Annotated in this window: 55 protein-coding genes and 1 tRNA gene (2 of these 56 cut by a window edge); 34 read left to right on the top strand and 22 right to left on the bottom strand. The window is 52.2% G+C overall.

The features are described 5' to 3' along the window. From ACZ51B_RS00525 to ACZ51B_RS00505, 5 genes are all read left to right on the top strand, one after another. Positions 1 to 995, top strand: the 3' portion of a protein-coding gene (locus ACZ51B_RS00525; protein WP_464295280.1) for a Gfo/Idh/MocA family protein. The gene continues 79 nt to the left of window position 1, outside the view; the window shows 995 of its 1074 coding nt (coding positions 80–1074); its start codon lies beyond the left edge, outside the window; the stop codon is at positions 993 to 995. 119 nt (positions 996 to 1114) lie between these two features. After that, a complete protein-coding gene (locus ACZ51B_RS00520) occupies positions 1115 to 1525 on the top strand; it encodes an organic hydroperoxide resistance protein (RefSeq protein WP_464295279.1) in 411 nt (136 codons plus the stop codon). A 55-nt stretch (positions 1526 to 1580) separates the two neighbouring features. Further along, positions 1581 to 2747, top strand: coding sequence for a TlpA family protein disulfide reductase (locus tag ACZ51B_RS00515; RefSeq protein ID WP_464295278.1), 1167 nt, complete (start codon positions 1581 to 1583; stop codon positions 2745 to 2747). Between the two features lie 322 nt (positions 2748 to 3069). After that, entirely contained in the window at positions 3070 to 3861 is a 792-nt protein-coding gene (locus ACZ51B_RS00510) for a prepilin-type N-terminal cleavage/methylation domain-containing protein (RefSeq protein ID WP_464295277.1), read from the top strand. Positions 3862 to 4102: 241 nt separating this feature from the next. Next, entirely contained in the window at positions 4103 to 5500 is a 1398-nt protein-coding gene (locus ACZ51B_RS00505; protein ID WP_464295276.1) for a GDSL-type esterase/lipase family protein, read from the top strand. A 3-nt stretch (positions 5501 to 5503) separates the two neighbouring features. Here the strand turns inward: ACZ51B_RS00505 and mfd are convergent, their stop codons facing one another. Continuing rightward, positions 5504 to 9106: a transcription-repair coupling factor gene (mfd, locus tag ACZ51B_RS00500; RefSeq protein ID WP_464295275.1), complete on the bottom strand. Its 3603-nt coding sequence runs from the start codon at positions 9104 to 9106 to the stop codon at positions 5504 to 5506. A gap of 111 nt (positions 9107 to 9217) precedes the next feature. Between mfd and ACZ51B_RS00495 the strand changes: the two genes are divergently transcribed. From ACZ51B_RS00495 to ACZ51B_RS00440, 12 genes are all read left to right on the top strand, one after another. Next, positions 9218 to 9799 (top strand): NADH-quinone oxidoreductase subunit B, encoded by a 582-nt coding sequence (locus tag ACZ51B_RS00495; RefSeq protein ID WP_464295274.1) that lies wholly within the window; start codon positions 9218 to 9220, stop codon positions 9797 to 9799. Then, positions 9799 to 10251: an NADH-quinone oxidoreductase subunit NuoI gene (gene nuoI / locus ACZ51B_RS00490; protein ID WP_464295273.1), complete on the top strand. Its 453-nt coding sequence runs from the start codon at positions 9799 to 9801 to the stop codon at positions 10249 to 10251. Before ACZ51B_RS00495 ends, nuoI begins: the two co-directional genes overlap by 1 nt. Before the next feature lie 79 nt (positions 10252 to 10330). Continuing rightward, positions 10331 to 11326, top strand: coding sequence for a BMP family protein (locus ACZ51B_RS00485; RefSeq protein ID WP_464295272.1), 996 nt, complete (start codon positions 10331 to 10333; stop codon positions 11324 to 11326). 1 nt (position 11327) lies between these two features. Further along, on the top strand, positions 11328 to 12776 hold the full coding sequence (locus ACZ51B_RS00480; RefSeq protein WP_464295271.1) for an ABC transporter ATP-binding protein: 1449 nt from the start codon (positions 11328 to 11330) through the stop codon (positions 12774 to 12776). After that, positions 12773 to 13810 carry an ABC transporter permease gene (locus ACZ51B_RS00475; RefSeq protein ID WP_464295270.1) on the top strand — a complete coding sequence of 346 codons (1038 nt, stop codon included), beginning with the start codon at positions 12773 to 12775 and terminating at the stop codon, positions 13808 to 13810. Before ACZ51B_RS00480 ends, ACZ51B_RS00475 begins: the two co-directional genes overlap by 4 nt. Beyond that, complete coding sequence (locus ACZ51B_RS00470; RefSeq protein ID WP_464295269.1) at positions 13807 to 14688, top strand: ABC transporter permease; 882 nt, start codon at positions 13807 to 13809, stop codon at positions 14686 to 14688. Before ACZ51B_RS00475 ends, ACZ51B_RS00470 begins: the two co-directional genes overlap by 4 nt. Continuing rightward, positions 14688 to 15545, top strand: coding sequence for a 6-carboxytetrahydropterin synthase (locus ACZ51B_RS00465; RefSeq protein WP_464295268.1), 858 nt, complete (start codon positions 14688 to 14690; stop codon positions 15543 to 15545). The genes ACZ51B_RS00470 and ACZ51B_RS00465 overlap by 1 nt, the downstream gene beginning before the upstream one ends. Beyond that, entirely contained in the window at positions 15542 to 16264 is a 723-nt protein-coding gene (locus tag ACZ51B_RS00460; protein ID WP_464295267.1) for an SDR family oxidoreductase, read from the top strand. The genes ACZ51B_RS00465 and ACZ51B_RS00460 overlap by 4 nt, the downstream gene beginning before the upstream one ends. Positions 16265 to 16558: 294 nt before the next feature. After that, positions 16559 to 17110: an HNH endonuclease gene (locus ACZ51B_RS00455; RefSeq protein ID WP_464295266.1), complete on the top strand. Its 552-nt coding sequence runs from the start codon at positions 16559 to 16561 to the stop codon at positions 17108 to 17110. A gap of 122 nt (positions 17111 to 17232) precedes the next feature. Beyond that, positions 17233 to 18525 (top strand): UDP-N-acetylglucosamine 1-carboxyvinyltransferase, encoded by a 1293-nt coding sequence (gene murA, locus ACZ51B_RS00450; protein ID WP_464295265.1) that lies wholly within the window; start codon positions 17233 to 17235, stop codon positions 18523 to 18525. After that, positions 18522 to 19541 carry a rod shape-determining protein MreB gene (gene mreB / locus ACZ51B_RS00445; protein ID WP_464295264.1) on the top strand — a complete coding sequence of 340 codons (1020 nt, stop codon included), beginning with the start codon at positions 18522 to 18524 and terminating at the stop codon, positions 19539 to 19541. The genes murA and mreB overlap by 4 nt, the downstream gene beginning before the upstream one ends. Further along, entirely contained in the window at positions 19538 to 20086 is a 549-nt protein-coding gene (locus ACZ51B_RS00440) for a hypothetical protein (protein ID WP_464295263.1), read from the top strand. Before mreB ends, ACZ51B_RS00440 begins: the two co-directional genes overlap by 4 nt. On the opposite strand, the gene ACZ51B_RS00435 is transcribed toward ACZ51B_RS00440, so the two are convergent. From ACZ51B_RS00435 to ACZ51B_RS00425, 3 genes are all read right to left on the bottom strand, one after another. After that, positions 20083 to 20364 (bottom strand): NifU family protein, encoded by a 282-nt coding sequence (locus ACZ51B_RS00435; protein ID WP_464295262.1) that lies wholly within the window; start codon positions 20362 to 20364, stop codon positions 20083 to 20085. The genes ACZ51B_RS00440 and ACZ51B_RS00435 overlap by 4 nt on opposite strands. Before the next feature lie 46 nt (positions 20365 to 20410). Continuing rightward, complete coding sequence (locus ACZ51B_RS00430; protein WP_464295261.1) at positions 20411 to 22330, bottom strand: glycoside hydrolase family 127 protein; 1920 nt, start codon at positions 22328 to 22330, stop codon at positions 20411 to 20413. A 78-nt stretch (positions 22331 to 22408) separates the two neighbouring features. Next, positions 22409 to 22494: transfer RNA gene (locus ACZ51B_RS00425), tRNA-Leu, on the bottom strand. A 182-nt stretch (positions 22495 to 22676) separates the two neighbouring features. On the opposite strand from ACZ51B_RS00425, the gene ACZ51B_RS00420 reads away from it, so the two are divergent. From ACZ51B_RS00420 to ACZ51B_RS00395, 6 genes are all read left to right on the top strand, one after another. After that, positions 22677 to 24401, top strand: a complete 1725-nt coding sequence (locus ACZ51B_RS00420) for a GspE/PulE family protein (RefSeq protein WP_464295260.1) — start codon at positions 22677 to 22679, stop codon at positions 24399 to 24401. A 53-nt stretch (positions 24402 to 24454) separates the two neighbouring features. Next, complete coding sequence (locus ACZ51B_RS00415) at positions 24455 to 25309, top strand: HDOD domain-containing protein (protein WP_464295259.1); 855 nt, start codon at positions 24455 to 24457, stop codon at positions 25307 to 25309. Between the two features lie 382 nt (positions 25310 to 25691). Further along, positions 25692 to 26756 (top strand): type IV pilus twitching motility protein PilT, encoded by a 1065-nt coding sequence (locus tag ACZ51B_RS00410; RefSeq protein WP_464297204.1) that lies wholly within the window; start codon positions 25692 to 25694, stop codon positions 26754 to 26756. Between the two features lie 774 nt (positions 26757 to 27530). Next, a complete protein-coding gene (locus tag ACZ51B_RS00405) occupies positions 27531 to 27902 on the top strand; it encodes a hypothetical protein (protein WP_464295258.1) in 372 nt (123 codons plus the stop codon). Between the two features lie 319 nt (positions 27903 to 28221). Further along, positions 28222 to 29535 (top strand): clostripain-related cysteine peptidase, encoded by a 1314-nt coding sequence (locus tag ACZ51B_RS00400; RefSeq protein ID WP_464295257.1) that lies wholly within the window; start codon positions 28222 to 28224, stop codon positions 29533 to 29535. Positions 29536 to 30152: 617 nt separating this feature from the next. Then, positions 30153 to 31397: a clostripain-related cysteine peptidase gene (locus ACZ51B_RS00395; protein ID WP_464295256.1), complete on the top strand. Its 1245-nt coding sequence runs from the start codon at positions 30153 to 30155 to the stop codon at positions 31395 to 31397. 4 nt (positions 31398 to 31401) lie between these two features. Here the strand turns inward: ACZ51B_RS00395 and pyrE are convergent, their stop codons facing one another. Genes pyrE through ACZ51B_RS00375 form a run of 4 tightly spaced genes read right to left on the bottom strand, consistent with a single transcriptional unit; the run spans position 31402 to position 35147 of the window. After that, positions 31402 to 31968: an orotate phosphoribosyltransferase gene (gene pyrE, locus ACZ51B_RS00390; RefSeq protein ID WP_464295255.1), complete on the bottom strand. Its 567-nt coding sequence runs from the start codon at positions 31966 to 31968 to the stop codon at positions 31402 to 31404. A gap of 2 nt (positions 31969 to 31970) precedes the next feature. Further along, positions 31971 to 32333, bottom strand: a complete 363-nt coding sequence (locus ACZ51B_RS00385; RefSeq protein WP_464295254.1) for an aspartate 1-decarboxylase — start codon at positions 32331 to 32333, stop codon at positions 31971 to 31973. Then, on the bottom strand, positions 32311 to 34746 hold the full coding sequence (locus ACZ51B_RS00380) for a cytochrome c-type biogenesis CcmF C-terminal domain-containing protein (RefSeq protein WP_464295253.1): 2436 nt from the start codon (positions 34744 to 34746) through the stop codon (positions 32311 to 32313). Before ACZ51B_RS00380 ends, ACZ51B_RS00385 begins: the two co-directional genes overlap by 23 nt. Positions 34747 to 34757: 11 nt before the next feature. Continuing rightward, a complete protein-coding gene (locus tag ACZ51B_RS00375) occupies positions 34758 to 35147 on the bottom strand; it encodes a cytochrome c maturation protein CcmE domain-containing protein (RefSeq protein ID WP_464295252.1) in 390 nt (129 codons plus the stop codon). Between the two features lie 115 nt (positions 35148 to 35262). On the opposite strand from ACZ51B_RS00375, the gene ACZ51B_RS00370 reads away from it, so the two are divergent. Both ACZ51B_RS00370 and ACZ51B_RS00365 read left to right on the top strand, forming a co-directional pair. Further along, positions 35263 to 35832, top strand: coding sequence for a hypothetical protein (locus ACZ51B_RS00370; protein ID WP_464295251.1), 570 nt, complete (start codon positions 35263 to 35265; stop codon positions 35830 to 35832). A gap of 4 nt (positions 35833 to 35836) precedes the next feature. Next, the gene (locus ACZ51B_RS00365) at positions 35837 to 36601 is read left to right on the top strand and encodes a ribonuclease H-like domain-containing protein (protein WP_464295250.1); all 765 of its coding nucleotides are present in this window, start codon (positions 35837 to 35839) and stop codon (positions 36599 to 36601) included. Here ACZ51B_RS00365 and ACZ51B_RS00360 read toward each other — a convergent pair. Further along, entirely contained in the window at positions 36590 to 37633 is a 1044-nt protein-coding gene (locus tag ACZ51B_RS00360; protein ID WP_464295249.1) for a threonine aldolase family protein, read from the bottom strand. The two genes, ACZ51B_RS00365 and ACZ51B_RS00360, sit on opposite strands and share 12 nt — an antisense overlap. A gap of 50 nt (positions 37634 to 37683) precedes the next feature. Here ACZ51B_RS00360 and ACZ51B_RS00355 point away from each other — a divergent pair, with 50 nt between their 5' ends. Next, positions 37684 to 38694: a Gfo/Idh/MocA family protein gene (locus tag ACZ51B_RS00355; RefSeq protein WP_464295248.1), complete on the top strand. Its 1011-nt coding sequence runs from the start codon at positions 37684 to 37686 to the stop codon at positions 38692 to 38694. Here ACZ51B_RS00355 and ACZ51B_RS00350 read toward each other — a convergent pair. After that, a complete protein-coding gene (locus ACZ51B_RS00350; RefSeq protein WP_464295247.1) occupies positions 38691 to 39716 on the bottom strand; it encodes a CapA family protein in 1026 nt (341 codons plus the stop codon). The two genes, ACZ51B_RS00355 and ACZ51B_RS00350, sit on opposite strands and share 4 nt — an antisense overlap. Before the next feature lie 77 nt (positions 39717 to 39793). Between ACZ51B_RS00350 and ACZ51B_RS00345 the strand changes: the two genes are divergently transcribed. Beyond that, on the top strand, positions 39794 to 40657 hold the full coding sequence (locus tag ACZ51B_RS00345; protein WP_464295246.1) for a hypothetical protein: 864 nt from the start codon (positions 39794 to 39796) through the stop codon (positions 40655 to 40657). A 70-nt stretch (positions 40658 to 40727) separates the two neighbouring features. Here the strand turns inward: ACZ51B_RS00345 and ACZ51B_RS00340 are convergent, their stop codons facing one another. The 3 genes from ACZ51B_RS00340 to ACZ51B_RS00330 form a co-directional block, all read right to left on the bottom strand. Then, a complete protein-coding gene (locus ACZ51B_RS00340) occupies positions 40728 to 41000 on the bottom strand; it encodes a Sec-independent protein translocase subunit TatA/TatB (RefSeq protein ID WP_464295245.1) in 273 nt (90 codons plus the stop codon). A 57-nt stretch (positions 41001 to 41057) separates the two neighbouring features. After that, positions 41058 to 41228 carry a Sec-independent protein translocase subunit TatA/TatB gene (locus tag ACZ51B_RS00335; protein WP_464295244.1) on the bottom strand — a complete coding sequence of 57 codons (171 nt, stop codon included), beginning with the start codon at positions 41226 to 41228 and terminating at the stop codon, positions 41058 to 41060. 69 nt (positions 41229 to 41297) lie between these two features. After that, entirely contained in the window at positions 41298 to 41960 is a 663-nt protein-coding gene (locus ACZ51B_RS00330; protein WP_464295243.1) for a hypothetical protein, read from the bottom strand. A gap of 168 nt (positions 41961 to 42128) precedes the next feature. On the opposite strand from ACZ51B_RS00330, the gene ACZ51B_RS00325 reads away from it, so the two are divergent. Further along, positions 42129 to 42710 carry an HD-GYP domain-containing protein gene (locus ACZ51B_RS00325; RefSeq protein WP_464295242.1) on the top strand — a complete coding sequence of 194 codons (582 nt, stop codon included), beginning with the start codon at positions 42129 to 42131 and terminating at the stop codon, positions 42708 to 42710. 1 nt (position 42711) lies between these two features. Here ACZ51B_RS00325 and rimM read toward each other — a convergent pair whose 3' ends face one another. Next, complete coding sequence (gene rimM / locus ACZ51B_RS00320) at positions 42712 to 43227, bottom strand: ribosome maturation factor RimM (RefSeq protein ID WP_464295241.1); 516 nt, start codon at positions 43225 to 43227, stop codon at positions 42712 to 42714. A 64-nt stretch (positions 43228 to 43291) separates the two neighbouring features. Between rimM and ACZ51B_RS00315 the strand changes: the two genes are divergently transcribed. Further along, complete coding sequence (locus ACZ51B_RS00315; RefSeq protein ID WP_464295240.1) at positions 43292 to 44833, top strand: S8 family serine peptidase; 1542 nt, start codon at positions 43292 to 43294, stop codon at positions 44831 to 44833. A gap of 34 nt (positions 44834 to 44867) precedes the next feature. On the opposite strand, the gene ACZ51B_RS00310 is transcribed toward ACZ51B_RS00315, so the two are convergent. The 4 genes from ACZ51B_RS00310 to ACZ51B_RS00295 all read right to left on the bottom strand — a co-directional run bounded on the left by ACZ51B_RS00310 (position 44868) and on the right by ACZ51B_RS00295 (position 48215). Then, entirely contained in the window at positions 44868 to 45107 is a 240-nt protein-coding gene (locus ACZ51B_RS00310; RefSeq protein ID WP_464295239.1) for a KH domain-containing protein, read from the bottom strand. Positions 45108 to 45112: 5 nt separating this feature from the next. Continuing rightward, complete coding sequence (gene rpsP / locus ACZ51B_RS00305; protein ID WP_464295238.1) at positions 45113 to 45457, bottom strand: 30S ribosomal protein S16; 345 nt, start codon at positions 45455 to 45457, stop codon at positions 45113 to 45115. A 21-nt stretch (positions 45458 to 45478) separates the two neighbouring features. Further along, a complete protein-coding gene (ffh, locus tag ACZ51B_RS00300) occupies positions 45479 to 46810 on the bottom strand; it encodes a signal recognition particle protein (protein ID WP_464295237.1) in 1332 nt (443 codons plus the stop codon). 151 nt (positions 46811 to 46961) lie between these two features. Next, positions 46962 to 48215 carry an acyltransferase gene (locus ACZ51B_RS00295; protein WP_464295236.1) on the bottom strand — a complete coding sequence of 418 codons (1254 nt, stop codon included), beginning with the start codon at positions 48213 to 48215 and terminating at the stop codon, positions 46962 to 46964. Between the two features lie 205 nt (positions 48216 to 48420). On the opposite strand from ACZ51B_RS00295, the gene ACZ51B_RS00290 reads away from it, so the two are divergent. Next, positions 48421 to 50382, top strand: a complete 1962-nt coding sequence (locus ACZ51B_RS00290) for a methyl-accepting chemotaxis protein (protein WP_464295235.1) — start codon at positions 48421 to 48423, stop codon at positions 50380 to 50382. Positions 50383 to 50725: 343 nt separating this feature from the next. Here ACZ51B_RS00290 and ACZ51B_RS00285 read toward each other — a convergent pair whose 3' ends face one another. After that, the gene (locus tag ACZ51B_RS00285) at positions 50726 to 50944 is read right to left on the bottom strand and encodes a hypothetical protein (RefSeq protein WP_464295234.1); all 219 of its coding nucleotides are present in this window, start codon (positions 50942 to 50944) and stop codon (positions 50726 to 50728) included. A gap of 302 nt (positions 50945 to 51246) precedes the next feature. On the opposite strand from ACZ51B_RS00285, the gene ACZ51B_RS00280 reads away from it, so the two are divergent. The 3 genes from ACZ51B_RS00280 to ACZ51B_RS00270 all read left to right on the top strand — a co-directional run bounded on the left by ACZ51B_RS00280 (position 51247) and on the right by ACZ51B_RS00270 (position 52753). Next, positions 51247 to 51693 (top strand): hypothetical protein, encoded by a 447-nt coding sequence (locus ACZ51B_RS00280; protein WP_464295233.1) that lies wholly within the window; start codon positions 51247 to 51249, stop codon positions 51691 to 51693. A gap of 399 nt (positions 51694 to 52092) precedes the next feature. Continuing rightward, complete coding sequence (locus ACZ51B_RS00275; protein WP_464295232.1) at positions 52093 to 52266, top strand: hypothetical protein; 174 nt, start codon at positions 52093 to 52095, stop codon at positions 52264 to 52266. 67 nt (positions 52267 to 52333) lie between these two features. Continuing rightward, positions 52334 to 52753 carry a hypothetical protein gene (locus tag ACZ51B_RS00270; RefSeq protein WP_464295231.1) on the top strand — a complete coding sequence of 140 codons (420 nt, stop codon included), beginning with the start codon at positions 52334 to 52336 and terminating at the stop codon, positions 52751 to 52753. Between the two features lie 65 nt (positions 52754 to 52818). On the opposite strand, the gene ACZ51B_RS00265 is transcribed toward ACZ51B_RS00270, so the two are convergent. The 3 genes from ACZ51B_RS00265 to ACZ51B_RS00255 form a co-directional block, all read right to left on the bottom strand. Then, on the bottom strand, positions 52819 to 53844 hold the full coding sequence (locus tag ACZ51B_RS00265; protein WP_464295230.1) for an alpha-ketoacid dehydrogenase subunit beta: 1026 nt from the start codon (positions 53842 to 53844) through the stop codon (positions 52819 to 52821). Further along, a complete protein-coding gene (locus tag ACZ51B_RS00260) occupies positions 53841 to 54980 on the bottom strand; it encodes a thiamine pyrophosphate-dependent dehydrogenase E1 component subunit alpha (RefSeq protein ID WP_464295229.1) in 1140 nt (379 codons plus the stop codon). The genes ACZ51B_RS00265 and ACZ51B_RS00260 overlap by 4 nt, the downstream gene beginning before the upstream one ends. Before the next feature lie 130 nt (positions 54981 to 55110). Continuing rightward, positions 55111 to 56109: a thioredoxin family protein gene (locus ACZ51B_RS00255; protein ID WP_464295228.1), complete on the bottom strand. Its 999-nt coding sequence runs from the start codon at positions 56107 to 56109 to the stop codon at positions 55111 to 55113. Between the two features lie 71 nt (positions 56110 to 56180). Between ACZ51B_RS00255 and ACZ51B_RS00250 the strand changes: the two genes are divergently transcribed. After that, positions 56181 to 56828 carry the 5' end (the start) of a glycosyltransferase family 39 protein gene (locus ACZ51B_RS00250; protein WP_464295227.1) on the top strand. The gene runs 705 nt beyond the window's last position, so only the first 648 of its 1353 coding nucleotides appear in the window; the start codon lies at positions 56181 to 56183; its stop codon lies off the right edge, out of view.

Genomic DNA, 56828 nt, shown 5'->3' with positions numbered 1-56828 from the left:
TCCCTGATCTGTGCGAGATCGTTGCTACTTGCGACGTCAACGAAGCGACTGCTAAAGCTGCGGCTGAAAAGTTCAATGTCGGCGCGACCTATACGGATTACAAAGAGATGTTGGCGAAAGAGAACCTTGACGCCGTCTCCGTCGCGACTCCGAACAAGTTTCACGTAGACCCTACGATTGATGCTTTGAATGCTGGCGTTAACGTTCTTTGCGAGAAGCCGCTTGGTATGAATGCGGACGAGTGCCGCCGCATGTGCGCTGCTGCTCGTGATACGGGCAAGCTGCTTCAGGTTGGATTGCAGAGCCGATTTAACGGTCCATCGGTTTGGCTCAAAAAGTATATCGACGCTGGCAACATGGGCGACATCTACTTTGCTCGCGCGCAGGCTTTACGCCGACGTGGTGTTCCAGGCTGGGGTGTGTTCATCAATAAGGAGCTCCAGGGCGGCGGACCATTGATCGACATTGGTGTTCACATCTTGGATCTTACGTTGTTCTTGATGGGCTACCCGAAGCCTGTTTCGGCGACTGGAAAGACTTGGGACCAGCTGGGTAAGAATCCTGATCTGTACAACGGCATGGGCGACTATGACCGAAGCAAGTTCACTGTTGAGGACTTTGCGGTTGGTTTGATCAAGTTTGACAATGGCGCTGTGATCTCACTTGAGAGTTCGTTCATGGCCAACGGTCCTGATCCGTTCGAGACTCAGCTTTATGGAACCAAGGCTGGTGCGACGGTTAAGCCATATGCTGGTGCCGACGCGATCAAGATTTACACAGAGCAGAACAAGCAGTTGATGGACATTGTGCCTGCGAACATTCCTCATGTGGAGTCTGCGCACGTGGCTGAGGTTGAGGCGTTTGTTCGAGCCATCATTGATGGTAAGCCTTCGGCTGTACCTGGTGAGAACGGTCTGATCCTCAATGCTATCTTTGATGCGATCTATAAGAGCAGCGAGACTGGCAACGAAGAGAAGGTTGACGTAACCTTCTAAACGATACTTGGAGCACCGCGAGTCTTTGGCTCGCGGTGTTTTTTTGTGTCTGGTCGGTTAACTTTTTCGGTCTGACGTGACAGATTGCGTTTGACTTTCGTATCTCCCTTTGGTTAACCATGAAGATTCTCTTTACAGCACAAGCAACAGCCGTCGGTGGGCGAACGGGTCATACCGAGAGCGAAGACGGAAAGATCGCATTTGATTTGGCAATGCCTGGGTCGGGCAAAGAGGGCACGAATCCTGAGCAGCTGTTTGCGCTTGGGTATTCGGCTTGCTTTGATGGTGCGTTGAACTTGACGGCCAAGGTACAGAAGGTGCCTATTACTGGATCGAAGACCAGCGCGAAGGTTGGGCTTGGACAGACAGAGGAAGGCGGATATGCGATTGACGTGGATCTGTATGTGGAAGTAGAAGGCGTTCCTCAGGAAGAGGCACAGAAGCTTGTAGAGGCCGCCCACCAGGTTTGCCCTTATTCGAAGGCTGTTCACGGAAACGTGGATGTTCGGCTTCACGTCACTGCTAAGTAGGTAGATAGGTCTTTGGGTGGCCTTATGGGTCACCTGAAGATATATTGGAGCTTAGATGTTGTTCGCTCTGTTGTTTTCAAGCTCTGTTAATGCTGCAGTTGGGGACCTAGGCGTTACTTTTCTTCCTAGCGGCGTTGCTGCCAAGGTCGACTTTTACGAGACCTTTCAGTCGGAATTTGTTTCTGAGTCTAAGCTCCGGCACAGACCGGTTGGTCTGATCAACCCACACTATGGGACTTTGCAGGTTGTAGGGAAGTCTTTCCAATACATCCTCGACGAACGTCCTGGGAAGCCATCACGGCTGTTTGTGGATACCTATGGGCGTGGGGATCTTACTGGAGTCCGAGGTGTGGAGTTGAAGCCTCAAACCCTCGGGGGGACGACTAAGTTTGTCGGATTCGTGCGAGTGGATATTGGCAAGGGTGTTCCTGTGTCGCTGGGTGTGTACCGATTTGATCCCAAAGACACCTTGCGTGCATACGGCAAGAATCGGCTGTCGTATTACTTGGACTACGGGTACAAGTTGAAATTCAAGCTGGACTCAAAGAGATTCACCACTTATGTTTCCGGCGAGCCGACTGACCACACGATGCTGAATGTGGATCGGAACGGTGATGGACAGATTAGCCAGCGGTACGAGATTATGTCTGTGGGGTCGCCTTTCAACTTTACTGGGACGACTTATCAGTTCTCCCTTTCGGGCGGGCAGCTTCGTCTTGATAAAGCGAAGATTAAATTGCCTCTGACTCCCATGCCTCCGGATGTTGCCATTGGCAAGAAGGCGCTGCCTTTTAAAGCCACCACCCTTGACGGAAAGCTTGTTGAGTTCCCAAAGAGCTATCGAGGGAAGATTGTGATGCTGGATTTCTGGGCGACTTGGTGTCGACCGTGTTTGGCAGAGCTTCCGAATGTGATTCCGGCCTATAAGAAGTGGCATGACAAGGGCTTTGAAATCCTTGGAGTGAGTCTGGATGACAAAGACATGGCTGAGACGCTGAAGTCTTTCACGGCTGAAAGAGGGATGGTCTGGAGCGAGATCTACGAGGGCAAGGGATGGAGCACGAGTCTATGCGACACGTATGATGTTTCAGGGGTCCCTTTTGTGTTGCTTGTGGATGGAGACTCTGGTGAGATTTTAGGCAATGAGGCGACCCTGCGGGGCCCTGGGCTAAGTCAGTTTGTAGGTAAGCAACTGGCGCGGAAGAAAAGTTCATTACGCTAGACGCGTGTTGCCCTTCGCTTAGCTGGTCTCGCCAGGAAGGTCCATGTTAAAGTTTGGACTAGTGTAGCACTACATCCTGAATGGGCCATTTCGCCTTTCCATCTGGCAGCCGATGGTGGGCTCTACGCGGTTGGTTTTTAACGAATCGTTCGATCTAGCTGACATTTTTAGCCATTTGACCGAATTCGTTCTGTCAAAGGACCAGGTTTCCACGCGGTTTGGATTTGCAAGTGGGTTTAACTGATGTTTAATAACACGTGGTATCGCACACGTTTGCGTTACCGAAGAAATTATTCCGCGCCTTAAAGAGGAGGACGCCATCATGCAACGCAAAGCATTTACACTGATTGAACTTCTTGTCGTTATCGCGATCATCGCAATCCTAGCCGCAATCCTTTTCCCAGTATTTGCTCAGGCTAAGCTCGCCGCGAAGAAGACAGCCGACCTTTCGAATATCAAGCAGATGGGCCTTGCTGCTTACACTTATGCAGTTGACAGCGACGATGTTATGCCAGGAACGGCAGTTGTCAGCGCAAATGAGTGGTGGCTAGCTCCTGGTACCAATAGAGACCTTGGATGGATGGATCCAGCTGCTGAGCAGAACTGGGCACGATCCATTTACCCTTATGTTAAGAGCCTGGACTTCTTTGTCTGCCAATCTAATAGGGTGAGCAATGACCCACGATGGGGTAAGTCGAAAACTCCCGGAGCAGGTAACACATCATACGCGGCAAATGGCGCAGTAGGTTTTCGTTCCATCACGACATTGGCTGAACCAGCAGGCATTGTGTATTTGCAGAACATGGGTGAGACTCTTCGCTCTGCTCCAGACCGACCTTACAAGTACGATCGAGTAAACGACTGGTGCAATTCGTTCGACTTAGACATTTTCAGCAGTACCTTCAGTAAGGGTGGAAACCTGGCCTATGCTGACGGTCACGCTAAGTATAAGAAGCGTGTCTCGATCACTTGGAAGGAGCTTGGTTCGACATTGACACCTGCTTGGTATTACAACGGCAAGCAGTGGCAGTGGAAGACTAACGACCAGGCTACTTTGAGTGACCCTGATCTAGGTGTTAACAACACACAGGCGTATTACGAATGCAAACCATGATTACAAGACTTTGCATAGTGGTCATTTTGGCTGGTATCCTTGTTGGATGCGGCGAAGAAACGATTGGATACAAACCTGGCTCGGAGAAAGTCCCACCTCCTCCACCGTCTGCGCCTGCAGGGCCGGGCAATTCATCAGCGGCACCGTCAGGCAATATGCCTAACCCAGGCAAGTAAATATCGAAGCCTCTTCCCACGAGAAGGGGCTTTTTTGTGTCTAGGCGCGGGTAAAAACACCGGTGATGCAATTCTCAACGAAGCTGATTTCGTCGGCCCTGCTTGCACTTGGCGCCTGCATGAGCTTGGCGCAAACTAATCCCGCAGTGGTTCCTGAGCCCAACACACCTAATATCTGGTCTGATCGATGGAAAGAGAAGCTGTCGGCAGTTCAGCACCATCAATATGATCTGATTTGGATTGGGGACTCGATCACTCATGGTTGGGACTGGGATGGCGGCCGACCGGTTTGGGATGCCTTTTATAAGTCGCGAAATGCGATCAGTCTGGGATATAGCGGTGCACGTACTGAGAACCTGATTTGGATGCTCCAAAATGGCGCGATTGATGGTCAGAAGCCGAAGGTTGCTGTGATTCTGATCGGGACGAATAACGCGGACCAGGTTCACTTTTCTCATGCGGATACGCCGGAGCATATTCTTGAGGGCATTTCCAAGATCACTCAGCTAGTTCGGGAAAAGACGCCGGATACGAAGATCATTCTTCTTAAGATTTTTCCTCGGAACAACATTCCGCTCGCTGGGGCGGTTGCGGACAAGGCTGGTGAGCTGAGCAAGAAGCTGGCGGATAACAAGTCGATTTTCTATCTTGATATTAACAAGGTGTTCTTGAAGTCTGATGGCTCGATTGATCCCTATGTGATGCCTGATCTGCTGCACCCGAACAGCCAGGGTTATTACGCGTGGGCAAAGGCTATAGAGCCGCTCTTAGTGAAGCTGATGGGCAAGCAAGTAAATAGTGCCACTCAGCCTGTTTCTAAGTTGGAGCAGGATAGCTATGACTGGTTTGTGCGGCATAACCAGATTCTTGAGGCTAACAAGAAGGGGCCGGTAGACATTGCGTTTATTGGTGACTCGATCACTCATTTCTGGTCGGGTGAGCCTAAGGATGAGCGTGTGACGGGTCCGGTTAGCTGGAAGGAGTTGGTTGGAACTCATCGTGCGGTGAATCTCGGTTTCGGATGGGATCGGATTCAGAACGTGCTGTGGCGGCTGGACAACGGGGAGATGGATCTGCTCAAGCCTAAGGCGGTTGTGATGTTGATTGGGACCAATAACCTGAGCTTTGGTCACGCACGGATCAACACGGACGATGAGATTGTGGACGGCATCAAGGAGATCGTCAAGCGCGTTCGAAGGAAGAGCCAGGCGAAGATTGTTTTGTTGGGACTGCTTCCACGTGATTCGGATCCTAACTCTTTGAATCGTTACCGGATCAAGAATATCAATACTCAGTTAGCGAAGCTGAAGGGTGTGCAGTTTATGGACGTCGGGCCTCAGCTGGTTAAGGCTGACGGGACGTTCATTGACGGCGTTACAAGTGACAGCTTGCACCCGACGGAAGAGGGCTACAAGATTATTGCAGCCGCTCTCAAGCCGGTTTTGGATAAGATCCTTAAGTAGGATTTAGACGCCGAGGCTCGCACGGGCCTCGGCGATTTCTTTGAGCCCTGCTTCGAAGCAGTTCATCATGTTTTCGATGGCTGGGATTGGGGCTCCTGAGTAGGGCCAGACGAAGCCTTCACGGGTTACGTAGCACTCGCGGTTTTTCTTGCCCATGATGCTGAACAGTCTCGGCGGGATGGCGCTTTTGTCTTTGAACAAGATCATGAGCCTTCCACCTCGGGCGTCGAGCTTTTCGATGCCTAGTTCTTTGCCACGGATTCTTTGGGACATGATGGCGAAGGCTTGGCCTACTTCCAGCATGGGTCTGCCGTAGCGATCTTCGACTTCTTTTTGTACTTCGCCCAGCGTCTTTTCGGTCCTTGAGGACATCATGCGCTGGTAGTAGTAGAGTCGCTGCGCTTGATCTTTGATGTAGCTTTCTGGGAGGAGGGCTACAACGGGAACTTCGAAAGCTGGCAATGGCTCAAGCGATTCGAGGGGGTCTCGGGCGTCGTTGTCGTCCGGTACCTTGCCGTCTACGGAGTGCTTGAGCGTTGCTACGGCTTCATTGATAAGTTGGGAGTACAGTTCGTAGCCTACGCTTACCATCGTTCCAGACTGTTTGGCTCCCAGGAGTTCTCCTGCGCCTCTGATTTGAAGGTCGCGGAAGGCTAGGGAATAGCCGGATCCCAGGCTGCTGAATTCCTGGAGGGATTGGAGGCGTGCCATCGCTCCGTCGGTGAGGGAGACTTTGAGTTTCTTACCGCCCGACGCTGCTTGGTTGGCCGCTAGGATGCTTGTTGTGTCTTCGAAGGAAGCTCCTCGGTACAGGAGGTAGGCGTAGGCTTGGCGGTCGGATCGACCGACGCGTCCCCTCAGCTGATAGAGTTGGGAGAGGCCGAGTCGATCTGCGTTCTCAACGATGAGTGTGTTGGCGTTGGAGATGTCGATGCCGTTCTCGATGATCGTTGTGGAGAGGAGGATGTCGATCTCACCCTTGATGAAGCCGACCATGATTGGCTCCAGCTCCTTCTCGTTCATCTGTCCGTGGCCGACGCCGATGCGGGCTGTGGGGACGAGTTTACGGAGTTTCTCGGCTACGTGCATGATCGACTCGACCCTGTTGTAGACGTAGAAGATTTGGCCACCACGTGCGAGTTCGCGGAGGACTGCTTCGCGAACGACTTCACCTGCGTAGGGGCGGACGAAGGTTCGAATTGGGAGGCGTCCTGGGGGTGGGTCGTTGATGAGGGACATCTGGCGGATATCCATCAGCGCCATGCTGAGCGTACGGGGGATGGGTGTTGCCGAGAGGGTGAGGACGTCCACTTCCGTGCGGAGTTTCTTCAGCATCTCTTTCTGTTTCACACCGAATTTGTGCTCTTCATCGATGATGACGAGGCCGAGGTCTTTGAACTCGATACCTGTTCCGAGCAGGCTATGGGTGCCGACGATCATCTCGACTTTGCCGGTCTTGAGGTCTGCGATGAGCTGTTTTTTCTCGGCCGAGTGCGTGAAGCGGTTGATGAGGCCGAGTTTGGTACCGAAGCTTTCGAGTCGCTCGCTGAAGCTTCGGAAGTGTTGCTCGCTCAAGATGGTGGTCGGGCACAGGACGGCTACTTGCCGTCCGCTTTGGACGGCTTTGAAGGCGACACGGATGGCGACCTCGGTTTTCCCGAAGCCTACGTCTCCGCAGACGAGGCGGTCCATGGGGTACTCGGTTTCAAGATCCCTCTTGGCCTCCCGGATCGCTGTCATCTGGCTTGGGGTTTCCACCCAGGGGAAGGTTTGTTCCATCTCGGCCTGGAAGGGCGTATCCGGACCGTAGGTGCGCCGTCGGACTCTCTTCCGCTCTGCGTAGAGCTTCACCAGGTCGCGGGCGAAGGCCTTCGCCTCCTCCTTTGCTTTTCCCAGGGTCCTTTGCCACTCGCCCCCTGTGAGTTTGTTCAGCTTGGGATTCTCATCACCCGGGTTTAGATATTTTTGGATGCGGTCTAGCTGGTCCGCTGGGACGAAGAGTTTGTCTGGAGCTTGATACTCGATGTAGAGGAACTCTTTTTCGACGTTCTCGACTGTTTTCTTAACGAGGCCGCGGAATACGCCGATACCGAAGTTGATGTGAACGACGTAGTCGCCTGGCTTGAGGTCGAGGACGGTCGCGACCGGTGCGCCTTCCATGAAGCGCTTTTGTGGGAGTTTGAGGCGGGCAACGCCGAACAGTTCTGCGTCTGAGATGAAGGCGAATTTCTCATCGGGTAGGACGAATCCGCCGCCGAGGTTGCCGTTGGCGAGGAATGCTTTTCCGCCGGGTGAGTCGTCGTCTGCTGCGGCGTCTTCGATAACGAAGATTTCGCCTCCGCTGAGGACGGTCTTGGCTCGGTGGGGCTGATCTGTGGTGAAGACCACGGTGAAGCCGTCTTTGAGATAGTTCCTTAGGGTGAGAGCCAAGGCATCGGCGCGTCCTCGGTATGAGTCGAGGGAGATCGCGTTGAGTTCCTCGGCGCTTCCGAGTTGGAGCCATGCGGGGATCGAGTTCATGGCGGTGAACGCGATTGTGAGCGGGTGGTTAGCTAGATGCTCGGGTGGGAGCATGAAGTCGTTTACTCGGCTGTGAAGGATCTCGCCCCTTGCTGCTCTTGCTTCGAGGGCTTGGGAGAGTTCTTCGTCTACTCGGGCGGCGATCGATTCTAGCTCTAGGGGTTCGTCTAGGACGAGTAGGTCGGTTTCGTCTAGAAGGTCCATGGCGCAGCCAGAGTCTGGGTGCAGGAGGGGGCGGTAGAGATCGAGTCGGTCGAAGTAGACCTTTCTTGAGAGCGCGTCGGCGTCTTGAGTGATGAGCTCTTCGAGTCTTGCTGCTGCTTCGGCTCCTAGTTGTGCGGACTCGCGCTCCATGTCTTGGAGGAGGAGGTCTTGGAAGTCGGACTCACCGTAGTACAGGGTCTCTCGGGAGGGCGAGAGGGCGAGTGTTTTGACATTGCCGACGGAGCGTTGCGTGTTGGGGTCGAATTTTCGGATGGTCTCGATCTCGTCGCCGAAAAGTTCGATTCGGTAGGGGAGATCGTGACCGGTTGCGTAGACGTCGATGATGCCGCCGCGCCTGCTGTAGGAGCCTGGGATGCGAACGGGTTCTTGGTGTTCGTAGCCGAGGGTGATGAGCTGCCGGAGGAACTTATCGGAGTCGATTTCCTGGCCTACTTTGATGGTGACGTGGGCATCGAGGAGGACGTCCTTCGGAATTGTTCGTTCCAGGGCTGCTTGTGGGGAAGCGATGATGATGGCGGGGGTGTCGCCTGAGAGAGACCGAAGCGCTCCGAGTCGGTCGGAGAGTGCGATGTGCTCTGGGGTCGCGTCCTCGAAGAGGGCAGAGGTTCCGCTGGGGAGCTGGGTGATTGCGTCGTTGGGGACGCCACAGAGTTGAAGTTTTGCCTGCCAAGCCAGCGCGCGCTCGTAGTTTGCGGTGACGATGAGTGTCTTTCTTGGATTCGCTAGGTAGCTAGCGGCAAGCAGCACAGGACGGGCCTCGTAAGCAACGCTCCGTAGTTCCACGGAGCGCAGATCCGATGCCATCGCCTTTTGAATCGTCGACAGGCTGGTTAGGCGACGAGCCCATTCGGCCGTTCGCATATGGGATATAGAATACCTGTAGGTTGGGCTTTAAGGGAGTTGATCGGTCAGATTCAAATTAGGTTCCATGCGTGCGCGAGTCCCGGTATACTCGCGGAAGGTCAATAGCTAATGCCAAAGAGAGTTGAAACCGTAGTCTTGCACGACAGCAGCACGCCCGCTATTGGGGACACCCAGCGTGGCGGTAGCGTGGTGGTCACCACGATCGATACACTTTTGAGTCAAGCCCGTGCTAACTCGCTTTGGCCCCTGACTTTTGGTCTCGCTTGCTGCGCGATTGAGATGATGGGAAGCGTTGCTTCTCGGTTTGACTTGGCTCGATTTGGATCTGAGGCTTTTCGTGCGACGCCTCGACAGGCTGATGTGATGATCATTGCGGGGCGTGTGAGCAAGAAGATGGCTCCTGTTTTGCGACAGATTTACGATCAGATGCCTGAGCCAAAGTGGGTGATCTCGATGGGCGCTTGTGCTTCCTCGGGCGGTGTTTACAACAATTACGCGATCGTTCAGGGTGCTGATCAGATCGTTCCTGTTGATGTGTACGTGCCGGGATGCCCTCCATCGCCGGATGCTCTTATCTATGGCGTGCTGAAGCTTCAAGAGAAGATCAAGCGCGGCACGGGTGCTAAGAGTTGGAAGGAGTTGAAGCTGGGCGAGACGACTCCGCGAACTCTTGAAGAGGTGAACTCTTAATGGCTGTCCTGAAAGATGTCATCAAGCCGATTTATGCCGGCTTCGGTATTACTCGGCGCCGGCTGAGCACGAAGAAGGTCACGGTCATGTATCCGGAAGAGCGGCGTGAGCAGTTTGCTAGGACTCGATGGCGCCACGTTCTTACTCGGTATGACAGCGGCTTGGAGCGATGTATTGGGTGCTCTCTGTGTGCGGGCGCATGTCCAGCTCGATGTATCTATGTTGAGGCGGCTGAGAATACGGATCAGGAAAGATACTCACCAGGCGAGCGGTATGCGGCTCGCTATGAGATCAATATGATTCGGTGCATCTTCTGCGGATACTGCCAGGAGGCATGTCCGACGGGTGCGATTGTTTTGAGAAACGACTTTGAGCTTGCCAACTACAAGCGCGAAGACTTTATTTATACGAAGGAAATGCTGCTTCAGCCAGCTCCTTTGGAATCCAAGTAACCGTACGGGTTCTAAAAGTTAGGACTTCTGCGCAAAGTTGTGCGATCAATCGGCTCAACTTTGCGTAGACTGTTCCGACATGACCGCTAAGATTCTGATTCCTTTGCTTGCGCTTGCAGTCATTGCTGGGTGCAATAGTTCTTCTTCATCTGAGGCGACCAAGAAAGATGATGGCAAGAAGCTAAAGGTTGCCCTTTTGACGCCTGGTCCTGTCAGTGATGCTGGCTGGAGTGCTCTTGCTTACGACGGATTGCAGGGCATTAAGCAAGATTTGGGTGCTGAGGTAGCCAACCAGGAAGCGACAGGCGCGAAGATCAAAGATGCCATGCGGACTTATGCTCAGCAGGGCTTTGACCTTGTGATTGGTCATGGCTTTGAATACAACGAGTTTGGAGTCCAGGTAGCGAAGGACTTTCCTAAGACGGTGTTTGTGAGTTCTTCGGGAGGGAAGACTGCTGCGAACGCTGGAGCTTTCCGATTCTATCTTGAGCAGAGTTTCTATCTTTCGGGAATGCTCGCGGCTAAGATGAGTAAGACTGGGAAGATTGGGTCTGTGGCTGTCCAGAACTATCCGAGCATCATGTCTACGATTAAGGCTTATGAGGCTGGGGCGAAAGCTGCGAATCCTAAGATTGTGATCATTCCGACTACGTTCTTTGGAACTGAGGGTGACATTGCTAAGGCGAAGCAGGCGACTGGGGAAGTGCTTTCTCAGGGTGCGGACTTTGTGATTCACCAGGCGAATGCTGCTGCTCAGGGCGTTTTTGATGCTTGTAAAGAGAAGAATGTTTACGCGTTTGGGTCGAATGCTGATCAGAACGCGAATCCTAGCGGCATTGTGATTGCCAGTGCGACGATTGTATCCAAGCCTGCGTTTTTGGAATTGGCTAAGCAGGTTCAGGCGGGAACGTATAAGGGTGCTGTTCAGTTGTTTGGTGCCGATAAGGGAGCAATTGATTTTGTGATCAATCCTAAGCTGAAGGATAAGGTCCCTGCTGATGTGATTAAGTTGCTTGATGACACGATGGCCAAGATCAAGAGCGGCGCTCTTGTTGTTCCGAAAGACGAATTCTAACTTGCTAGAAGTTAAAAACGTTTCCAAACGATACGGATCTCTCCTGGCTTTGGATGATGTTTCGGCATCGTTCAAGCCAGGGGAGATTCATGCTGTTGCGGGTGAGAACGGAGCTGGAAAATCGACCCTGATGGGTGTGATGACCGGCTTTGTTCTGCCGGACAGTGGGAGCGTGACCCTTGATGGATCTCCTATCCCTTTGGGACAAGCGTTTGCTTGTAAGCATCTGGGAATTGAGATGATTCACCAGCACTTTACGCTGGTGCCCGAGTTTACGGTTGAGGAGAACTTTGCGTTGGCGGCCCTTGATCGGTTGTCGCGGAAGGTTGATGTTTCTTCGATGGCAGCTAAGGCACTCTCTCTTGCTCAAGAGTTAGGGTGGGATCTGGATGGGAAGGCTAAGGTTCGGAATCTGCCGGTTGGTGTTCAGCAGCGCATTGAGATTTTGAAGGCGCTTGCTGGCGATGCGAAGGTTCTGGTGTTTGATGAACCTACTGCGGTGCTTTCTCCTGACGAGGTTGAAGATCTGTTTCGGGTTCTTCGTGAACTTAGATCTGAAGGGCGCACCATTGTTTTGATTGCCCACAAGTTGAGTGAGGTTATGTCGGTTTCCGACCGTGTGACGGTCTTGAGGAAAGGGAAGCGGATCGCTTCCGAGGTGATGTCCAAGGTTTCTGCGACACAGCTTGCTACTTGGATGGTGGGCGAGATGCCTACTGAGAACAATTCGGTTGTTAGTCAGGATCTCAGGGAGGGGCTTTCTGTAAGAGACCTTCATGTTCTGGGGGATCGTGGTGAGGAGGCTGTGCGAGGGCTGTCTTTCGAGGCTCAGGCGGGGGAGATTCTGGGGATCGGCGGTGTGGATGGAAACGGTCAGATTGAACTCGCTGAGGCCCTTGCGCTTATTCGGATGACCTCAGGTGGATCTCTTGAGTGGAAGGGGCAGCCTCTTGGACGTGAGGTTACGGTTGGCTATATTCCTCAGGATCGTCAGCGTGATGGGTTGGCGATGGGCATGACGATTTTGGAGAACATGCTTGTGACTGGCTACCAGAGGGAGGATCTGACCAAGGGGCCGTTTTTGCGATCGGGCAAGATTCTTGAGTGGGGAACTGGGCTGATCGAGTGGTTTCAGATCAAGTCGGAGTCGGTGAATGAGCGTGTGGCTTCGCTGAGTGGTGGTAATCAGCAGAAGGTTGTGGTGAGCCGAACGCTGGATCAGACGCCGAGTCTGTTAGTGGTAATGAGTCCTACGCGTGGATTGGACATCAAGGCTACGGAGTATGTTCACCGGACTTTGCGGGAAGCTCGGGATAAGGGGGCAGCCGTTGTTTTGTTCTCGACTGACTTGGATGAGCTGGCCGCTATTGCTGATCGCACTGTTTACATGAGTCGGGGAGCTTTGAGAGAGGCGACGAGTGCTGAGGCGCTTGTGGGCGGTTCCAGTTGAAGAAGCTTTTGTGGGGCTTGGTTACCGCTGGAGGCTTGCTTCTCATTTTGGTGATTACGCTTGCCGTTTTTGGGTTACCGGTGGGTGGGTCGCTTCAGTTGATTGCGCAGGGTGCTTTTGGAGACAAGTTTGGGGTTGCTCGTACTCTGGTGAAGACGACACCGTTGCTACTGTGTGGACTTGGGATGGTTGTCGCTTGGCGCTCGGGGATGTACAACATTGGCGGGGAAGGCCAGTTTGTGATGGGCGGGCTGAGTGGCGGGATCTTAGCCAAGTTTCTCATTGATGGGAAATCTGGGGGTGGACCTGCCCAGATCTTTCTGATCTTGTTGTGTTGCTCCTTTGGTGGAGCTGCATGGTCTTGGCTTGCGGGTTGGCTTTATGTGCGGCGAGGGGTTGAGGTGGTGATCAGCACGATCTTGCTGAACTTTATCTCCATACAGATCCTTGGGTGGGCTGTGAGTGGGCCTTTGCAGGAGGGTAAGAAGCAGGTTCCGTTGAGTGAGTTGTTGCCGGATGGTCTGCTTCTGTGGAAGCCGGATCGTCAGACGGAGTTGAACGCGGGGATCTTCATTGCGATCCTTATGGCGGTTGTTTTGTATGTGTTTCTGTTTCGGACGAAGGCTGGGTATGTGATTCGGTTGACCGGTGATAGCAAGCGGGTTGCTCGGGCGAATCGGATTGATGCTCCTTCGGCTCAGCTTCGAGCGATGTTGATCTCTGGGGCTCTGTGTGGGTTGGCTGGTGGGATTGAATATACGGGGGTAGCGGGGCAGCTTGGGACTGGGTTTTCGCAGCAGTGGGGCTTTTTGGCGATTCCGGTTGCGTTGCTTGGGGGCTTACATCCGCTGCTGGTGGTGCTCAGTGCTCTGTATTTTGGGGCGCTGTTTGCTGGGTCTGAGAACTTGGCTCGGTTTACGACGGCTGGGACGACTTTGATCTTTGTGATCCAGGCGGCGGCTGTGCTTGGTTTTGTGGGGATCCGGTATGCGATTGAGAAGCGGCAGGCGATGTCTGTGAAGGAGCAGAGTTGAGCGTCCTGATCATTGCTCAGTATCTGCTCGTGCTGTTTCAGTATTCGGCGCCTGTGGCGCTGGCGGCTCTTGGTGAAACGGTGACTCAGAAGTCGGGTGTGATCAACATTGGCCTGGAAGGATGCATGTTGACAGGGGCATTCTTTGGGATGTTTGTTAGCCTGGTTACGGGTAGTCCTTTGTTGGGGGTTGGGGCTGCCGTGCTTAGCAGTTTTTTCATTGCGTCTCTGTTTGGGGTCTTTACAGTTTATTTGGGCAGTGACCAGGTGGTGGTGGGTACCGCGATTAACCTTTTGACGCTGGGGCTGACTGGCACTCTGTATCGGATTCGGTTTGGGCAGAGTGGGCAGCTTCTTACTGTTCCGAAGGTCGGGGCTTGGTTTGGGATTGACCCGATTCTGGTGTTTATGGTTTTGAGCGTGCCTTTGCTTTGGTTCTTTCTTAATCGGACTGGATGGGGGCTGGCGATACGGAGCGTGGGCGAGTATCCGAAGTCGGCTGAAGCGGCTGGTTTTTCGGTTGTGAGGCTGCGGATGACCGCTTTGCTGATTGGCGGATTGTACGCGGGGCTTGCTGGGGCGTACTTGTCTTTAGTGATCGCAGGGTCGTTTGCGGAGAATATGACTGCTGGGCGAGGGTTTGTGGCGATTGCGATGGTGACGTTTGGGCGTTGGCGTGCTCCTTGGGTATTTGCTGCGGCTCTGTTGATTGGTTTTGCGGAGAGTCTGCAGTTCAAGTTTCAGGCTTTTGGGTGGCACGTGCCTTTCCAGTTATTTATTGCTCTGCCTTATGTGATTTCGTTAATTGTTTTGGTGGTTGTTGGAAAAGGCACGATTGCACCGGGAGCTTTGGCTCAGTCGTATCGTAGGGATAAGTGATGCCGAATCTGACGACTTTGCCCCAGGTCTCGATGACCCGCCGCATTACGTTTTCGAGTGGTCACCGATACTGGATTCCTAATCTTAATGAGGCTGAGAATCGAGCGTTGTTTGGGAAGTGGGCAAACCCTTACAATCATGGTCATAACTATGTTCTTTTTGTGACCGTGACAGGCCATGTTGATCCGGCGAACGGCATGATTGTGAACATCAAGCGGGTTGATGACGTTTTGAAGACGCTCATTGTCTCTGCGTTCGATGGGAAGAGCATTAACGATGAGATTGCCTATTTTCAGGATCACTCCAGTTCGTTAGAGAACTTGCTGCTTTACTTGCGCGACGTTTTGCTGGAGGACTCGGCTGAATCGCTAAGCCAGTTGCCTCAGATTCGACTTACCCATCTTCGCCTGGAGGAGTTTCCGCTCCTTTATGCTGATTTAGACATCCCAACGAATACCATGACCCTCACACGCGTGTACGAGTTTGCCGCTTCTCATCGATTGCACATTCCTGATTTGAGTCTGGAAGAGAACCTCCAGTTGTTTGGAAAGTGTAACAATGCCGCAGGTCACGGGCACAATTATGTTTTAGAGGTCACTGTTGAGGGGACTCCTTCTGATCGGACCGGGATGATGGTCGATCTGGAGGCTTTGGATGGGAAAGTGAAGGAGCTGATTCTGGATCGATATGACCACAAGAACCTGAGTTATGATCTTCCGGAGTTTGAGGGTAAGAATTCGACCAGTGAAGTGGTAGTCCTTCAGATTTTTGAGACCTTGAAGGGTCAACTACCTGCTAAGCTTCATCGAGTACGGTTGCACGAGACCGCGCGGAATATCTTTGAGGTTACTGCATGAGTGTTTCTCATACCAAATGTGTTGTCATCACTGGGGCAAGTAGCGGAATTGGTCTTGCCAGTGCGCAGAAGTTGGCTGAGGACGGCCATGAACTGGTGCTAGCTGGGCGAAGGCTAGGGTTGCTACAGGAGCTTGCTACTCAGATTTCGCTAGAGGGAGGGGTTGCACACCCTATCGCGTTGGATTTATCGGATCCAGAATCGGTGAACGAGTTCATCGGCAAGGCGAGGAAGACATGTGGTGACGGTTTTCCGGTGTTGATCAATGCTGCGGGCATCGCTGAGTTTGGCGACTTTACGAAGATGGATCTGGAGAAGATCGACCTTCAGCTTCAGATCAATCTTACGGCACCCATTCATCTATGTCACGCCGCTTTGCCTTGGATGTTGGAGCACGGCGGGGGACAGATTGTGAATGTGCTGAGCGTGGTGGCGTCGCAGGTGTTTGCTGGGACGGCTGTTTACAGTGCTTCGAAGGCTGGCCTTCATATGTTTGGGAAGGCGATCGCGGCTGAGTACCGCCGGAAGGGGATTCGTGTGACCTCGCTATTGCCTGGGGCGGTTAACACGCCTATCTGGGATGGGATGGCTGGGGCGCCGGATCGGGAGAAGATGATTCCTGTGGATGGAATTGCTACGGCGATTCACGACATTGTTAACATGCCGCATGATCGGAATGTGGATGAGATGCTGATCATGCCTCCAACAGGCATCTTGTAGCGATACGGGTTTGGCATTTTCACAACAATGCGTTAACCTAAACGTAGTAAATATAGACAATCTTAGTGCGGCTTATATTAAGTCGCACACGTCTTAATTATTCGAAGCATGGCGATTCGTGACTTTCTGATACCGATAAGGCAGACGTGCCCCCCAACCTGGTGGGACACGATGATAATACGCGTCTGCGTCAGTCGATTTGAAAAGCCCGTGTGCGTTCGCATGCGGGCTTTTTTGTTGCCTGCATTGCCAGTTTCAACCTCGTTGAGGAGACCGTTTATCTAGGAGAATAGAATGGCTACGCACGACGTACTCGTCCTTAATACAAACTATGAGCCTCTCAATGTGTGCAACATGCGAAGGGCTATCTCGCTGATGCTTTTGGGTAAGGCTGAAGTCCTTCAGCTTCGCAACGCCCCGATCTCCACTTCAAGTGGAGATTACGTCGCGCCATCGGTTTTGAAGATGAGGAATCAGGTGCGACGGCCTATGCCACAGCTACGACTTTCGCGGCATTCGATCTTGGCGCGTGATCATTACACTTGCCAGTACTGCGGGATCAAAGGTAAGGATTTGACCATTGACCATGTGGTTCCGAAGTGGGCTGGTGGTCCGCACTCTTGGGACAATTTGGTGGCTTGTTGCCGGAAGTGTAATCTCAAAAAGGCCGACAAAACGCCTCAGCAGGCGCGGATGAAACTGGCACGCAAGCCCAAGCGTCCCCACTATGTTCCGTACTTGTCGCTTCCTCTGTATCTTCGAGCTCAGAACCGGGATGACTGGCGAGATTACTTGCCACAGTTTGAAGAGTTCTCCCATGAACTTTTCGTTGCAGAAACAGCTTGAAAAACTGGTGATTCGACAAATTGTTTCCAGCATGAAAAAAAGTGGGGGCGGTACACTGTAATTTCCGTCCCCACCCTCTATAATGACGGGGAAACGAACCAGCCATGGACGGAGGGTTTAGAATGAATGCACTCTTGATAAATGGGGGTCGGAGACTCCAGGGAACCGTTGAGGTCACGGGTAGCAAGAACGCTTGTCTTGCACTTTTGTCCGCTGTCGTGATGCATGAAGGAAAGACGGTCCTTCACAATGTGCCGCGAATTTCTGATACCGCTGCGAAGGCGAGTTTGCTTGAGCGATTTGGTGCCAAGACGGAATGGCACGGAACATCTCTTCACATTGACTGCACGGATATGCGGGCTGGTGAAGCGGATGAGGAGATTGTTCGCAGTATTCGGACCTCGTTCTTCTTGCTCGGGCCGCTTTTGGCTCGTATCGGCCATGTGAAGATTGCTGCGCCCGGTGGATGTAAGATTGGTGCTCGACCTCTTGACTACCACTTGAAGGGGCTCCATACATTGGGCGCTGAAATCGACTATGTGGGTGGCGTTTATACCGGATCGGTGAAGGAGCTTACTGGGGGAGAGATTTATCTCGACTCGCCAAGTGCGGGTGCGACTCAGCATTTGATGACGACCGCTGTGCTGGCGAAGGGTAGCACTGTGATCAACAACGCTGCGATGGAGCCTGAGGTTATCGCTCTGGCGATGTTCCTGAATAGCATGGGTGCTGTTGTAGAAGGCGCAGGCACGAGCACGATCACGATTGAAGGAGTGAAGTCGCTGAAGTCTTGTGAGTTCCATGTGCCTGCTGACCGGATGCAGGCTGGTACCTACATGATTGCCGGGGCCATCACTGGCGGAGACGTTACGGTTGCCGGAATTTTGCCCGAGCATCAGACGCCGCTCGTGAACAAGATGCGGGAAGTTGGCGTAGAGATCGAGGAAGGGCCGGACTGGATCCGTGTTCAGGGCGGCAAGCGCCATAAGGGCATTAAAGTTAAGACAATGCCTTATCCCGGATTTCCAACCGACATGCAACAGCCGATGGCCTCTCTTCTTGCGCTTGCAGAAGGCATGAGCGTGATTGAAGAGACGATTTATGAAAGCCGAATTGGTCACATTGCGGAATTGAACCGCATGGGGGCAGACATTCGGGTTGAGGGTGGTAAGTCCGCGATTATCACCGGAGTTGAGAAGCTGAGTGGAGCATCCGTTGAAGCAAGCGACCTCAGAGCGGGAGCAGCCCTTATCTTGGCTGGACTTGCTGCGGAGGGAGAGACCACCGTGTCCAACATGATTTATGTCGATCGGGGATACGAGTCCCTTGAAACGACCCTTACATCGCTCGGTGCGCACGTAGAGCGCATATCGACGAACCAAGCAAATCCTACGAAGGGTAAGTCTCAGTATTGAAATTTGTTCCTGAAATCGGCATCGACTTAGGCACTGCAAACATCCTGGTATATCGAAGAGGCAAGGGCATTGTGCTTTCTGAACCCAGCGTTGTTGCCATAAGCACTCAACACGGCAAGATCCTTGCTGTAGGGAACGAAGCTCGCGATATGCTTGGAAGAACTCCTGGCAATATTACGGCGATTCGCCCCCTTCGGGAAGGTGTGATTGCGGATTACACCACGACGCGAAAGATGTTGGAATACATCATCAATAAGACTTGCGCGTCGAAGGTTCCATTTAAGCTCCGGCCCACAACGTTGGTGTGTGTTCCCAGTGGAGTCACCAATGTTGAGCGCCGTGCCGTCATTCAGGCGGCCAAGCAAGCTGGCGCTGGTCTTGCCATGACCATTGAAGAGCCGATGGCTGCTGCTATTGGTGCAGGTCTTCCAATTTCGTCACCAGGTGGAAACATGGTGGTTGATATTGGTGGTGGTACTACGGATATCGCTGTGATCTCGTTGGGTGGGATTGTGCTTTCTTGTAGTTTGCGGTTGGGCGGAAATAAGCTTGACGAGGCGATCATTCGGCACATTCGAAACGTTTACAACTTGATGATTGGGGATCCTACTGCTGAAGAGATCAAGATCAAGGTTGGATCTGCATATCCTTTAGAGCCTGAGCTTAGGATGGACATTCGCGGTCGCGACCTTGTTGCTGGTTTACCTAAGAGCGTTGAGATCACGAGCGAAGAGATTAGGGAAGCGCTGAGTGAGCCCGTTCGTCAGATAGCTGAGAAGCTTTGTTCGGTGCTGGAAGAGACGCCACCCGAACTGGCGAGTGATATCATTGAACGAGGCATCACGCTTACGGGCGGTGGAGCACTTCTTCGGGGCCTGGATCGGCTTTTGGAAAGTGTTACCGATATTCCTGTAAGAGTTGCCGATAATGCATTGAACTGTGTCGCAATCGGTACTGGACGAGCGTTGGAAGAGTTAGATGCGATTCGACAGAGTGGAGCGGTAAGCACAATATGAAAACCTTCCTCATCGCAGCGATTTGTGTGGTAGCAGCCTTTGGTTATGCTCAGGACGGTAAGACTGGTCTTTCTAAGACGAGGTCTAAGGGAACTGTTCAGTCGCAAGACACCACACCTGTTACCTGTGATGAGGCACGGCTTGTCTTTGAGAAGGCTCAGAAGGTTCTCGCTTCGACTTTATCTCAGGCGTTTGTCCAGAAGAGTTCCGTTCCGTTTGGTACGGCTCCTATTAGTCGAGCGCAGGTAGTTGCTGAGATGACTCGGTTGTTCAACCTCACCAAGCCAAGTTTCAAATTTACACCTAAGGCTGTTTCGTTTGACTTGAACGTCATCAAGCTTCCTGATGCGGCGCAATTGCCAAACCTTCGGATGTTGATTCGATATGGTTGTATTGGCAAGGTGAGTCCGTTGGCGGTTGGTCCGAAGAACACCTTGACAGTGCAGGAGTTTGGCGATGCCTTGGGCTTCTTTATTGCTCGGATCGCTCAACTGACGCACAGTCCTACGCCGAAGTGGTCGCCATATCTTGGCGCTGGCGGCTAGTGGATTTGGCGGATAGAAGTCACGCCAGGCACTTGCTCTAGGAGTTGCTGCTCAATCCCCTGCTTCAGGGTGACATCGGACAGCGGGCATCCGTTACATGCACCTGTAAGACGAATTGCGACTTCACCCTCATCGCTGACTGATACCAGGTGAATCTGTCCTCCGTGGGATCGAGCATAGGCTTGAATACCCGCCATTGCCTTCTTGACTTCAACGTAAAGAGGGTTTGCATTTTGCTCCCCCTCTTCTTTGTGAAACAGATTTCTAATAATGTTCAAGCTAACCTCGTGACTTGATTATACTTGACAAATTAGTCTGGATTAATTATAGCTTTCGCACCCAGACTTGCATGGAGTTTTTGCCGCGGTTGTTCCAGGCGAAATACGGGATGAACTTGGCGGTGCATTCTCGTATTTCCACGGTGCCTTCGTCGGCGTAGAGCTGATCTGGGAAGAGTTCTACGTCACACGAGCCATAGACTGTGAGGACGTTGGCTCCTTCGAGTGTCGTCATCTTTTGGACTTCGACTTCTGCTTCCGTGTCTGCCACGAAGAGTTGAGGGGCGAAGCCTAGATCCTTCTCCTCGACGCAGTAGACGAGCGGGCCGTAGGTGAGAGCTGTTCTTCCCAGGTTGTCGCGGACTTTGGGGTCGCAGACCAGCCACTTTGCTTCCATCTCGAACTCCACGGTGAGGATGTCTCCTTTTTGCCAGGTCTTGTTGAAGACTGCGTATCCATCCTCGAACTCTGCTTCCTCTGTGAGGCCGGGGAGGTCTGTGGAGATGTCCTCTGCCCATTCAGGTAGGCGAAGGCGGAGGGAAGCGGTTACGGGCTGCTCGGGGTTTACGTGAATTTTGACGTTTCCGTTGTAGGGAAGGCCGGACTCGACACGGATTGCAACCTGCACCCCTTTGATGGTGGTTGTGGCCTCGAAGCCTGCCATTAGGTGAAGATAGATTCCGTCGTCGGCCGTGCTCATTACGTACTTGCCCACGCTACCGATGAGTCGTGCGATGTTGGGTGGGCAGCAAGCGCATGAGAACCATGGTGTCCTTTCGTGTGTACCTCGGCTCTCAAGAGGGTTATCGTAGAAGTAGTGATCTCCCGAGAGTGAGATGCCGCTGAGAGCTCCGTTGTAGAGTGCTCGCTCGATGATTTCTGCATACTCGGCGTTGGCCGTTTGTTCCAGGAGCTCCTGGCCCCAGAAGATGAGGCCGCAGGCAGCGCAGGTCTCTGCGTAGGCGGAGAGGTTGGGTAAGTCGTAGTCGGATGTGAAGCCTTCGTTGGAAGCGCTTGGGCCGATGCCGCCTGTTACGTACATGCGGCGCTTGGTGAGGTTGCTCCAAATTCTTTGGAGGGCACTGTCTAGGGCTTCATCGTTTTGGCCGTCTGCGAGGTCTGTTGCTGCCATGTAGAGATACATGGCGCGCACTGCGTGGCCAACGATCTCGGTGTGCTCTCGAATTGGGGCGTGGTCTTGGTAGTACTCACCACTGTATTTGCCGTCGACTAGGAGCGTCCTCTTTGCCCAGGGAGCTAGGGCTAGCGATTCTTCGTCGCTGAGCTCTTGTTCTAGTGGACTTGGTCTCTGGCCTCGCTCTTCTACCATCCAGCGGGCGAGGTCTCGGTATTTGGTATCGCCGGTGGCTCGGGTTAGCCTGATCAGGCCGTATTCAAACTCTTCATGGCCGCAGTAGCCTCGTCGCTTGCTGGGGCCGAAGATGCTTAGGACGTGATCTGCGAAGGCCTTGGCGATGTTGAGGAGCTGGGTGTCACCTGTGGACTCGTACATTGCCGCTCCGGCCTCCAGAAGGTGTCCTCCGCAGTACAGCTCATGCATCATGTTCAGGTTGCGGAACTTGAGGTCTGGGTGCTTGAGTTGGAAGAACGTGTTGATGTAGCCGGAGTCTTCTTGGGCTTCGGAGAGGAGTTTGGTTACGTCAGTGGCGAGTTGCTGAAGTTTCTGGCGGGCGGATTGTGAACCGTGCTGTGTGGCCAGTGCATAGGCACATGCTTCCAGCCATTTGTAGACATCGCTATCGTTGAACCAAAAGGTGTCGGTGTAGGTTCCTTCTTCTTTGCCGGCAGCTCGTCGGAAGTTGGCAAGGCGACCGGTGGATTCGAGTTGGTCGTATTGGGAGGGAAGAGTGACCTCCACGAGCACCGTTTGCCAACGAGACCAGAATGGGTCTGTTAACTTGATATCCGAGAGAGAAAGGGCGCTCATGCGACGCTTCAAAGCCATAGAAAGAGCTTAGCATCGGAGCTCATGCTGCTGCATGGTGTACCAGACTGGGAATCACTCGGATGGGGTTGCTAGGAGTGGTGCCGTCGCTCGGACTCGAACCGAGATGCCTTGTGGGCGCCGCCACCTGAAGACGGTGCGTCTACCAATTTCGCCACGACGGCCTGGAGATGTAAAAGATACCCGCTTGTTAATAAAAACGCAAGGGGCCTGGTCCCAGGCATTCCTGCTTACTGCATCGTTACCAGTTCTGGCGATGCCAGCTTGGTTTACCAGGTGAGTTTTCTATCAGGAATGGAATGCCAAACGTGGAGCAGATTCTTATCTGTGGCGGGCGGAAATTTAGATGCTTTTAACAGGCGAGCACTTTGTAAGAGAGGGATTGATCACTGATGACCAGTTACGACTGGCGTTGGATAAGCAGAAGGAGCTAGGAAGCACTGAACCCCTAGCAAAACTACTTGTGGGAATGGGGCTTATCAATGAGCACCAACGTGTCCAGTGTCTCGGAAAAGTTTGGGGTGTTCAGTTTGTTGATTTGTCGAAGACCGTTCCCCAGCACGAAGCGATTGTTTCACTGAGTCTCCAACTCGCCAAGAAATTCAAAGCTCTGCCCATTGAGCGCAGTAACTCGCGTCTAACGGTGGCGATGGCGAACCCACTTGATGTGTTTGCTATTGATGAGATTCGCCTTGTTACTGGTTTAGAAATTGAGCCTTATATCTCAGTTGAAGAGGACATTCTCGCGGCCATCATCACGCACTACAAAGTCGATGTCAATGTAAACGACGCTTTGGCTGGTGTGATGAATGACTTCGATGGTTCGGACATCGAAGTAAGCAAGAAGGAAGATGAGGAGCTGTCTGAATCGGAACTGCGTGAGATGGGCGATGACGCTCCGATCATTCGGTTAGCGAACCTAATTATTAGCCAGGCTATTTCTGACAAGGCTAGCGACATCCATATGGAGCCGCAGAAAGATGGGATGCGGATTCGGTACCGAGTGGATGGCGTGATGTATGAATCCATGAAGCTGCCCCGAAAGGTTGTGGCTCCGCTGACCAGCCGAATGAAGATCATGGCTGAGATGGACATTGCCGAGAAGCGTGTGCCGCAGGACAACCGTATCAGTCTTTCGATGAACGGGAAGGATTTTGACCTTCGTGTTAGTACGCTGCCGATGATCAGTGGCGAAAAGATCGTTATGCGTGTCCTCGACAAAGGCGGCATTAATGTTGGCCTTTCGAAGCTGGGGTTCTTAGACCATAACCTAAAGGTTGTAGAGGACTGGTGTACGAAGAGCTACGGGATCATTTTGGTGACTGGGCCGACGGGTTCTGGTAAGTCCACGACGCTTTACTCCATCGTCAACAAGATCAACACGGGTGAGAACAATATCATCACGATCGAAGACCCCGTTGAGTACGAGTTGTACGGCATCAATCAGTGCGGTGTGAATAACAAGGCGGGCATGACGTTTGCTGCGGGACTTCGTGCGATGCTCCGACAGGATCCGGACGTGATCATGGTTGGTGAAATGCGTGACAAGGAGACGGCAACGATTGCGATGGAAGCAGCCCTCACCGGTCACTTAGTTTTGTCTACGCTTCACACGAATGACGCGCCGGGTGCTGCTACGCGACTTATCGACATGGAAGTTGAGCCGTTCTTGATTTCGAGTTCGATTGTTGGCGTGCTTGCTCAGCGACTGATACGCGTCATTTGTCCGCAATGTAAGGAGTCTTACTCAGCACCACGTGAGATGTTGCTTCGATATGGTTTCCCACTTCCTGAGGAGTTAGGTGCGGGGACGCACGGCGAACTGACTCTGTTCAAGGGACGGGGTTGTGACCATTGCAAGGGAACGGGTTACAAAGGCCGAAGTGGTGTCCACGAACTGCTGATCATGTCGGATGAGATCCGGGATCAGATTCTGGAGAGGAAGCCGAGCCATGTGCTTCGCAACATTGCTATGTCTCAAGGCATGAAGACTTTGCAGATGGATGCGGTGAGCAAGATTCTGATGGGCGTGACAACTGTTGACGAAGTTCTGCGCGTGATCTACGCATAAGCAGTTTTTTTTCAATAATACAAATAGAGATAAAGATGAGAGGTGGTTTCTAAGTGTCTGCAGTGGCAAGAGCAAATGGCGGTACTCCGTTGGATGTAGTTGTTTCCAAGGTTCAAGAACTGGCGGTTCTTCCGCACGTGGTATTCAAGGTCCTTGAGATAACAGCGTCGGAAGATGCGCCAGCGTCCGAGATCGAAAAGGCGATCACGGTCGATCCGGGGTTTAGCTCCAAAGTGCTCATCATGGCGAATAGCGCCGCATTTGGGTTACCCAAGAGGGTGACCTCTATTAAGGAAGCCATCACGTTCCTCGGTTTTCGCACTGTGCGAAACATCGCTATGACGGTGGGTGTGTTCGATTTGTTCGTTGGTAAGACTGATCGCGAATCGCTTCGTCGGCGCGCTTGGTGGCGGCAATCGATCGACTCTGCGGTTTGTGCCAAGTGGCTGGCGAAGGAGACACGGAAAGTAAATCCGGACGACGCCTATACCTGTGCGTTGTTGCACCTGATCGGGAAGACTCTGTTGGACCGTTGCGGCGGCCGGGATTATGACCTTGTGACGCAGATGACTGATCTTGGCGAAGAGGCAATGAAGGCCGAGATAGGAGTTTACGGTTGTCACCATGCCGAAGTTGCCGAGGCTGTTAGCGCTAAGTGGGGATTACCGGTAGAGCTTCAGCAGGGGTTGAACTATCTCATGCAGCCTACGACTGATGAGGCTCCTGATCGTCTTCGGGCTTGTACCGCTTTGAGTTCTGCCATTGCTTATTACGCCAAGGCGGGTCTGGACGGTGAAACCCAGCGTGTTTTGCCTACCTGGGCTTTGCAGCTAGTTGGTTGGGATCCTGAGAAACAGGACGAGTACATCGAGATGGGAACCAACGTTATCGCGCACGCAGAGTTCTAGTTTTAGTGCCCTAGTTCTTGGTTCTGCCGGGTGCTAGGGCATTTTTGTTTGCCGGGTTACGAGAACGTGGAAAAAGGATATTAGTATGTCGAACGGATTCAGTTGGAGCAATGTTCTAGGTGGCGACTCACCTAAGGAAACGCCAGTGGAAAAGGCGCCAAGTGCGCCGGAAGTAATTGCGGCCCCTCCGGTTGAGCCTAAGGTGGAGCCAGGGAAGATTACGTTCGAGACTCCGGCTTCGATGAACACTCCTGCCCCGATTACGGAAGCCCCTCCAACCGTGGATCAGAGCGTTCACAACATCGTGATTGAAGACCATCGGTTCGCGAGTCCTGTCGAATTGAGTGCGACTTCTACTCATGGTGAGGCTGAGGCTAAGAGTATCCGGGACGTTCACATTGATGAGATTCTTCGGATGTCCATTGAGAGGAAGGCCTCAGATATTCACCTCACCGTTGGTCTGCCTCCAATGATTCGTCTGGATGGCGAAATAGTTCAGCTTCCGTATCAGCCGCTTGAGCCACAGGATTCTCGTCGTCTTATTTACGACACTCTTAGTAACGAGAATATTCAGAAGTTTGAGACCAAGCACGAGCTGGACTTTGCTTATAGCGTGAAGGGCCTTGCTCGATTTCGTTTTAATGTCTACATGCAGCGGGGTTCGGTTGCGGGTGCGCTCCGTGTTATCCCGACTAAGATTCCATCGTTTGACTCGCTTGGGCTTCCTTCTGTTATTCGTGAGATGAGCAAGCGGACCAGTGGGTTGATTTTGGTGACTGGGCCGACGGGTTCTGGAAAGTCGACGACCATTGCTTCGATGATTGACGACATCAACGACACTCGGCAGAACCACATTCTTACGATTGAGGACCCCATTGAGTATTTGCACGTTCATAAGAAGTGCATGGTCAATCAACGGGAGATGCATGCTGACACGTATTCGTTTGCGGATTCTTTACGGGCTGTGCTCCGAGAAGATCCGGATATTATCTTGGTGGGTGAGTTGCGAGACCTTGAGACCATTGAAGCGGCTCTTACTCTTGCTGAGACTGGTCACCTCGTGTTCGGGACGCTCCACACGCGAAATGCTCCGGCTACTATTGACCGAATTATCGACGTGTTTCCGAGCGATGCGCAGGACCAGATTCGTGTTCTTCTAGGCAACACGTTGGAAGGGGTTGTTTCTCAGCAGTTGATGCCGAAGCTGGGGGGCGGACGGTGTGCAGCGATTGAGATCATGCTGGGTACACCGGCTATTAAGAACCTTATTCGTGAGGGTAAGACGCACCAGATGTATTCGTCCATTGAGACGTCGCTTCAGATTGGGATGCAGACGATGGACCGCTCGCTTGCAGAGCACTTCCGGAATGGGAACGTTGCGTATGAGGAGTGCCTCATGCGTGCTGTGGACAAAGAGAACTTTAGCCGCCTTGCCAAGGGGCAGTGATCCCTAGCAAATATACTCGCTTCCATAAGCAGAGGGTCTCCAAACAGACCACTTTGCATTTTTGGTTGAACCAAGTCTACGGGATAGAAGCGTCCGCTTCCAGTGAATTCATAGGCTATCAAGGTGAGTTAAATCTCTGTGCCAATTGCGGAGATAACCCCGTGATCAGGATAGATCCGCGGGGGCCGGAGGGCGTTCTGGGCTTATATTCCCCGTTTCGGAGAAGGGAGTTACACTAGCTGGCCAAGCCACACTCGACTAAGTCCATAGTTGGGGCATGGCTGTACTCGATACGTACTCGTACGGCCATGGTTTAGGGAGTACTACACGCCACTGGAGCATGAATGATTTCAGAACTATTAGTTTCCGATCAAGCCAAGCCTTGAAAATACTTTCTGGGGGCAAGCTAGTCGACGAAGTAGACCGCATGGATAGCGGATTCGGTAGCGACGGTCACTTTAGACCACAGACCACTTATTGAAACAATATTAGAGCCTATAAATGGCACACAGGCCCAAGTGGGTGGACTCATATGGAGGGCGAAGCGATACGTTGGCTATATTCAAGTTTATGTATCTAACGAAATGAATGTAGATCACTAAATTACCAATTCCTTGGTGAGGATCTCTGGGGTTGGAAGGGTTGGGACCGGCCTAGCAACGGATTTGGAACCCACGGTACTGTAACGGAAACATTCCTCTGGAGGATAACTCAGAAGTAGAAACGGTTGTGCTGGTGTACCTGCGGCACCAGCGCTCAGCAAGGACAACAATTATGAAGCGATTCGCAACCCCATTGATAGTACTTTTTATCATCATTTTCAGCGTAGATGCAGTCCTATCGATCGGATCTGATTTTTTTAGGGGATGGTCAAGTGAGGCGTTGGAGTCGGCAGTCCTTGAAGAGAGATGTGTAGATGTTGAACGACTTTTAAAGAAGGGTGCAGATCCTAATCATATCTCGTCTGAAAGTGGCATGTCAGTAGTTCAATTTGCAGCCGAACATTCTGATATCTGTTCTTTGAAGTTATTGTTACGGCATGGTGCTGACCCGGACAAGAAAGATGGCTTCGGGACATCTGCACGTTCGGCAGCAAAGTTTCGAGCAAAGAAACTTATTGAAGATTGGGATAGACTCCTCAAATAAAGTTTCGGACCATGGCGAGTAATTCACGCAACCTAGTTTGAGACGTCAATGGAGGAACTCGGCCCAACCAGATTCAGTAAGAACTATACGCCTTACTTTAGAGATACGGTTCTTAGGTTTCGACGAGCATGTCTTCTCCCGGCAAGTGTCATTACGCTCGTTTCCCAAGAATCTACTGAATGATTCTTGGGAAACGAGCGTCTGATACTTATAATTAGCGGAGGCAAGTTCTTGACCTTGCGACTTCTCTTCATGTCTTGACGGACCTGTAAACGGTATTACTGAGAAGTTCAGAAAGCAATTTTGTATAAGGGTAACAATGGGTAACGCTCCGACCAGCACTTTAAAGAGACTTCTCAAGGCTTCGATTGTTCTTGTAGCCGCAATCGCTATGGGTTGCGGCGGTGGGGGTGGCGGCGGAAGCAGCACGGGCAGCGGTACTGGATCGACATCCGGGAATGTGGTTCGGACGGATACCAAGAACAAATGGACGGTGCTTGTGTTCTTGAACTCTGCGAACGACCTACAGGATGAGGCCCTCCCGAATATTATCCAGATGCAGAAAATTGCCAACCAGCAAGACGTTCGGTTTGTGGTCCAGTGGAAGGAGACGATCCAGCGCTATTCGGGTGCAACTTCGGCGCCTTTGTTCGTGAGTACTCGACGGTATTTGATTCAACCGAGTTCTTCGAACACGCAACTCGCGAGTCAGCTTATTCAGGACATGGGAACCGGGGTCGATATGGGAAGTGCACAGACTTTGCACGACTTTATTGACTGGGGTAAGAAGTTCTCTCCCTCGGAGCGATATGCGTTGATCGTTTGGGATCACGGCTCTGGATGGCGGAGCCGGTCTCTTCAGAAGCCAAAGACGCGGAGCATCAGCTATGACGCTGAGAATGGCACGATTATGCAGGTGTGGGACTTCAGCACGGCGCTGCAGGGTTTCCATCTCGATGTGATTGGCTTCGATGCTTGTCTGATGCAGATGGCTGAGGTTGCCTATGAGTTGAAGCCGTACGCGGACTTCCTTGTAGGAAGTGAAGAGAATACGCCTGGACCTGGTTATCCTTACGATGCGGTCTTCTCCGCTTTTGTGGCCAACCCGTCGGACTCCACCAGCAACCTCTGTAAGTCTTTTGGGACTGCCATGGTCAATGATCCGCGCTATAAGGCGTCTCTGGGTTACCCGATTGAGCAGAGCACCATTGATACCAGTAAGTTGGATGCTGTGGCTGCGGCCGTGAAAACGTTTGGCACGGTGTTGGCTTCCCATAAGGCTGAGTTGAGTACGGTATGGCCAAACGTCCGAAACAACTCACAAGCTTTCGCTGACCTCGCGAACGGGATGTATTACGATCCTGTTGATTTCTGCACACGGCTTGAGGCAGCGACGAACCTTCCTGATGTGATTGTGGCTTCACAAAACGTGCGGGCGGCTATTGGGTCTGCGGTTGTTTGGGAAGCCCACAACTCCTTGCGGCCGGGATCTCACGGGCTTGCGCTCGACTTCTCGGATTCTTCTACCTTCACAGGTGCGATTCAGGGCGGAGGATCTTTGCAACTGGATTACAGCTTGCTGAAATGGCAGACAGCCTCCAACTGGGGAGCTTGGCTGGCTCAATCGCCTTAGAACTGAGTGAACACTTCCGTGAGGAGTGAACACTTAATAATGCGAGGACGGTTGCAGGGTTGATTCATCACGAGACTTCTGCAACCGTTTCTGTTTCCGATAACCGCTGTGGTTGAAGGCGGAGCCCTTTTTGCACTCTCTGCAGGGGCGTCGCAAAAGAATAAATGAAACCCATTCAAAATCGCAGAGGCGTAGTACTAGCCCTCGTTGGCCTAGCGCTACTCCTTTACATAGGTTGGACAGAAGCTCGAATTCACGATCTTCGGGAATTGACTAACTTGTCATATGATGTGTCATCCTGCTCGCTTTACGAGTCAGACAAGGAAAAGGTTAGACACTGCTTCAGAGTACGCGGCTATGAACTCCTCCCTCGAGGAGAAAATACTGACATAGTCCTTCCGAGTCTGATTTTGAGGAATTTTACATTCGCAACGAGTTTGGCCGTAATTGAGTATGACAAGAGTGGCAAGTTCAAACGGTGCCACGTCGAATCCAGCATTGCAGCACTCTAAAGTAAGAGTGGAAAGCCTATCATTTGACCAAGTGCACGTGTTTCCATCAAATTGAACAGATAAACTCTCGGTGACATGCCTTTTCCTAGAGTTTCTGTCTTCGCTGTGTCACTTCGACTACTTTGCGTTGCGATTCTTGGTCTGATCCTTGGTTGCGGTGGCGGCGGATCTGGCCCAGTCGTGATCACTCCTTTGCCTAAGGTTAAGTGGACTGTTTTGGTCTACATGAACGCGGCAAACGATCTGGACCAGTTTAGTCCTCTCAACATGAATCAGTTGGAGACGGTTGCGAACTCTGCGGATGTCCGGTATGTGGTTCAGTGGAAGCAGGAATTGATTGCGGGGAAGAGTCCGAATCCGACGTTTTTGGGCACTCGGCGCTACTTGGTTCAGTCTGATTCCACGTCTGCGATCAAGAGCAAACTGATTACTGATATGGGTCGGAGTGTGGACATGGGGAGTTATCAGACCCTTCGTGACTTCATTAGCTGGGGAAAGACTTACTCACCAGCTGACCGCTATGTGTTGGTGATCTGGAACCACGGGAATGGTTGGCAAAAGACACCGCCGAGTCTTCGAAGTCTTTCTACGGTTAACCTCGATCCGAAGACGATGACTCGTGATGTGAGTGTTGATAACTCGACTCAGAATGGCATCGATATTTGGGACTTCTCTAAGGCATTTCAGGGATTCCATTTCGACATCATTGCGTTTGATGCGAGTTTGATGCAGATGGCCGAGGACGCTTATGAGCTGAAGGACTACACGGACTATGTGGTTGGCAGTGAGGAGAGTCCTCCTGGGGAAGGGTATCCGTACCAGCGCGTGTTTGCAAAGTTTGTGGCTAATCCTGATGACACGACTCGGAATCTCTCCAAAGCGTTTGTGGATGGGATGTTGGCTGAACCGACGTATACGACTCGGAACATTACCCAGAGTTCGATAGACACTTCTCAGTTGCCAGCTCTGGCTGCGGCAGTGCAGCAGTACAAGAATGCTCTGTTGGCGAATGTTGGGACGCTCACTAACACTATTCAGGATGTTCGAACGAATGCGCAGGGCTACAGTCGGGTGGCCAACCTGCGGTACTACCTCGATCTTGTAGATGTGTGCCAGCGTATTGACGCTCAGACTACTGCGACCGATATTCATGCAGCATCAACCGCCGTTCAGCAGGCTTTAGCGAATGCCGTGGCGTGGGAGGGACACAATACGAACTCTCCGGGTAGCCACGGTTTGTCGATTGACTTCTCGAACGTGGCCGCCTACAATGCGAACTCGCCTGACTATACACTTCTGCAGTGGGATAAGGCGACTGGCTGGAGCTTCTTTTTAAGCCAGGCGCCTTAAGGGACTATTTTGTGGTGCGAGTGCCGGGCTTGGTGATGGGGATCTCCGCTAGCCAATCTGGCACTTCGTCTGGCGCGTAAGATACGGCTTCCACTTTGTAAGCGTGGTAAGTGGGGAGACCTAGATTGATGTCTGGTGTCGAGCGGTCGATGAGGACTGCGTAAGCTTGTACGGAACCGCCTGCATTTTCTATGGCGACTCGGCTTTCGAGTAGGGAAGTGCCCATGGTTAGGACGTCGTCGACGATCAGCACTTTGGCTCCCTCTGGAATTGTGCGGCCTCTTCGGAGGGTTTTGACGCCATTTTCATTCTCAATATAGATGGCTGGGAGGCCCATTTGTCGTGCGACTTCGAAGGCGATGATGATGCCACCGGTGGTTGGGCCGGCTACGTACTCGATGCCAGCGTCTCGGAAGTGCTGTGCGATCTCGCCGCAGAGAGCGCTGAGGACGTGTGGTTGCTCGATGATGCGGAACTTCTCCCAGTAGACGTCGGAGTGCCTGCCCGACGAGAGAAGGAAGTGGCCACGCAGGATGGCGCCTGAGGACTCTAGAAGCTCGTGTAGATCCATGTTTAACCTAAGACGTGGAATGGGGTCATGTCTCGAACGATTTCGTTCTGTTCGTTGAGGAGCACGACTTTGGGAATGATGGGCTCGTCGGAGAGGTCAAAGGCGGCGATGATCAGTCTGTCACCGTCTTTGAAGAACCTTGCGGCTCCGCCGTTTAAGCCAATGACACCCTTGGGACCCGCGAATGCGTATGTTTGGATACGTGCATCGTGGTCGACTGCCCAGATGTGGACCATCTCTCCATCCTGAATTCCCACGTGCTCCATGAGCTCACGTCCGATTTCGATGCTTCCCACATATTCGGGGTTGGCATAGGTGACGTGAGCGTGATGGAGTTTGGATTTAAGTAGCTGGGACAGGCGCATCTGAGCTTGTGTGGTTGTCTGGGGGAGTTGAGGTGCTACCGACACGCACCGAGGGGTTCTTTGCGGTTACACGACGGCGCGAGTAGCCCGCCATCAATCCGCCGACGAAAAGCATACCTGTTCCGACCCAAACGAGGCTGGTGAGGGGCTTGTAGAACAGCTTGATGGGGTAGAGCGGTGGATCGAACAGGAGCATCAGTTCCACGCTCTTGTCGGCTGGGTCCATGCCGCCTGCCATGGCTATCATGAAATCTGGACCAATCTTCGGGAGCGTTGGATCGAGGCCCGTTTCGCTCAGCACCATTTCTGGCGTTGCGAGGTACTGCTTGGGCTCGCCATGAGCGTCTTGCACTGTGAGACGAACTTGGGCACCAAAACGCGCGCCAGGCTGGCCGAGGGGGCCTTTCATGACGGGTTTCAGGTACTCGAGAGTGATCGGGTCCTTCTCACCGATCGTCTTGATGTCCCCGGGTTTGAGCCGCATCGGGTCTAGGGTTACGCGGTTGTCGGGTGCGGCCATGTGGACATAGACATCATGGGTGAGTCCTCGCTCTACGTGTGGCCAGACGAAGGCCTCGGGCTTTTGAGAGTTTCCGTATAGGAACAGACCAGGCTTTGCCTCGAATGTCTTGCCGGACGGGCCGGTCATGGCGATCACGACTTTGCTATCTCGGTCGTAAGGGTTTTTGCCTGTTCTCTCTTTGTAGGTGAGGTTGTAATCAAGGATCGTGCTAGGTGAACCAGGGCGGAGGACGCCGGTTTCGTCCCGCTCATAGCCACGGCTGATAAAGAGTCCGCCGAGGAGAACTGCCAGGCCGATGTGGGCTATGAAGCCACCGACTCCCATCTTGCTGCGCTTGCCGAGTTCTATGGCGCGCCATAGGTTTGAAACTACCGCGAACATGCAGAGGAAGATGAGGAAAAGCATCCACCAGACCAGGGGGGCTTTTATGTGGAATGGGCCGGCTACTGTGGCACCGACATTCGGATTGACTCCAATGGACGGCGACATCAGGGCCATGTGTGTGAATCCGGTTAAGCCGATACTTACGCAGACGACTGAGAAGATTCTGGTCCAAAGCTCCTTCAGACCGATCGCTCTCCAGCTCAGGAAGGGCGTCACCGCCATGAGGAGAATGAGGGGAATGAAGAACCAGGTCAGAACTTGATGGTACAGCCACTCTTCAACAGCACTTCCTCGCCCGTCCTTGATCGCTCCGACCACTGGCCAGCTCATTCCGAGGGCGATTACCACAGCCATGAGGCTCAGTAGGAGCATGGAAGTGCGGAGCAGGGACTCTCGGCTGTAGCCTGGTTCCTCAGGCTGTTCGGGTGATGCTGCCTTTGCTAGCTTCACACCTCGGGTGGCGTACAAGGCTCCGTAGCCGACGACTAAACCGATCAGAACCCATTTTAGGATGATTCTTGAGTTGTCGTCCATTGTGGCGAAGCTGTGGTTGCTGACCTTATCTAGTAGGCCGGAACGGGTCAAGAAGGTTCCGTATACGAAGGACAGGAACGGAAGTGCGCCTAGGACGAGGTTGATGGAGATCCATTTGTTCTTGCTGGACTGGACTAAAACTCCATGCGCGAACACGACAAGCATCAGCCATGGAACGAAACTGACGTTTTCAACAGGGTCCCAGCTCCAGAAGCCTCCCCAGCCGAGTGTTTCGTATGCCCAAAGACCGCCCATTGAGATGCCCAGCCCCAGCACGCCTGTGATCGCTAGGGCAAGGGGGCGGACCTGTTTGACCCAGTCTTTGACGTTGCCGGTAAAAATGGCGGCTGCGGCATAGCCGAAGATGACGGTGAGTGCTCCAAAGCCGAAGAAAATTGTGGGGGGATGGATTACCATCCAGTAGTTTTGGAGGGACGGTGTGAGACCATTGCCATCCGGGAGGATGTAGGTTTTTCCGTGGATTGTTGAGTCTTTGATTAGGTTGAACGGACTCTCAAACGTGAGGATGAGCATCAGAGATGCTAGGAAAAAGCCTACTGTCACGGTGAACCAGCGACGGTATTCGCCAGTTCCGCGCATGACAAGGAATGCACTGATGGTGCTCATGATTGCCCAAAGGAGGAAGCTTCCTTGTTGGGCTGACCACAGACCCGAGATTTTGTATTGTAGGGCCGTAGCTAGTTCGCCGTGTGAGGCGACGTACTCGTATTGGAACTGATCTTTGATGAAGAGGCTCACCAGGCAGCCGAATACAGCAAAGATGGACAATCCTCCCAGGGTAAACGAGAGTTTTGCTGCTTTCTCAGTGGATGGATATCTCTTTTGGAGAATCCACAGAATGCCCGAGAGAGCCATGAAGGTGATTGCTGCAATGACTAGGCCTTTGCCAAGCTGCCCAACCCATAGAGACCATGGTTGAGCCTCCGTTAAACCAGGAGGTAGATCGTTCACTTAGAGAATTCCTACTTTTTCGATTCTGAATCGTACTTCGACGGGCACTTGACGAGGAGCTGTTTTGACACGAACTCGTCACCCTTCATGCCACCGATGGCGACTACAGTTTTGGCCTTGCTGAGATCGGAAGGCATGTCTCCGGTGTGAACCACATTCACGACCGTTCCTTCGGAGTCTTTCAGCTTGAACAGGAGATGGTGCGATGCATTGTCAAGCTGCACCGACTCTTGGATGACTGCTCCAGCCAAGTGAAGTCTGTCATCGGAAGAGTGCTTAGCTTCCGTAACGGTGACGTACTTGGATGCACCGTTCATGAACGAATAGCCGACCGCAGACATTGCCAAGACAGAAATGACCGCTGTGATGATCGGGCCTTTGTTCGCGCCACTAATTTTCATCTCACTCATCAAGGTACCAGCACTTCAATGTTAACTACGCATATTCAGCGGGATTCATGCAGGAACTGAATGGTTTACAGTGTTGTTATTGGATAAACTTGCCATGATGCTTCGTATGAAATCCTTGACATTGTGTGGGATGGGGTTACTGCTTGCCCTAGGTACTCCTACTGCCCTTGCAGAAGGGAAGAACAACGGTCTTCCGGTTCGGCCTGGTGACGACGTTCTGTACATGAAGACCAATGTAGGCAGCTTCAAGATTTTGGACAACGGAAAGGAAAAAGCTCGAGGTCATGTCGAGATTTCATTCCGAGGCACGGTTTTGGTGGGTGACCTTGATGGAACGGTTACCGCTGGTCCTGGAGTTCGCTTGGAGTACGAAGACAAGGTTCACCACAAGAAGGTTTACTTCGGAAAGGGCAAGCTGACGGTCGATGGATTTTTCAAAGCTATCCAGTTCTTTGGGAAAGACTTGACCGGCACCTATACCGGTTCTGGAATTATCCGTTTGACTGGTGAGTTTGACAAGAACCTTGATACGGGTGAGTTCTGGTTTAAGAGCCAGCCGAAGCATCGGCCCTGGGGAACTGGCAGCATGCAGACGCCTCTTCCACCTAATCCGCTAAATCCACAGCAGAACGATGGCGGAATCAAGGGCAAAGTAAAAGACATCGGAAAGAGCTAATTCGTTGCTCGAACAAACCTTTGTTCATGTTCCCGGAATAGGGCTCGACTCTGAGCGAGCCCTATGGGAGCAGGGTTGTAACCATTGGAATGACCTTCTTGGTGGCCTGAAGAAGTACAGCTTTGGGGCGGCATCTCCTCAAGTCGTGAAGACGACACTCACTAACTCGGTGAAAGCCCTGGAGAATGGGGAGCATCAGTTTTTCCGAAACCGATTGGGCATGCGAGAGGCATGGCGGGCGTTTCCGGAGTTTCGGCACTCTTGCGTCTACTTGGACATTGAGACCGATGGTGGACAATCGGGTTCATCGGTTACGACCATTGGGCTCTATGATGGGAAAGATTTCCAGTGCCTTGTGAAGGGGATTGATCTTGGGAATTTCCCCGACATCATTTCTCACTATTCGATGATCGTGACTTTCTTTGGAGGGAGTTTTGACCTTCCGATGCTTCAGAAGTGTTTCAAAGGGTTGATGTTTGATCAGATTCACATCGACCTATGTCCCACTTTGCGGAGGATAGATATCCGAGGTGGTCTCAAGAAGATCGAGAAGCAGTTGGGGCTTCAGCGTGGAGACGATACTGACGGTTTGAATGGGCTGGATGCCATCCGGCTTTGGAAGCGGTACACCACGTTAGGCGATGACAGCGCCCTCGAGACGCTGATTGCGTATAACCGCGAGGATGTTGTGAACTTGGAGGTGCTTGCCGAGTATGCGTACAAGCACCTTCGAGAGGCAACTTTGAACCGAGCGGCTTCACCTAGCTAGCTTTCGAAAAGCCTCGATTGCACGTTCGGCCTTAGCATCGTCTACATCTGCATGAAACACCAGGCGTAGACGATTGCTGGCGACTGGGAAGCAGTGAACACTGAGCTCAGTGAGTTTGGCCTGCCATTCTGTTGCGGGGCGATCCGTGTTGACCATGACCATGTTGGTTTCGATCGATGTGAGGTCCACGCTTAGTCCGGGAAGATCGGAGATCTGGGTTCCAAGATACATGGCTCTTGCATGGTCTTCCTCAAGTCTTCCGACCATTTTGGTAAGGCTGACGATGCCGCAGGCGGCTAGGATTCCTGCTTGTCTCATCCCGCCTCCAAGTCGCTTTCTCCAAATCCTTGCTTGGTCGATAAAGTCTTTTGGACCGCAGAGGAGGGAACCGATGGGAGATCGCAGGCCCTTGCTGAGGCAGATGCTCACAGTGTCTACTTTGGAGGTGATCTCTTTGATATCGACTCCCAACCCTACTGAGGCGTTGAACACGCGGGCACCATCCAAGTGGACTTTAAGGCTGTGACGATCTGCAACCTGTCGATAGGCGGCCATCTTTTCCAGAGGAAGAATTGCACCGCCGCCGCGATTGTGGGTGTTTTCTAGACAGATGAGGCGAGTGCCTGGGTTGTGCAGGTTTGCTTTGAGGATTCGCTTCTCGATGGAGTCGGGGTCCATGGCTCCTCGCTCTGAGGGCAGTGTCCAGCTTACGACGCCTGCAATGACCGCGGAGGCCCCTACTTCATAGTAGAGGATGTGGGCTTCTTCTTCGATGATGATGGCGTCGCCTGGCTGGCAGTGGGTTGCCAGTGCGATCTGGTTGCCCATTGTCCCGCTTGGGACGAAGAGTGCTTGCTCCATCCCCACCATGTTCGCAGCAAGTTGCTCAAGCTGGATGACGGTTGGGTCGTCGCCTAGTACATCGTCGCCCAGCGGCGCGTTCATCATGGCCTCGTACATCTCGGGGGAAGGACGAGTCACGGTGTCACTGCGAAGATCGACTAAGTCGGCCTGAGGGTTAGGGGCGCTCACCCGAATAGTTAACCACTTTTGGGTTTGTTTCGGAGGTAAACAGAGTGTTCATGAGAGCATTGCTTGTTGGCGCTGGTGGAATGGGTCGAGCATGGGCGGACAATCTGACGTCGTCGGACCAAGTTGAACTGGTCGGGTGGGTTGATGTGCGAGAGGGTGTTGCGGCAGAAGCGGCCCAGAGCAAGGAGATTCGATTGGACTATGCGGGCACATCTCAAGCTGAGGCGATGCAGGCGGTGCATCCAGATTTCGTGGTGGACGTTACCCCGCCGGAGGTTCATCACGAAGTAACCCTCATGGCCCTGAAGGCGGGCATTCCTGTGCTTGGGGAGAAGCCGATGGCGGCCAGCATGGATCAGGCGAGGCAGATGGTGGAAGCTTCTGAGACGGCAGGGAAGTTGTACATGGTCTCGCAGAGCCGGCGTTATGATTCGGGGCTGGTTGCGTTTCAGGATCTGATTCGGTGCAGGCTTGGTGACCTGGGGATTCTTAATGCGGACTTCTACATTGGCGCGCATTTCGGAGGATTTCGGGATGAGATGCCTAGTCCGTTGGTGTTGGATATGGCAATTCACACCTTTGATGAAGCTAGAAAGCTCTCGGGTGCTGATCCTGTGTCGGTTTATGCAGATGAGTTCAACCCGGGTTGGTCTTGGTACGAGGGAGATGCTTGTGCGACAGCGATCTTCGAGATGTCGAATGGATTGAGGTTCACGTATCGAGGGAGTTGGTGTGCTGAAGGGCTATCGACCTCATGGGATGGCGACTGGCGGGCTGTGGGAGCGAAGGGAAGTGCTATTTGGGAAAAGAATGGCGATCCTTATGCCGACCTTGTGGTGGCGACCGGTGGGTTTATGTCTGAGGTTGAGAGGGTTAGCCAGTCTAAAGCGGACATGGCTACTGGAATTCGGGGCTCGCTGAATGAATTTCTCTACGCCTTGCAAACTGGAGCAACACCGCAAGGCGAGTGTCACGATAACATCAAGAGCCTTGCGATGGTGTTTGCGGCGATCGAGTCGAGTCGGCAGGGAAGGCGCGTTAAGATTTCCGAGATTCTCTAAGATTCTTTCTTAGCCTTGATCAGTTTGGACAGACCTGATATTCGCTTGAGCGCTGCATCTCTGTCTTTTCCGTTGATGGGAGTCACACGCCCTGATTGAATCCGAAGTGGTTCGAAGGCGATGGATTTGACGTGCCGATCCTTGACCTTGATTACTGCAAGAGCCGTTTCTCCGCCCATTGGGCTTACTAGATTGCCCATGCTGTAAAAGATGGGAACGTCGTTGTAGAGTTCCATGCCTTGAAGCACGTGTGGGTGGTGCCCCCAAACGAGATCCGCTCCTGCATCTACCGCAGCCCTTCCTAGGGCCTTTTGATATGAATTAGGGGCCGTTTTTCGCTCGACTCCCCAGTGAAAAGCGACGATGAGGAAATCGCATTTGGATCTTGCGTTGCCTATCCAACTTTCGAGCTTGGCCTTTGCTTTCTCGTCGATGTTCCCCCCGAAGCTCATGACTGCAACCCCTGCACCATGGTCGTTGCTTGGGGTGCACTTTCTTAGTGCAGCTGGGCTCATAAATGCGAGTGCCGATATAAGGCCGACGCGAACACCTTGGGGAGTCTTGCATAGAGCCATTTGGTAGGCTTCTCTTGCGTTTTGTCCGGCTCCGGCGAACAGTATGCCTGCCTTGTTGAGAGCGGTCGTTTCCTGAGCAATTCCTTGTTTGCCGTAGTCCATGGCGTGGTTGTTGCCAAGGCTCACCATTTTTAGTCCGGACTGCGCGATTGCGTCGATGTGCTTTGGATCGGCTTTGAGAATGAATTGGGAGCGCTTTTTCAGTTCCTGCGCCGTTTTACGCGTGGTTGCCGTCTTGGCGTTGGTGAGCGGGACCTCTAGGTTAGCGAGTGAAACATCAGCCTGCTTAAAGATTGGTGAGACAGCGTGGAGGGGCTTTCGGCCCACAGGTACGCCGTTCAGCATAATATCGCCGCCTAAGATGATGGTGATTGATTTCGATTGAAAGGCAATAATGCCCAAAATTACCAACACAGTCCTAGGACGATTGAAAGTTACATGTAGCATCCGACCACAATCAACCGTAGTTGATATTGCGAATAAAAATCGCTGGTCAACATGTGTGCCCGATAAGGATTCATTCAATGAAAATGACAAAGGCGTTTGTTTTAAGCGGTATGGCGCTGGTAAGTGTTGCCATGGCGGCGCAAGAGTCGGTGACTCTCCGCAGAAAGCTTGAGGCAAATACGACGGATACCTACAAGATTACGAGCACGATCAAGCAGACCGTTACCATGCCGAATGGAATGGGTGAGCAGGACATGAATATGTCCACTGTGTCTACTTATGCAATCAAGATCCTGAAGGTTGACCCAGAAAAGGACGTCGCAGAAATTGAGTCCAAAACCACCATGGATAAGTTCAGCATGGAGGGGCCTGGTCCTGGTGAGATCCCGACTCCAGATGAGCGCCAGATCGTGATGAAGGGCAAGATGGACAGCCTTGGGACCATGTCGCTGGAGGTTCCTAAGATGGAAGGCGGACTAGGGATGCTGATGGGAGCTGGCCAAGCGGAATCGCATGCGACTATGTTTGTGTCTTTTCCAAAGCAAGCGGTCAAAATTGGGGACACTTGGTCTATTCTTGTGCCCAAGGGAATGTTCACCGATAAAGACGACCAGACTCTAACTGCTAAGTTGGTTGGCGAAAAGCAGGACCATGGAAAGGACGTTTGGATTGTTTCGATCAATGGAACCATGAAGTCTAAGTTCGACACGTCCGCGCTTGGAGCTGAGAAGAACCCCAGAGGCACGAATGTGTCGACCGGTATGGCCATGACGATTAAAGCTCGAACAGAGGTGTCTGCGGAGGGCCTCGTGGATAAAGCGACTGGAAAGACCGTGGCGATGACTACCAAAGGTAAAACGAAGACAACCATCGAGATGAAAGATATGGGAATGAGTTTAGATACCTCCGGGACCATATCGACTGTTCTTACTCTCCAGTGAGGAATACCAGTCAATAAAAAGAGCCCTAGCATCAGAGATGCTAGGGCTCTTTTTATTGAGACAGATTCTCTCAGTTGTTTTGACTGGGTGGCGTTGGCGTGGTTGTTGGAGCTACGGCCGGAGTTGCAACTGGCTCTTGGTCCTTCTTCACGACGGTTGGCTCGTGATGGATGGAATCATTGATCTGACGAGTCGTATCTTCCATTCCTCGTTTGAGCTCTCCGACTCCCTGACCGATGCCACGCATCAACTCAGGAATCTTTTTGCCGCCGAACAACACGAGCACCGCAACCAAGACGATCATCATGGTTTCTGGGCCGATCCAAGCTAGAGTGTTTAACATGACTGTATATCCTAAGCTACCTTAACTGAGCTGCCCGAAGACAGAAACTCGTGAATGTCAGCTAGCGTTACTGTCTTTCGTTTCTGAGACGCCCTTTTTGAACTCACTCACGCCTTGGCCGACGCCTCTCATCAGCTCGGGGATTTTGGATCCTCCAAACAGCAAAAGGATCGCCACGAGCGCGATGATCATGGTTTCAGGGCCGATCATAGATAGTGTGTTCAACATGGCATTATTTCTCAATACGAAGGCGGTACACAAATTGTGCCACTTTCCGCCTTCAGAAGTAAAACAACCTTAGTCTTTGGACTGCTCGGTATTGATGCTGACGCTTGCTCCGGCGTTCTTTCCATCACGCGGGATCGACTGGCGCCCGCCCTGAGCGTTGCGTGCGTAGGCAAGGCCTTCCAGGGGCTGTTCAATCCAACCTCGAGGAATGTTTGCCATGAGCTTAGGTGCTGTTTTAGCATCAAGCTCTTTGAATTTCTCGGCCTTGTTTCGCCCAAGTCCAGGTGTCTCGAAAAGAACCACCAAGCCCTTATTTTGAAGGTCCACAAGCTTCTTTCCGGCTACGTCGGTGTTATATGCCAGCGAAGTTTTAGCCGTATAGTCGCAGAAGTCTCCTGAACCGTCCGAGAGCTTAACTTGCTTGGCATCCCCTTTTTTGCGAGTGGCGGATATCGCCTTTACGTAACCTTGGATGGAGTCTTGCCACTTGTCTGCCGCAGGGAGTTTGCCGCCATGTTCTTTGGCGTACTGCAGCAAACCGTCTCGCGAATCTTCCGCACTCCAACCGCAGGCAACCATTCCAAATGCGCCTGGCATGGCATTCTTAAAGAACACTAGCATGCCTACTACAGGGACTACGCAACAAACGGCTACCACGCCAACAACAATTCCAATAATCAGTCCGGTTTTGCTCTTCTTGGGAGCCATACCATAAGTTGGAGGAGTTTCCATTAACGCTGATTGTACAGCAGGTAAGGCGACGAATGTTGAATTGGGGACGAAAGGCTTGGCCCACGGGGATCTTGCTATTGAGTGGCTATTGTGCGAATCCCTATGGATGGACTACCATAGCTCGACACGGGTATGTCGTGGAGACAAATTGTTTGAGAGCATAGAATCGTGACGTTACAAGAAAAGAATGAAATCGTCCGGGCGCTATTGAGAAACCTTGATGGTCATAGCGAAGGTGAGCGAGCACATGCGGAGCGTGTAGCTGTTTATGCGGTCGCGACTGGTGATGCTTTAGGAATTGACGGCGAGGATTTGAACGTCTTGCGCTATGCGGCACAGTTGCATGACGTGGGGAAGGTTCAGATTGACAAAAACCTTCTAAATAAGATTGGGCAGCTCAGTATTGAGGAGATCAATGCGCTTCGGCTGCATGCGGAGTTTGCTCTTGAGGTCATTAAGTCTTACGACTTCCTTGCTGAGACAGCGCGGATCATTCGGCATCACCATGAGCGTTGGGATGGGCAGGGCTATCCGGAAGGTCTGAAGGGGGATGCGATTCCTTTGGGAGCACGAATCATTGCTGTTGCCGAAACGTTTGATACTCTTACTCTCCCACCTGTATGGTGCAAGGGGTTGCCGGAGATTAGTGCTCTTGAGGAGATTCAGGATAAGGCTGGCGTCCAGTTTGATCCTGAAGTCGTTGATGCCTTTCTTCAGGTTCAGCCGATCATTCAACCCGTTGGACTGTAAGCTACTCTTCGCCAGGTTTCATGCCGTAGAGTAGCTTCACTTGGATGACTTCTGTGTCGAAGTCGATGTCCTTTACGAACTCTTTAATCAAGGGAATGAGGATCTCGCCGACTTGAAGTACTTCGTGGGCTGGGTAATCGAGAACCTCTTCTACCTCTCCTAATTCTTCTCCTTCTACGGTGATGACCTTAAGGCCAACTAGGTCGTCAGCTAAGAACTCATCCTCATCCATTTGTGGCTCGCCGACTGCTTCTAGATATTCCCACTGGAGCTTTTCCGCGGCGCTCATGTCGTTGATACCTTCGAGCTTTACCACTGGGCGGCCTTTGTGGATTGTGGATGTCTCGATCTTCACCCAGTTGCCTTTTAGGAGGAGCTTCTCGCCTTTGTCGAAGCGGTGCAAGAAGTCCGTGGTGGGATCGATCTTGACTTGGCCGCGCACCCCGAACGCACCTACGATTTGTCCAACTCGGATGGGTGCTTGCTGATTGTCTTCCAGTGATTGATGCCGGGGCATATCTATTGATTATGCGGAATGGAACACCTGAGACTCCACTCATTGGTCTCGAAGGTGCTCTACCATGCTTAATAGAACATTATTAGCGGCGTTTGCCGGTTGTTTTTGCCTGTCTGTATCCGCTGCGATGGCTCAGGACGCCGTTCCTGGCGAATATCTTGTTGGGTTTGCTGATGCGCCTAGTGAGAACTCAGTTCGGGCGTGGTCTGCTCAGACAAACGCCTTTGTTCAGGCGTATGAACCCACTCTTCGGATAGCGAAGGTGAGTGTTCCTTCGATCATGAGTCCTCGCGCTTGTATGGCAGCGCTGCGGGCAGATCGACGGGTTCAATGGGTGGAACCTAACTGGATTCTTCACAGCACCCATACGAACGCTGTCGTGAATGTGAATGACCAGTATTTTGTTGGGGCCCAGTATGGACCGCAGCTCGCCAAGGTGCCGGAGGCTTGGGCGTTGTTTCGGCCTTTAGGCAAGATCATTGTTGCTGTGATTGATTCTGGGGTTGATTTGAAGCACCCAGATCTTGCTAAAGGGATTGCCTCATCCAACGGAGCTGTGTTGGGAAAGAACTTTGTGAATCCAAAGATCGATCCTATTGACGACTTTGGGCATGGGACGTTCTGCGCTGGGATTGTGGGTGCTCAGGCGAATAATGGGATCGGTGTTGCAGGTGTGGCTGGTTATTCTCCCAATGCTAACCCCGCTGTGACGATCATGCCGATTAAGGTTCTTGGCAATGATGGGCGTGGCGCTAACAGCACGATCTCTACGGCGATCGTTTGGGCTGCTGACCATGGCGCCAATATCATCAGCATGAGCTTTGGGAGCGACTCGAACAGTGATACGCTTCGTCGGGCTGTGAACTACGCTTGGTCTAAGGGTTGCGTGCTGGTGGCTGCGGCGGGGAATAACTCTAGTTCCAGAGCATTCTATCCGGCGGCATTTGACCATGTGATTTCGGTTGCGAGTTCAGATCAGGGTGATCAGCTCAGTACGTTTTCGGAATACGGATCCTGGGTGAAGGTGGCTGCACCGGGCGATGGGATTTTCTCGACACTCATGGGCGGGGACTATGGGTGGGCAAGTGGTACTTCGATGGCCGCACCATTTGTCGCTGGGGAGGCGGCGATGTTGTGGGCGAATCAGCCTACGGCGACAAACGAGACGATCTTTGCGAGGGTTTTACAGAATACGGACCCAGTGAACGTGGTGATTGGACGAACAGTGTTGACAGGTCGTGTGAATGTGATGAAGGCGATTCAAGACACGACCGTTGCTTCGCAGTATCCGGTTATTGAGAAGGTCAGCTTTGATTCGGCGACCATCAAGCCGGGCAGTAAGGGGACGGTGACCGTGACATTTAAAGGCTATACGCCAGGTACGGCTTATTCTATTGGCATCAAGTCGTCGTCTCGCGACTTCACTGTGCCTTCGAGCCTCAATACTCCGGTTTATGGAAAGAGTTTGAGCATTCCTTACAGCTGCAAAGCAGGAAGAACTCGATATAACATCGAAGTCAAACTTACTCTTCGAGGACAGACAACTTCGGGCGTGAGTTTGGTGGTGCCGGTTACTACAGATACAAAAAAACGAGGTCAGGAGTAATCCTTGACCTCGTTTGGTTTGTTAGATCTTGAAATTAATCAGTGATGATCTTGACGTAGGCTTTCTCGCGTGATTTGGAAGCGACGGCGCTCACGACACATCGAATTGCCGAAACAACTCGGCCACTCTTGCCGATGACCTTTCCAACGTCTTCAGGGGATACGCGGATGTGGAATGTTCGCGCGCCCATTTCGCACTCTTCATTGATTTCAATCGCAGAAGGGTTCTCAACGACGGACTTGACGAGAGTTTCAACAAATCGACTGTAGCTCATGAGTTTTATGCGTTTGCTGTGTCAACAGCTGAAGCAACGGAGGTTGCTGCAGTGCGCTTATCGAGGAATGAGTAAGCTTTCTTCTGAGTTGGTCTTTGCTCCAAGAACTTTGGCAGAACGCCTGTCTTGTTCAACAGAATTGCTGTTGTCTCTGTAGGCTGCGCGCCTTGCAGGAGCCAGAAAAGAGCTCGGTCTTCCTTGATCTCAATGAGCTTCGGCTGCTTGGTTGGGTCGTACGTTCCAATAATTTCTACGAACGCGCCATTGCGACCAGAAGTCGCTTCTGCTACAACCACTCGGTAGAACGGTCGAGCCTTTGTGCCGATTCTCATTAGTCGGATCTTTACCATCTAGTTTCCTTATACTTCCTTTTAGCGTCGTTTTCCAAATTTGCCGAACTTGCCTTGCATCTTAGAAAGCTGCTTCATGGCTCGGCGCATTTCGTATAGCTGTTTGATCAGGTGATTGACCTCTTCGACAGAGCATCCAGAACCTGCAGCGATACGTTTTCTTCGCGAACCGTTGATTATATCCGGAAATGAACGCTCTTTTGGTGTCATCGACAGAATGATTGCTTCAATTCTGTTGACATCCTTGTCATTTATCTTGTCGAAGGCCTCTTCGGGGATCGCGTTGGAGAGGCCTGGGATCATTTTCATGACATTTTTCATCGGGCCCATCTTTCGCATGGTTTTGAACTGCCCGAGCATGTCATTGAAGTCGAAGTTGCCGGATTTGAGCTTTCCTTCGAGACCTTCTACATCTTCCTGGGTGAAAGCTTGTTCTGCTTTCTCGATGATGCCCATGATGTCGCCCATGCCGATGATGCGCTGGGCCATGCGGTCTGGGTGGAAGGTGTCGAGGGCGTCAACCTGTTCGCCGACGCCGATGAAGCGGACGGGAACTCCGGTGGCTGCGCGGACGCTGAGGATGGCTCCGCCGCGGGTGTCTCCATCGAGCTTGGTGAAGATTGCACCTGTGAGGGGAACCTGTATGTGGAATGCTTCAGCTACGTTGACGGCTTCCTGACCTGTTGTTGAGTCAAGGACCAGGAAGGTTTCAGTTGGGGTGACTGCTTCATAGATGAACTTCAGCTCTTCCATGAGGTCGTCGTCCAATTGCAATCGACCGGCTGTGTCGACGATCAGCACGTCGTACATCATGTGCCGGCATCGGGCGAGCGCCTGGCGGGCGATTTCGACTGGACCTGTGCCGTCGTGTTTGCTGAAGACTTCTACTTCGAGGCTTTCACCTAGGACTTCCAGCTGCTTGATGGCAGCGGGGCGCTGGATGTCGCAGGCTGCGAGCATCGGCTTTTTGCCTTGGGCGACCAACCATTTGGCTAACTTGGCTGTGGTGGTGGTTTTACCGGAGCCTTGGAGACCGCACATCAGGATGACGGCGGGAGGTTGAGAGCCGAAGTTGAACTTCTGGGCCTCTGTTCCGAGGATTTCGGTGAGTTCGTCGCGGACAATCTTGACGATTGTTTGATCCGCTGTTAAGGAGCCGTAAACTTCTTCGCCGACTGCCTGTGTTTTAACACGAGCAATGAAGTCTTTTGCTACTTTGAAGTTAACGTCTGCTTCAAGGAGGGCCACGCGGATTTCGCGAAGCATATCGTTAACGTCATCTTCTGTGAGACGGCCCTTGCGGCGTACATTGGCCAAGATGCCGCTTAAGCGCCGAGTTAGGCTGTCAAGCATGAACTACCCTAGTGTACACGCGAGTCTTGCCAACATATTAAACAAGCCCTAGAGACTTCGACGAAAACAGGAAATTTGTCGTCAATATAAGGAAAGACCCATGTCCGAATCCAACAAAGAACTGAAATCTGGCGTAGTTGTTGCCACCAGCCTAATCGTCGCTGGAACCGCTGTCGTCGCCTATGCCTTCCTCCGAAAGCGGAAGTGGAGTCTCGACAGTTTGGACTGTAGTAAGGTCATCCACCGGTGTGACACCGCCCTTTGTGAGCTCGACAGACGTATTGAGCGGGCGTCGACTCGGTTGGCCTCCTAAGACGGCGGGGCCGAAGAGGGGAACTTCTAGGCGGGTCAGCCTTAGGAGCATGACGATTCCGTAGGTCACAGCGGTGATGCCTACAAACATGGTCACCGGCGCTAAGGGGGCCTTTTGTAGAACTGCCAGGATCTTTGGCTTTTCCATGATCCGCATGAGAAGCGGGTGGATGAGATAGACCTGAAGGGAAGTGGTGCCCAGTCTTTCTAATCCGGTCGCTACGTGGCCCTTGATGTACTTGGCACCTGCGATGATCAGGAATGCCACGGCCAAACAGTAGAAGACTGCGGAGCCGTTGGAGATGATGCTACTCATCCCGTTTGAACCTTTTGGACTTATTCCGATGAGTTCTTGATCGTAGAAGAAGTAGAAGGAGGGAAGCGCTACCGCGACCATGGGGATCCAGTAGAGCTTCACCAGCCTATCGAACTGGTCCCAGTTGAAGCCGAGCCACACGCCGATCATGACGATATCGACATACCAGAGGATTGTTGAGGCAGGGTAGGGCAACAGCCAGTAGGCTTTGTTGAGGCGAAACACTAAGAATTGGGCCGCGATTCCGACTGTGAGGGCTGCGATGAAGGGGACTTTGACCTTCTTTACTAGCAAGTACAGCAAAGGGAAGAACAGCGCAAGTTGGAACAGTACCACCATGAAATAGATGTGGTAGCTGGCTTTGCCCCAGAGGAGTTCCTGAAGGCGATTTCCGTAGTTGGTCCAGAATGTCGGCTTCTTGTTGTTGAGGTATGTGAACTCCCAGAACACGAAGGTCCAGACAACATAGGGCCAGAGAATTCCGCCTAGGCGTCGGAGACCGTATCCCTTCCAGGTATCGCGTTTGACCTGGCTCCGGGTCCATAAGATTGCGCTTATGAAGAGAAAGAGTGGGACGCTGAAGGTGAGAATGCGGTTGATGAGGGTGAGTGCCCACCAGGTTTGGGAGAATTTCTCGCAGAAGAGCCGGCTTGATTGGCCACTTGAGTGGTGGCCGATGACTACGAGGGTTCCGATTCCTTTGGCTATGTCGAAACGGGCATCGCGCGCAGGTTTTTGATCCCGCTTTACCTCTGTAACCTGCGCAACTTCACTCACACAGGAATCAACGTTCGAAGGGTGCTTTTGGATTCTCTTTTGGGGGTAATTTTTGACTAAGCCCCCTGATCTGGTTCATGCACGAACGTGTCGAACGCCACGGCAATATCCGCAAATTTGACAGCATTCAATCTGTTGATTTTCTAACACTTATCCGACACACACCTTAGAGATAACAGAAAACTGTAAGTTTTAAGGTGATTCAATGAAGATATCGACACTCTTTGCGAATTTAAAGTTGGCCCAAAAGCTCGCGTTGGGCTTCGGAGTAAGTCTTGCTCTCACGGCGATGGTCCTTTGGACTTCGATTAGCGGCACAACGGAGTTACGCTCTCATATCGAAAAATTGTCTCTAGGAGCTTTGGCCGGACAAACACATTTGTCCGATTTTGCCCGAGAGTCATCTGATGTGAGAATCCGGCAGTACCGTGCTGCTGGTAGCAGCGGTGAAAAATGCAAGAAGCTGATATCTGACCTAGAGGGAACTATCGCTAAGGCCGATGAGGCGCTTGATGCTTACGTCAAGAACGCTACTGATCCAGTTGACAAAGAGAACATCGAAAAAGTCAAAGCAGATTGGAACGCCTACAAGGCGATCTGGGCACGGATCAAAACGCAGATCGAAGGTGATGGCGTTGACGGGGATTTCGATCTCATGGAAAAGGAGACCGTAACGGCCTACCGTGACACCTTAGTTCCTCATCTGAAAAAGGTTGTTGAGTGGAATCATCGATTCGGAGCAGCTACTTCCAAGGCAGCTGATGCGGCAAGTCAGGCAATTCGATTCAAGGTAGTGGTGGCTGGAGTGGCTGCGTTCCTCATGTCCGCCATATTCGGAATATTCATTACCAGATCAATCACCATGCCGCTAGCGAAAGTGTCTGATCGGCTGACCTCGTTGAAGGACAACTGTGTAACCGCTTTGAGTGGTGGGTTGATGGCGTTCTCTCACGGCGATCTCACGGTTCCTGTAGCGGCAGTTACGACGTCGGTAGACATCAATTCGACCGATGAAGTCGGTCAGATGGCCAAAACGTTTAACGAAGCGCTCGACAAGATTCAAAGCGCTATTGGGTCCTACAATGACGCTCGAAATGCGTTGAATGCTTTGGTTGGAAGGGTTGCGGAAAGTGCTAGCGCGGTATCTAGTACGAGCCAGACGCTTGCTGCTGCGGCGGAGGAGTGTGCTGCTACATCCAATGAAATCTCGAAGGGAAGTGAAGACCTTGCGATTTCTGCGACTGAGTCGGCTGGTACGGTGACGCAGCTTACGCATCGAGCAGGCGACGTACGAACAGCGAGCGAAAATCAGAACGCGATGATTGAGGACATCTCACTGTCTGTTCAGGAATCGAACCGCGGAATTGAAAGCGTGACTGCTTCGGCTCAGCTCATGGCCACTACGGCCGAACAAGGGAACGTTGCCGTTTCTGAGACGGTGGCGGCTATGGCCCGCGTGAAGAGCGAGGTCGAGAAGTCAACTGAGCGTGTCAAGGAGCTCGACGAGCACGGTCAGAACATTGGCAACATCGTCAACGCTATTGAGCAGATTGCACAGCAGACCAATCTACTTGCTCTCAACGCTGCCATCGAAGCTGCACGCGCAGGCGAGCATGGTCGGGGCTTTGCTGTTGTTGCTGACGAGGTTCGCAAACTAGCAGAGCAGTCGAGTGCATCTACCAAGCAGATCGCTGATTTGATCAGCACTGTTCGGTCGACCGTTCAGGAGACTGTGACTGCAATTGAGCGTGCTCAGAGTGAGGTCACGGAGGGCAGCCAGAAGAGTGAATCGGCGGGCGCATCGCTGACTCAGATTTTGGACGCCACAAAGGAGGTTCTCATTCAGAACGAGACGGTTGCCACCGCCGCCGCCGCCGTTTCTAAGACGATCCTGCAAATCTCCGAAGCTGCCAAGAATAATCAGGAACTTGCTGCGGATATGTTGTCAGACGCTCAGGGTGTTCAGAAGTCTATTGAGACTGTGGCCGCCATCAGTGAGGAAGCATCCGCAGGGACCACACAGCTCTTGGCCGGAATCGAGGATGTGGGACAGGCTGCAACACAGCTTGCGCATATGAGCCAAGAGTTAGAAAGTATCGTGGGCACATTCAAACTTGAGGGTTCTCAATCGGCGAGCAGAAAGCTGAAGCTCGGCATCGCTGCTTAACAGCCGACAGCACATTGATTCACCAGCCAGACCCTTGTTTAGGGTCTGGCTTTTTTTGTTTGGGGGAGAGCTGAGAAGAGGCGGCCTATTGCTTCCGATAATCCTTATTATGAAATCCGCTAGCTCCACCGCATTCGCGCATCCGTTACGGGGTGAAGGGGTTCACTTACTCTAAGGGGATGGGACAGGGGCATTTTCTCCACTTTTAGAGAAAACGTATAACAATAAATATGTATACTCATATCGTTGTTGATACCAACAATAAGAAAAGCCACCAGGTCTTGCAGGACCCAATGGCTTTGAGAGTTCAGCCGTTAGCAGGCTTACAGTTGGGAGTCAGTCGTTATTTCGACTTACGTTTCGCAGGCTTAGCAGCCTTTGGTTTTACGATAGGCTTAGGGGCCTTAGTTTTCGCTTTTGCAAGCGCCTTTTGTTCAGCCTGGGATAGATCACTTGCGATGATCCCCAGGTACTCCACTGGAGTTTTAGGATCCTCCAGAGCCTTCCCTGCTTTCTTAGCGATTGCGGGGGAAGTAACTTTCCCTTTCTTTGTAGTAGCCATATTGGCCTCCTTTAAAGCAGGGCCATACCGCTACGCGGTACAAGCCCGCATTTCCATCTTAACCTAAGGGGTAAGTATATGTCTACGAAAAATGAAGATTCCGAACCGATCAGTATAAAAAAGCCTGAAGATCTTTCGTACTGGCGTCAAGAAGGGGCCATAGGCGGGCGCACAAGGGCTAAGAACTTAACGCCTGAGAAGCGAGTGGAGATTGCAAACAAAGCTATCGCAGCCCGTTGGGCTAAGCGTGTCGTAAATAACGACTAATTATGAAATCCAAGCCGTCGTGATATAGTGGCAGCATGGGTAACGACACGATATGGGAAGAAAGTAAGGCACTTGTAACCAGAAAATTCCCCGTTCCTGAATACGAGAATTTCAAATCAGAGACTGAATTTAAGGCGGCAAATGCTTCTAATTCAAATATTATTGATGCCGCAAAAGCCGCCGTAGGGATTGCAAAGGAGCCAATCCTTTTCATGTGTTCTATGATGGACACGCTTGTATTACTCACTAAAAACCATGTTATTCATGTGATCAATGTGCAAAAAGACGGGAGTATAGCTATCTATCCAAGAGCTTCTATCCAAAGCATTGCAGTTGCCCCTATCCCATGGATAAAATCATCCATACAGAAAGCATATGGATTGACAATCACTCTAGACAATGGAACTAGCCTTGAGACAGAAATAGACAATACTGCAAGTGACTCAGCCTTCTATGAGTCGTTGAGACTCTTTATCCCTTAGGGTTGAGAGTGCACGCTCTCGTAAGAACGTGCCAATAGTTCGCTCTATATGGTCCTCAAGGCTTTCCCCTGGACGAATGGGGTCAGGCATATATGAGAATCCACGTTCTGATTCTCTGGTGGCATTGGAACCTAGTTCTTGTTCGTCCATATCCGTACAGCCTTAGCACTCACTGCCACCCCTTCACCCTCCCTATCGCCTTATCATAATGTGCCGTTATGTGAAGCCCGTCGGCTTCTACGCGGGGCAACATAACGCATTTTTTTGAAATAGAAACATGAAGGCAACTAGGTTAGATCTTCCCTGAGGTTGTCTCCAGCACAATACTTGGAAATTCGGGAATGTTTGCTGATACGGATTCGTCGGACCATAATATAAGTAGTAATCGGAATGACTTTCATGGCAGAACCAAAGCCCCTCGGTTCAGTTGATATTGATTCTGTTGGCGGCCTTAAACCCAGTCCTAAGGTCCGGCCAAACATGCCCCCTGCTGAACGTGCTGCTGTTGTTGAAAAATCTGCGAAGTTTGTAGCGAAGAAATACCATACTGCGCTCAAAAACCTTGCTAAATGAGCCGGTACTTCTCGATGAAGCCGACATCATACAATAACTTATCACCCAGCGTGCTAATCTACGGCCTATGGGCATGAAGCAGGGGCTGATGATTGGGTTGGGGGTTGCTGTTGGGTTGGTTTTTGTTGGTGGGGCTTCTTGTTTAGGGGTGGTGTATTTTGTGCAGGCTAGCCTTTCCAGTTCAAACGCCGCTTCGCAGGCGAAACACGACCAGGCCAGGAAGCTTGCGCTCCATTCAGATGCTCAACAGATTCACTCAGCTCTTATGAAGTGGACGAAAAACCACAATGACCGTTGGCCAACTGTCGTGGACAAGCAGTTGCTCAAGTCTTACTTGCCTGCCCTAGTGTCGACTAGCGACTTTACTTATCAGAGACCGCCGATGGCTTCCACGAAGAACACCCCTCAAGATAGGGTTATCGGCTGTCTGTTCCGGGATGGCGAACGGGTGTCCATCACTGCTGGCGGACAGGTTGACGAGCGTTAGGACTCGATGATACGCTTACAAAAAATGCCCTTCTCCGAAGAGAAGGGCATTTTTGCGATGTCTGTTTAATATCGAACAGTCTTGAGAGCAGCTGACACGATCTTCTCTACGGATGGAAGAACGTGGAGTTCGAGGGGTTTGACCCAGGGGACTGGGGTGTCCATTCGGGTTACTCGGGCTGGTGGGGCGTCTAGGAGGTCGAATGCCTTGGTGGTGACTCGCGCGACGATTTCGCCGGCGAATCCGCAGGTCATTGGCGCTTCGTTGACCACGACGATTCGGCTTGTCTTGGCGATCGACTTGAAGATGGTCTCTTCGTCGAGCGGGACAAGTGTTCGAATGTCGATCACTTCGGCGCTGATTCCTAGCTTTTCCAGTTCATCGGCTGCCTGGAGGCAGTGGTAGACGTTCTGGCCGTAGCTGACGAGGGTGATATCCTTCCCTACTCTTCGGATGGCTGCTTTGCCGAGTTCGACAATGTAGTCTTCCTCTGGCAGCACTTCAGCGATGTGGGTGTTTCGGTAGAGCTCTTTGATCTCGTAGGAGATTACGGGGTTGCCGTCTCGAAGAGCTGCCTTCAACATGCCTTTGGCATCGTAGGGAGTGCTTGGGCAGATGACTTTGAGGCCAGGCGAGTTGCAGAACCAGGCTTCGTTCATCTGGCTGTGGTAGAGAGCTCCACCGCCATAGGCGCCAGCCGGACCACGAACGACGACAGGGAGATTGACTTCGCCTGCGGTTCGGTAGTGGTAGGTCGCCATCATGTTGACAATCTGGTCGAAGCCACATGAGATGAAGTCGATGAACTGCATCTCGGCCATGACGGTCTTGCCGTTGAGGGCCATTCCTACTGCCGAGCCGACGATACATGCCTCGGAGATGGGCATGTCGATGACTCGATCCTCACCGTACTTGGCTTGAACACCTTCGGTGACGCCGAAGGCACCGCCTAGGAGTCCGATGTCCTCGCCCTGACAGATCATGTCTGGGTTTCGCTCCATCTCCTCGAAGATGGCCTCTTTGAGGGCGGTTAGGTAGTTCTTTTTGACTTCCACTTCGGGAGTTGCTGGGGCGTCTGCAATTGCGCTCACTGGTTACCCTCCTTAAAGACCCACATGGCTCCTTCTTGAGCATCGGGCAGCGGACTTGCGAGTGCAAATTCGATGCCTTGGTTCATATAGGCGACCACTTCTGGTGGGAAATCCTCGTTGGTTGCATCGGTGGCGTTTTTGCCTTCCGCCATGTAGCTCGTGGCTTCTTCTTTGCTGAGGATGCCGAGGTCGAGGAGGGTTTGGCGACAGACCGCGATTGGGTCTCTAGCTCTTCCCTTCGTGACTTCGTCTGCTTCTCGATATTTCGCTGCGCGATCATCGTCGTGATCTCCGTGACCGTAGGCTCGGAAGGTTTTGCACTCAACGATGCTTGGACCTTTGCCACTTCGGGCATAGTCCACCGCTTCCATCACCTTGTCGTAGACATCGAAGACGTCTTGACCGTCGGCGATGAGACCTGGGATGCCATATCCGTCGGCTCGACGAGCAAAGTCGGGGAGCGAATATTCCTTTCCGTTTGGAGTTCCGTACGCCCAGTGGTTGTTCTCAATGATGGTGACAACCGGGAGCTTGTGAACTGCGGCGAAGTTGATGGCCTCGTGGAATACGCCTTGAGCAGTAGAACCTTCACCGTTATAGGTAAGGACTACACTGTCCAAGCCGTTCAAGCGATCGGCATACACAACGCCTGCGGCCACAGGAATGGTTCCTGCGAGCATGGAGGTGCTGTGGATGATCCGATTCTTTTTGCTTCCGATGTGTGACCAGTTGTCTCTGGCTCTGCCAGGAGATCCAACTTTGCCCCACACTTGAGCGCAGACTTCCTCCACGCTCATGCCGATGCGGTCGGGGTCTGACCACTTGAACTTAGCGTCTTTGAGGAAGAACGCCGGCATGTCTCGGTGGATCGGGGAGATCCAGTCAGAAGATCTTAGTCCGAACAAGGATCCGACTAAAACTGCTTCTTGGTTATGGGACGAATAAAGGGTTCCACGAAGACGCCCACGCTTCTTTTCCTTAATAAGGCGAACGTCAAAATACCGCGCTAGATATAGCTGACGGAATATTTCAAGACGGTCCTCTTTGGTGAGAAGGTCTTGCGGGCGTTGCTTGGAATGCTGCTCGGGGGCGGCCTCGGACTTATCGGCGGTCGCCGTACCAGATGGCTTACTCAATGGGAAAAGTCTCCGTTACTGACTGCGGTTAGGTTACCAGAAAAACTAGTAATGCTGTGCCAACAAGGTCTCGACTCTTGAAGAGACGAGACCTTGCCTCATTTAGTTATGGTCTATATTGTCGGACGGCTTACTGTCCAATTGCACCCTTCAAGAATGCAAAGAAGTCTTGAGGGTTTGAGTAACCGACTCTTGTCGCCAGAACAGCGCCTGTTTTGTCGAGCACCAACTGGGTTGGCATGGCTTCGATGTTGTACATCTTGGCGATGGACTTCTGCTCATCGACATCGACTTTGAGAAGAACAAAGTTCTTCGCAGCGAGTTCTTTGAACTGGTCTGTGTGGAAGCAGTCGCGCTCGAGCATTTTGCAAGGGCCGCACCAGGAAGCCATGAAGTCCACGAAGATTTTCTTGCCTGTTGCATTGGCCATCTTCTTGGCTTCTTCCAGATCGGTGAACCACTTGGCAGCGGTCATCTCGGCGAGGGTGATTTCTCGTGAGCCGTCTGGAGCTGAGAATGCGAACAGGTCTGAAGCCGATGCGCCATTGATGGTGAGCGACTTCGTGTTGAGAATCGTGGTGAGTTTCTTGCTTGGATCGTTTCGATCTAGCTCGATGACGCCTTGTCGCGCGACGTTGTCGTCTGAGTTGAGGAAGTAGGTAACGACCTTTCGACCTTGTGCATCGTAGGTTGCTTCAACGCCGTTCAGCGACTGACCATTTCGGTTTCGCTTGCCTAGCTCCTTGGTCGCGATGGCTTTGTAGGCCTCTGTATTGAAGAAGCCGGCCCAGATGTTGAGCTCGTCTGCGCTGAAGATCGCCTTCAGTTCTGCTTCATTCTGTGGAGCTTTGAAATAGGTTTGGGCCTTCTTGTCGAAGGTGGTGATCTGCTTGCCGTCGGCAACGATCAGCTGGTCTGGTGTTTCAATTCGTGCCAGGTTTGGCTTTTTGAGCTCTACCTTATATTGGCTTGATGTACCATTGACAACCTGAACGGTGTAGGTCGTGCTTAGCGATTTTGCATCGTTAAGTGATTTGGCGAATGTGGAAAGCAGACCGCTTCCACTGACTTGGGCCACTGCAACTGCAACGATCCCTGTTAAGGCAAGTATTCCTAGGCTTCTTCGCATTATTCGTCTCCTGCTAGAATTGCTTCTTTGAATCTATTCTAGCCCGCAAAAAGGCATATGTATCCATGTCGATGAACGATCACCAAAAGTCTTCTGGACTCCATACTCGCGTACTTCCCATTTTGGGCGTGATAATCCTTCTCCACGTGTGCCTTGCCGCGTGGCTTGCACAATTGACGCCTTATCGGCAGGCTGGAGTTCTCTCATATGATCCAGCTAAAGCGATTCAGGTGGACATCGGAGCTCCGGACGAAAGACAACACGTGAATTACGTGATGCACGTTGCAAGAGGCGATGGATTTCCTGTATTCGACTTTAAGGACCTTTCAACCTTATCAGAAAACGTGGAGAACCATCAACCTCCTGTTTTTTATGTTTTAGCGGCGGGTTGGAGCAAGGTTCTTGGAGCCAATGACCTGCAGTTGCACGATGATGGGTTGAAGCTGCGAGCTTTTAATGTGGTGCTAGGGTCGATCGGGGTTGCTGGTGTGTTTTTCTTAGGCTATTGGGGATTCCGGAGTGCGGAGATTGGGTTGCTTGCGGCGGCCTTTGCGGCGCTTTTGCCTTCGAATGTCGCGCTCAGTTCAGCTGTGAGCAACGACGTCCTACTGATTGCCTTGTGTTCTTGGGTGCTTGCGCTGTGCGGGAAGGCTCTTCATGAAGGTTGGAATACTCGGCTTCTTGTGTTGACGGGTGTCCTTACGGGAATTGCTTTACTG

The organism is Fimbriimonas sp. LA-C6 (genome assembly GCF_055398105.1).
This window is presented reverse-complemented; position numbering and strand designations above follow the sequence as displayed.

Coding starts and splice junctions, on each gene's coding strand:
- rpsP (WP_464295238.1), bottom strand. CDS start 45,457: ATGGTAAAGATCCGACTAATGAGAATCGGCACAAAGGCTCGACCGTTC.
- mfd (WP_464295275.1), bottom strand. CDS start 9,106: ATGCGAACGGCCGAATGGGCTCGTCGCCTAACCAGCCTGTCGACGATT.
- ACZ51B_RS00285 (WP_464295234.1), bottom strand. CDS start 50,944: ATGGCTACTACAAAGAAAGGGAAAGTTACTTCCCCCGCAATCGCTAAG.
- pyrE (WP_464295255.1), bottom strand. CDS start 31,968: ATGGATCTACACGAGCTTCTAGAGTCCTCAGGCGCCATCCTGCGTGGC.
- ACZ51B_RS00505 (WP_464295276.1), top strand. CDS start 4,103: ATGCAATTCTCAACGAAGCTGATTTCGTCGGCCCTGCTTGCACTTGGC.
- ACZ51B_RS00460 (WP_464295267.1), top strand. CDS start 15,542: ATGAGTGTTTCTCATACCAAATGTGTTGTCATCACTGGGGCAAGTAGC.
- ACZ51B_RS00255 (WP_464295228.1), bottom strand. CDS start 56,109: ATGCGAAGAAGCCTAGGAATACTTGCCTTAACAGGGATCGTTGCAGTT.
- ACZ51B_RS00520 (WP_464295279.1), top strand. CDS start 1,115: ATGAAGATTCTCTTTACAGCACAAGCAACAGCCGTCGGTGGGCGAACG.
- nuoI (WP_464295273.1), top strand. CDS start 9,799: ATGGCTGTCCTGAAAGATGTCATCAAGCCGATTTATGCCGGCTTCGGT.
- ACZ51B_RS00340 (WP_464295245.1), bottom strand. CDS start 41,000: ATGTTAAACACTCTAGCTTGGATCGGCCCAGAAACCATGATGATCGTC.
- ACZ51B_RS00280 (WP_464295233.1), top strand. CDS start 51,247: ATGGGTAACGACACGATATGGGAAGAAAGTAAGGCACTTGTAACCAGA.
- ACZ51B_RS00455 (WP_464295266.1), top strand. CDS start 16,559: ATGGCTACGCACGACGTACTCGTCCTTAATACAAACTATGAGCCTCTC.
- ACZ51B_RS00400 (WP_464295257.1), top strand. CDS start 28,222: ATGGGTAACGCTCCGACCAGCACTTTAAAGAGACTTCTCAAGGCTTCG.
- ACZ51B_RS00420 (WP_464295260.1), top strand. CDS start 22,677: ATGCTTTTAACAGGCGAGCACTTTGTAAGAGAGGGATTGATCACTGAT.
- ACZ51B_RS00440 (WP_464295263.1), top strand. CDS start 19,538: ATGAAAACCTTCCTCATCGCAGCGATTTGTGTGGTAGCAGCCTTTGGT.
- ACZ51B_RS00315 (WP_464295240.1), top strand. CDS start 43,292: ATGCTTAATAGAACATTATTAGCGGCGTTTGCCGGTTGTTTTTGCCTG.
- ACZ51B_RS00385 (WP_464295254.1), bottom strand. CDS start 32,333: ATGCGCCTGTCCCAGCTACTTAAATCCAAACTCCATCACGCTCACGTC.
- ACZ51B_RS00375 (WP_464295252.1), bottom strand. CDS start 35,147: ATGAAAATTAGTGGCGCGAACAAAGGCCCGATCATCACAGCGGTCATT.
- ACZ51B_RS00370 (WP_464295251.1), top strand. CDS start 35,263: ATGAAATCCTTGACATTGTGTGGGATGGGGTTACTGCTTGCCCTAGGT.
- ffh (WP_464295237.1), bottom strand. CDS start 46,810: ATGCTTGACAGCCTAACTCGGCGCTTAAGCGGCATCTTGGCCAATGTA.
- ACZ51B_RS00335 (WP_464295244.1), bottom strand. CDS start 41,228: ATGTTGAACACACTATCTATGATCGGCCCTGAAACCATGATCATCGCG.
- ACZ51B_RS00275 (WP_464295232.1), top strand. CDS start 52,093: ATGGCAGAACCAAAGCCCCTCGGTTCAGTTGATATTGATTCTGTTGGC.
- ACZ51B_RS00430 (WP_464295261.1), bottom strand. CDS start 22,330: ATGGCTTTGAAGCGTCGCATGAGCGCCCTTTCTCTCTCGGATATCAAG.
- ACZ51B_RS00465 (WP_464295268.1), top strand. CDS start 14,688: ATGCCGAATCTGACGACTTTGCCCCAGGTCTCGATGACCCGCCGCATT.
- rimM (WP_464295241.1), bottom strand. CDS start 43,227: ATGCCCCGGCATCAATCACTGGAAGACAATCAGCAAGCACCCATCCGA.
- ACZ51B_RS00330 (WP_464295243.1), bottom strand. CDS start 41,960: ATGGAAACTCCTCCAACTTATGGTATGGCTCCCAAGAAGAGCAAAACC.
- ACZ51B_RS00510 (WP_464295277.1), top strand. CDS start 3,070: ATGCAACGCAAAGCATTTACACTGATTGAACTTCTTGTCGTTATCGCG.
- ACZ51B_RS00355 (WP_464295248.1), top strand. CDS start 37,684: ATGAGAGCATTGCTTGTTGGCGCTGGTGGAATGGGTCGAGCATGGGCG.
- ACZ51B_RS00350 (WP_464295247.1), bottom strand. CDS start 39,716: ATGCTACATGTAACTTTCAATCGTCCTAGGACTGTGTTGGTAATTTTG.
- ACZ51B_RS00310 (WP_464295239.1), bottom strand. CDS start 45,107: ATGAGCTACAGTCGATTTGTTGAAACTCTCGTCAAGTCCGTCGTTGAG.
- ACZ51B_RS00345 (WP_464295246.1), top strand. CDS start 39,794: ATGAAAATGACAAAGGCGTTTGTTTTAAGCGGTATGGCGCTGGTAAGT.
- ACZ51B_RS00515 (WP_464295278.1), top strand. CDS start 1,581: ATGTTGTTCGCTCTGTTGTTTTCAAGCTCTGTTAATGCTGCAGTTGGG.
- ACZ51B_RS00495 (WP_464295274.1), top strand. CDS start 9,218: ATGCCAAAGAGAGTTGAAACCGTAGTCTTGCACGACAGCAGCACGCCC.
- murA (WP_464295265.1), top strand. CDS start 17,233: ATGAATGCACTCTTGATAAATGGGGGTCGGAGACTCCAGGGAACCGTT.
- ACZ51B_RS00405 (WP_464295258.1), top strand. CDS start 27,531: ATGAAGCGATTCGCAACCCCATTGATAGTACTTTTTATCATCATTTTC.
- ACZ51B_RS00290 (WP_464295235.1), top strand. CDS start 48,421: ATGAAGATATCGACACTCTTTGCGAATTTAAAGTTGGCCCAAAAGCTC.
- ACZ51B_RS00485 (WP_464295272.1), top strand. CDS start 10,331: ATGACCGCTAAGATTCTGATTCCTTTGCTTGCGCTTGCAGTCATTGCT.
- ACZ51B_RS00270 (WP_464295231.1), top strand. CDS start 52,334: ATGGGCATGAAGCAGGGGCTGATGATTGGGTTGGGGGTTGCTGTTGGG.